General features: G+C 63.6%; 54 protein-coding genes, 1 tRNA gene and 2 pseudogenes (2 of these 57 running past the window's edge). 34 read left to right on the top strand and 23 right to left on the bottom strand.

Translation table 11 applies throughout. From position 1 onward, the window contains the following. The 4 genes in view from mnmG to NKH29_RS09835 are tightly spaced (at most 45 nt apart) and all read left to right on the top strand, a layout consistent with a single transcriptional unit that may run on beyond the window. Positions 1-564 carry the 3' portion of a tRNA uridine-5-carboxymethylaminomethyl(34) synthesis enzyme MnmG gene (mnmG, locus tag NKH29_RS09850; protein WP_352910403.1) on the top strand. 1,326 nt of this gene lie to the left of the window's left edge, so only the last 564 of its 1,890 coding nucleotides appear in the window; the start codon falls outside the window, past its left edge; the stop codon is at positions 562-564. After that, positions 561-1,199, top strand: a complete 639-nt coding sequence (gene rsmG, locus NKH29_RS09845) for a 16S rRNA (guanine(527)-N(7))-methyltransferase RsmG (protein ID WP_352999493.1) — start codon at positions 561-563, stop codon at positions 1,197-1,199. Before mnmG ends, rsmG begins: the two co-directional genes overlap by 4 nt. Positions 1,200-1,236: 37 nt before the next feature. Then, the gene (locus tag NKH29_RS09840) at positions 1,237-2,037 is read left to right on the top strand and encodes a ParA family protein (RefSeq protein WP_084642633.1); all 801 of its coding nucleotides are present in this window, start codon (positions 1,237-1,239) and stop codon (positions 2,035-2,037) included. 45 nt (positions 2,038-2,082) lie between these two features. Beyond that, a complete protein-coding gene (locus NKH29_RS09835) occupies positions 2,083-2,964 on the top strand; it encodes a ParB/RepB/Spo0J family partition protein (RefSeq protein ID WP_023718749.1) in 882 nt (293 codons plus the stop codon). 315 nt (positions 2,965-3,279) lie between these two features. On the opposite strand, the gene holA is transcribed toward NKH29_RS09835, so the two are convergent. Then, positions 3,280-4,323: a DNA polymerase III subunit delta gene (gene holA, locus NKH29_RS09830; protein WP_352999491.1), complete on the bottom strand. Its 1,044-nt coding sequence runs from the start codon at positions 4,321-4,323 to the stop codon at positions 3,280-3,282. A gap of 53 nt (positions 4,324-4,376) precedes the next feature. After that, positions 4,377-5,327: a hypothetical protein gene (locus NKH29_RS09825; protein ID WP_352789154.1), complete on the bottom strand. Its 951-nt coding sequence runs from the start codon at positions 5,325-5,327 to the stop codon at positions 4,377-4,379. 313 nt (positions 5,328-5,640) lie between these two features. Here NKH29_RS09825 and NKH29_RS09820 point away from each other — a divergent pair, with 313 nt between their 5' ends. The 4 genes from NKH29_RS09820 to lpdA all read left to right on the top strand — a co-directional run bounded on the left by NKH29_RS09820 (position 5,641) and on the right by lpdA (position 10,939). Next, positions 5,641-6,873, top strand: a complete 1,233-nt coding sequence (locus NKH29_RS09820; protein ID WP_023718744.1) for a 3-methyl-2-oxobutanoate dehydrogenase (2-methylpropanoyl-transferring) subunit alpha — start codon at positions 5,641-5,643, stop codon at positions 6,871-6,873. A 2-nt stretch (positions 6,874-6,875) separates the two neighbouring features. Further along, positions 6,876-7,889: an alpha-ketoacid dehydrogenase subunit beta gene (locus NKH29_RS09815; RefSeq protein ID WP_352999489.1), complete on the top strand. Its 1,014-nt coding sequence runs from the start codon at positions 6,876-6,878 to the stop codon at positions 7,887-7,889. Between the two features lie 11 nt (positions 7,890-7,900). Continuing rightward, a complete protein-coding gene (locus NKH29_RS09810) occupies positions 7,901-9,280 on the top strand; it encodes a dihydrolipoamide acetyltransferase family protein (protein ID WP_352965800.1) in 1,380 nt (459 codons plus the stop codon). 261 nt (positions 9,281-9,541) lie between these two features. Continuing rightward, positions 9,542-10,939, top strand: coding sequence for a dihydrolipoyl dehydrogenase (gene lpdA, locus NKH29_RS09805; protein ID WP_352999546.1), 1,398 nt, complete (start codon positions 9,542-9,544; stop codon positions 10,937-10,939). Between the two features lie 171 nt (positions 10,940-11,110). Here lpdA and NKH29_RS09800 read toward each other — a convergent pair whose 3' ends face one another. Then, a complete protein-coding gene (locus NKH29_RS09800; RefSeq protein ID WP_352999487.1) occupies positions 11,111-12,214 on the bottom strand; it encodes a saccharopine dehydrogenase family protein in 1,104 nt (367 codons plus the stop codon). Positions 12,215-12,336: 122 nt separating this feature from the next. Here NKH29_RS09800 and NKH29_RS09795 point away from each other — a divergent pair, with 122 nt between their 5' ends. The 3 genes from NKH29_RS09795 to NKH29_RS09785 all read left to right on the top strand — a co-directional run bounded on the left by NKH29_RS09795 (position 12,337) and on the right by NKH29_RS09785 (position 14,731). Further along, a complete protein-coding gene (locus tag NKH29_RS09795; RefSeq protein ID WP_023718739.1) occupies positions 12,337-12,765 on the top strand; it encodes an Lrp/AsnC family transcriptional regulator in 429 nt (142 codons plus the stop codon). 342 nt (positions 12,766-13,107) lie between these two features. Then, positions 13,108-13,473: a RidA family protein gene (locus NKH29_RS09790; RefSeq protein ID WP_023718738.1), complete on the top strand. Its 366-nt coding sequence runs from the start codon at positions 13,108-13,110 to the stop codon at positions 13,471-13,473. Between the two features lie 22 nt (positions 13,474-13,495). Then, positions 13,496-14,731: an amidohydrolase/deacetylase family metallohydrolase gene (locus NKH29_RS09785; RefSeq protein ID WP_023718737.1), complete on the top strand. Its 1,236-nt coding sequence runs from the start codon at positions 13,496-13,498 to the stop codon at positions 14,729-14,731. A gap of 168 nt (positions 14,732-14,899) precedes the next feature. On the opposite strand, the gene NKH29_RS09780 is transcribed toward NKH29_RS09785, so the two are convergent. From NKH29_RS09780 to NKH29_RS09755, 6 genes are all read right to left on the bottom strand, one after another. Then, positions 14,900-16,681 (bottom strand): NAD(P)-binding domain-containing protein, encoded by a 1,782-nt coding sequence (locus tag NKH29_RS09780; protein WP_352999484.1) that lies wholly within the window; start codon positions 16,679-16,681, stop codon positions 14,900-14,902. A 420-nt stretch (positions 16,682-17,101) separates the two neighbouring features. After that, positions 17,102-19,135, bottom strand: a complete 2,034-nt coding sequence (locus NKH29_RS09775; RefSeq protein ID WP_023720569.1) for an aldo/keto reductase — start codon at positions 19,133-19,135, stop codon at positions 17,102-17,104. Positions 19,136-19,191: 56 nt separating this feature from the next. Beyond that, positions 19,192-20,289: an ABC transporter ATP-binding protein gene (locus NKH29_RS09770; RefSeq protein WP_023720570.1), complete on the bottom strand. Its 1,098-nt coding sequence runs from the start codon at positions 20,287-20,289 to the stop codon at positions 19,192-19,194. Between the two features lie 8 nt (positions 20,290-20,297). Then, on the bottom strand, positions 20,298-21,164 hold the full coding sequence (locus tag NKH29_RS09765) for a carbohydrate ABC transporter permease (RefSeq protein WP_352587971.1): 867 nt from the start codon (positions 21,162-21,164) through the stop codon (positions 20,298-20,300). After that, positions 21,161-22,021, bottom strand: a complete 861-nt coding sequence (locus tag NKH29_RS09760) for a carbohydrate ABC transporter permease (RefSeq protein WP_352999482.1) — start codon at positions 22,019-22,021, stop codon at positions 21,161-21,163. Before NKH29_RS09760 ends, NKH29_RS09765 begins: the two co-directional genes overlap by 4 nt. Positions 22,022-22,282: 261 nt before the next feature. Then, a complete protein-coding gene (locus tag NKH29_RS09755; RefSeq protein ID WP_352496003.1) occupies positions 22,283-23,554 on the bottom strand; it encodes an extracellular solute-binding protein in 1,272 nt (423 codons plus the stop codon). 107 nt (positions 23,555-23,661) lie between these two features. Between NKH29_RS09755 and NKH29_RS09750 the strand changes: the two genes are divergently transcribed. After that, positions 23,662-24,534 carry a helix-turn-helix domain-containing protein gene (locus tag NKH29_RS09750; RefSeq protein WP_023720574.1) on the top strand — a complete coding sequence of 291 codons (873 nt, stop codon included), beginning with the start codon at positions 23,662-23,664 and terminating at the stop codon, positions 24,532-24,534. Positions 24,535-24,549: 15 nt separating this feature from the next. On the opposite strand, the gene NKH29_RS09745 is transcribed toward NKH29_RS09750, so the two are convergent. From NKH29_RS09745 to NKH29_RS09735, 3 genes are all read right to left on the bottom strand, one after another. Beyond that, complete coding sequence (locus NKH29_RS09745; protein WP_023720575.1) at positions 24,550-25,788, bottom strand: M24 family metallopeptidase; 1,239 nt, start codon at positions 25,786-25,788, stop codon at positions 24,550-24,552. Between the two features lie 316 nt (positions 25,789-26,104). After that, positions 26,105-26,443: a hypothetical protein gene (locus tag NKH29_RS09740; protein WP_023720576.1), complete on the bottom strand. Its 339-nt coding sequence runs from the start codon at positions 26,441-26,443 to the stop codon at positions 26,105-26,107. A 278-nt stretch (positions 26,444-26,721) separates the two neighbouring features. Further along, positions 26,722-26,796, bottom strand: a tRNA-Gly gene (locus tag NKH29_RS09735). Positions 26,797-27,027: 231 nt separating this feature from the next. Between NKH29_RS09735 and NKH29_RS09730 the strand changes: the two genes are divergently transcribed. From NKH29_RS09730 to NKH29_RS09715, 4 genes are all read left to right on the top strand, one after another. After that, entirely contained in the window at positions 27,028-27,525 is a 498-nt protein-coding gene (locus NKH29_RS09730; RefSeq protein ID WP_352516121.1) for a prolyl-tRNA synthetase associated domain-containing protein, read from the top strand. Positions 27,526-27,611: 86 nt separating this feature from the next. Next, complete coding sequence (gene trxA / locus NKH29_RS09725) at positions 27,612-28,604, top strand: thioredoxin (RefSeq protein WP_352481097.1); 993 nt, start codon at positions 27,612-27,614, stop codon at positions 28,602-28,604. A gap of 163 nt (positions 28,605-28,767) precedes the next feature. Then, positions 28,768-29,439 carry an LON peptidase substrate-binding domain-containing protein gene (locus NKH29_RS09720; protein WP_023720579.1) on the top strand — a complete coding sequence of 224 codons (672 nt, stop codon included), beginning with the start codon at positions 28,768-28,770 and terminating at the stop codon, positions 29,437-29,439. A 205-nt stretch (positions 29,440-29,644) separates the two neighbouring features. Then, positions 29,645-29,881, top strand: coding sequence for a Trm112 family protein (locus NKH29_RS09715; RefSeq protein WP_023720580.1), 237 nt, complete (start codon positions 29,645-29,647; stop codon positions 29,879-29,881). An 89-nt stretch (positions 29,882-29,970) separates the two neighbouring features. Here NKH29_RS09715 and NKH29_RS09710 read toward each other — a convergent pair whose 3' ends face one another. The 3 genes from NKH29_RS09710 to NKH29_RS09700 are packed head-to-tail and all read right to left on the bottom strand — an operon-like array spanning position 29,971 to position 35,736. Next, positions 29,971-33,273: an error-prone DNA polymerase gene (locus NKH29_RS09710; protein WP_352496001.1), complete on the bottom strand. Its 3,303-nt coding sequence runs from the start codon at positions 33,271-33,273 to the stop codon at positions 29,971-29,973. Beyond that, complete coding sequence (locus NKH29_RS09705; protein ID WP_352481095.1) at positions 33,270-34,748, bottom strand: DUF6504 family protein; 1,479 nt, start codon at positions 34,746-34,748, stop codon at positions 33,270-33,272. The genes NKH29_RS09710 and NKH29_RS09705 overlap by 4 nt, the downstream gene beginning before the upstream one ends. Beyond that, positions 34,681-35,736 (bottom strand): ImuA family protein, encoded by a 1,056-nt coding sequence (locus tag NKH29_RS09700; protein WP_352481094.1) that lies wholly within the window; start codon positions 35,734-35,736, stop codon positions 34,681-34,683. The genes NKH29_RS09705 and NKH29_RS09700 overlap by 68 nt, the downstream gene beginning before the upstream one ends. Before the next feature lie 183 nt (positions 35,737-35,919). On the opposite strand from NKH29_RS09700, the gene NKH29_RS09695 reads away from it, so the two are divergent. After that, complete coding sequence (locus tag NKH29_RS09695) at positions 35,920-36,342, top strand: metallopeptidase family protein (protein WP_023721935.1); 423 nt, start codon at positions 35,920-35,922, stop codon at positions 36,340-36,342. Between the two features lie 87 nt (positions 36,343-36,429). Here NKH29_RS09695 and NKH29_RS09690 read toward each other — a convergent pair whose 3' ends face one another. After that, complete coding sequence (locus NKH29_RS09690) at positions 36,430-36,636, bottom strand: DUF1737 domain-containing protein (protein ID WP_023721934.1); 207 nt, start codon at positions 36,634-36,636, stop codon at positions 36,430-36,432. A 24-nt stretch (positions 36,637-36,660) separates the two neighbouring features. Beyond that, a complete protein-coding gene (locus tag NKH29_RS09685; RefSeq protein WP_352910377.1) occupies positions 36,661-37,542 on the bottom strand; it encodes an HpcH/HpaI aldolase/citrate lyase family protein in 882 nt (293 codons plus the stop codon). A 278-nt stretch (positions 37,543-37,820) separates the two neighbouring features. Here NKH29_RS09685 and NKH29_RS09680 point away from each other — a divergent pair, with 278 nt between their 5' ends. The 7 genes and pseudogenes from NKH29_RS09680 to NKH29_RS09650 form a co-directional block, all read left to right on the top strand. Next, on the top strand, positions 37,821-39,374 hold the full coding sequence (locus tag NKH29_RS09680; RefSeq protein WP_352999480.1) for a DUF4153 domain-containing protein: 1,554 nt from the start codon (positions 37,821-37,823) through the stop codon (positions 39,372-39,374). Between the two features lie 4 nt (positions 39,375-39,378). Beyond that, positions 39,379-40,071, top strand: coding sequence for a response regulator transcription factor (locus tag NKH29_RS09675; protein ID WP_352481091.1), 693 nt, complete (start codon positions 39,379-39,381; stop codon positions 40,069-40,071). A 74-nt stretch (positions 40,072-40,145) separates the two neighbouring features. Continuing rightward, a complete protein-coding gene (locus NKH29_RS09670) occupies positions 40,146-41,645 on the top strand; it encodes an ATP-binding protein (RefSeq protein ID WP_502911237.1) in 1,500 nt (499 codons plus the stop codon). A 31-nt stretch (positions 41,646-41,676) separates the two neighbouring features. Next, positions 41,677-42,843 carry an NAD(P)/FAD-dependent oxidoreductase gene (locus tag NKH29_RS09665; protein WP_023721929.1) on the top strand — a complete coding sequence of 389 codons (1,167 nt, stop codon included), beginning with the start codon at positions 41,677-41,679 and terminating at the stop codon, positions 42,841-42,843. A 210-nt stretch (positions 42,844-43,053) separates the two neighbouring features. Next, positions 43,054-43,449, top strand: coding sequence for a hypothetical protein (locus NKH29_RS09660; RefSeq protein ID WP_352790055.1), 396 nt, complete (start codon positions 43,054-43,056; stop codon positions 43,447-43,449). 235 nt (positions 43,450-43,684) lie between these two features. Beyond that, on the top strand, positions 43,685-44,560 hold the full coding sequence (locus tag NKH29_RS09655) for an MBL fold metallo-hydrolase (protein ID WP_352999476.1): 876 nt from the start codon (positions 43,685-43,687) through the stop codon (positions 44,558-44,560). A gap of 58 nt (positions 44,561-44,618) precedes the next feature. After that, a pseudogene (locus NKH29_RS09650) lies at positions 44,619-44,784 on the top strand (IS630 family transposase); the annotation flags it as partial. Between the two features lie 16 nt (positions 44,785-44,800). Here NKH29_RS09650 and NKH29_RS09645 read toward each other — a convergent pair. Continuing rightward, positions 44,801-45,226 (bottom strand): GNAT family N-acetyltransferase, encoded by a 426-nt coding sequence (locus NKH29_RS09645; protein ID WP_352496013.1) that lies wholly within the window; start codon positions 45,224-45,226, stop codon positions 44,801-44,803. A gap of 166 nt (positions 45,227-45,392) precedes the next feature. Between NKH29_RS09645 and leuD the strand changes: the two genes are divergently transcribed. From leuD to leuB, 5 genes are all read left to right on the top strand, one after another. Continuing rightward, the gene (gene leuD, locus NKH29_RS09640; protein ID WP_023721924.1) at positions 45,393-45,998 is read left to right on the top strand and encodes a 3-isopropylmalate dehydratase small subunit; all 606 of its coding nucleotides are present in this window, start codon (positions 45,393-45,395) and stop codon (positions 45,996-45,998) included. Between the two features lie 60 nt (positions 45,999-46,058). Continuing rightward, entirely contained in the window at positions 46,059-46,988 is a 930-nt protein-coding gene (locus NKH29_RS09635) for an Ivy family c-type lysozyme inhibitor (protein WP_023721923.1), read from the top strand. Between the two features lie 148 nt (positions 46,989-47,136). After that, positions 47,137-47,520 carry a RidA family protein gene (locus NKH29_RS09630; protein ID WP_023721922.1) on the top strand — a complete coding sequence of 128 codons (384 nt, stop codon included), beginning with the start codon at positions 47,137-47,139 and terminating at the stop codon, positions 47,518-47,520. Between the two features lie 51 nt (positions 47,521-47,571). Beyond that, the gene (locus NKH29_RS09625; protein WP_352481122.1) at positions 47,572-47,922 is read left to right on the top strand and encodes a VOC family protein; all 351 of its coding nucleotides are present in this window, start codon (positions 47,572-47,574) and stop codon (positions 47,920-47,922) included. A 140-nt stretch (positions 47,923-48,062) separates the two neighbouring features. After that, complete coding sequence (leuB, locus tag NKH29_RS09620) at positions 48,063-49,166, top strand: 3-isopropylmalate dehydrogenase (RefSeq protein WP_352495996.1); 1,104 nt, start codon at positions 48,063-48,065, stop codon at positions 49,164-49,166. A 58-nt stretch (positions 49,167-49,224) separates the two neighbouring features. Here the strand turns inward: leuB and NKH29_RS09615 are convergent, their stop codons facing one another. Beyond that, positions 49,225-49,938 (bottom strand): DUF805 domain-containing protein, encoded by a 714-nt coding sequence (locus NKH29_RS09615; protein WP_352481083.1) that lies wholly within the window; start codon positions 49,936-49,938, stop codon positions 49,225-49,227. An 88-nt stretch (positions 49,939-50,026) separates the two neighbouring features. Continuing rightward, complete coding sequence (locus NKH29_RS09610) at positions 50,027-51,859, bottom strand: DEAD/DEAH box helicase (protein WP_352999474.1); 1,833 nt, start codon at positions 51,857-51,859, stop codon at positions 50,027-50,029. Between the two features lie 200 nt (positions 51,860-52,059). On the opposite strand from NKH29_RS09610, the gene NKH29_RS09605 reads away from it, so the two are divergent. The 3 genes from NKH29_RS09605 (at position 52,060) to NKH29_RS09595 (ending at position 53,890) form a co-directional block, all read left to right on the top strand. Beyond that, positions 52,060-52,209: a hypothetical protein gene (locus NKH29_RS09605; protein ID WP_023721917.1), complete on the top strand. Its 150-nt coding sequence runs from the start codon at positions 52,060-52,062 to the stop codon at positions 52,207-52,209. Positions 52,210-52,313: 104 nt separating this feature from the next. Continuing rightward, positions 52,314-53,348: an aspartate-semialdehyde dehydrogenase gene (locus tag NKH29_RS09600; RefSeq protein ID WP_023721916.1), complete on the top strand. Its 1,035-nt coding sequence runs from the start codon at positions 52,314-52,316 to the stop codon at positions 53,346-53,348. 158 nt (positions 53,349-53,506) lie between these two features. Then, positions 53,507-53,890, top strand: a complete 384-nt coding sequence (locus NKH29_RS09595; protein ID WP_352548521.1) for a GNAT family N-acetyltransferase — start codon at positions 53,507-53,509, stop codon at positions 53,888-53,890. 3 nt (positions 53,891-53,893) lie between these two features. Here NKH29_RS09595 and NKH29_RS09590 read toward each other — a convergent pair. Next, positions 53,894-54,300, bottom strand: a pseudogene (locus tag NKH29_RS09590) (ACT domain-containing protein). Positions 54,301-54,559: 259 nt separating this feature from the next. Here NKH29_RS09590 and NKH29_RS09585 point away from each other — a divergent pair. Further along, positions 54,560-54,970 (top strand): DoxX family protein, encoded by a 411-nt coding sequence (locus tag NKH29_RS09585; RefSeq protein WP_023721914.1) that lies wholly within the window; start codon positions 54,560-54,562, stop codon positions 54,968-54,970. A 192-nt stretch (positions 54,971-55,162) separates the two neighbouring features. Further along, the gene (locus tag NKH29_RS09580; RefSeq protein WP_023680734.1) at positions 55,163-55,426 is read left to right on the top strand and encodes a YMGG-like glycine zipper-containing protein; all 264 of its coding nucleotides are present in this window, start codon (positions 55,163-55,165) and stop codon (positions 55,424-55,426) included. Between the two features lie 93 nt (positions 55,427-55,519). On the opposite strand, the gene rpsP is transcribed toward NKH29_RS09580, so the two are convergent. After that, positions 55,520-55,921, bottom strand: coding sequence for a 30S ribosomal protein S16 (gene rpsP, locus NKH29_RS09575; RefSeq protein ID WP_023721913.1), 402 nt, complete (start codon positions 55,919-55,921; stop codon positions 55,520-55,522). Positions 55,922-55,972: 51 nt separating this feature from the next. Further along, a protein-coding gene (locus NKH29_RS09570) for a chorismate mutase (protein WP_023721912.1) crosses the window boundary here: on the bottom strand, positions 55,973-56,218 show its 3' portion. The gene runs 81 nt beyond the window's last position; the window shows 246 of its 327 coding nt (coding positions 82-327); its start codon lies off the right edge, out of view; its stop codon occupies positions 55,973-55,975.

Here is a 56,218-nt window from a genome sequence, read left to right as displayed (position 1 = left end):
GCGGACAATGCCGATGAGCGGCTGACGCCGCTGGCGATGAGACTGGGGATCGCCTCGCCGGAGCGAACGCAACGGTTCAACACTGTCGTGCAAGACCTTGATAAGGCGCGGCAGCTCGCCCTCGGCACCACGATGACCCCGAATGAGGCGGCGCGCCATGGGCTCGAGATCAACCGGGACGGCGTACGCCGCTCGGCCTATGAGTTGCTGGCCTATCCCGGTGTCGACATCGCCTGGCTGGGGCGCATCGAACCTGCTTTTGGAGCAATCGACGCCAAAACGGCCGAACGTCTTGAAACGGAAGCCAAATATTCCGTCTATCTCGACCGCCAGCAGGCGGACGTCTCGCAGATCAGGCTTGAGGAGAGCCGGCTTATTCCCGAGTCGCTCGACTTTGCTTCTGTTCCCGGCCTGTCCAATGAGCTGAAGCAAAAGATGCTGGCACGCCAGCCGCGTTCCATCGCTGACGCGCAGCGTATGGAAGGCATGACGCCGGCGGCGCTGGCGATTATCGTCGCGCATGTCCGCAACGCCGAGGCGGCCGCGCGAAAGCAGGTCGCGTGAGCGCTGCGTCCTGGGCGAACCTGCAACAGGCAGCAGGCCCGGTTTCACGTGAAACATTCGATCGTCTGGTCGAGTTCGAGGCCGTCTTCCAGAAATGGAATCGCCGGATCAATCTGGCCGCGCAATCGACGCAGGACGATGTCTGGCGCCGCCACATCCTCGACAGCGCGCAACTGGCGCGAATCAAACCAGACGCGAGGCGCTGGGTCGATCTCGGCTCCGGCGGCGGTTTTCCCGGGCTTGTGCTGGCCTTTCTACTGGTCGAGCGTGAAGGGGCCAGCATCGACCTGGTTGAAAGCAATCGGAAAAAAGCATCGTTCCTGCAAGCGGTCGTCGGACAGTTCAGCCTGCCTGCCAAGGTCATCGCGCGACGCATAGACGACAGCTATCCTCTTGTTCCTGCACCGCAAATCGTCACGGCCAGGGCGCTCGCCTCGCTGCCGGCCCTGCTCCACCTGGCGGCGCCGTGGCTTACGAAGGGCGCGCGCGGCCTGTTTCACAAAGGCCGGGATTACCGCGCCGAAGTGGCAGAAAGCGCTCAACGATGGTCTTTCGATCTGGTAGAACATGCCAGTGTAACCGACGCGCAGGGCGTCGTTCTCGAAATATCCGACTTGCGACAGCACCCTGGCTAGTGACCGGCGACCCCGAATGAATTTCTGGCATAGACCCATGATGAAGAACGGCCCCCGAATCATCACCGTCGCCAACCAGAAGGGCGGCGTCGGCAAGACGACGACGGCCATCAATCTGGCCACCGCGCTGGCCGCTATAGGCGAACAGGTGCTGATCGTCGATCTCGACCCGCAGGGCAACGCCAGCACCGGGCTTGGCATCGACCGGCGCGACCGCACCGTCTCGTCCTATGATGTGCTGACCGGCGAACTCGACCTGGAAGCGGCGGCGATCCCGACGGCGGTGCCCGGCCTGTCGATCGTGCCGTCGACGCTCGATCTGCTCGGCATCGAGATGGAAATCGCCTCGGCGCCGGACCGGGTGCTGCGGCTGCGCAACGCGCTGCGGGCTTCGGCCGAGCGCTCGGCCAATTTCGGCTATGTGCTGATCGACTGCCCGCCCTCGCTCAATCTGCTGACGCTGAATTCGATGGCTGCGGCCGATTCGGTGCTGGTACCGCTGCAGTGTGAATTCTTCGCGCTGGAGGGCCTGAGCCAGCTGTTGGAGACGGTCGAGCAGGTGCGCCGTTCGATCAACCCCGATCTGACGATCCAGGGCATAGTGCTGACGATGTTCGACGGGCGCAACAATCTCGCCAACCAGGTGGTGCAGGATGTACGGGCGCATATGGGCGACAAGGTCTATGAAACCGTCATCCCGCGCAATGTCCGCGTTTCCGAGGCGCCGTCCTATGGCAAGCCGGCGATTCTCTACGACCTCAAATGCTCGGGCAGCCAGGCCTATCTGCAGCTTGCTTCCGAAGTGATCCGCCGCGAGCGCAAATTGCGTGCCGCCTAACAGTAGCCAACAAGCGATTCGATACCGAAACGATCTGGACGGACGATGAACGAAGACCCTTCGAGAAAGAGACTGGGCCGGGGATTGGCGGCCCTGATCGGCGAAATCGATCGCCCGGCGGCACCGGAAAAGCCGGGGCTGGCGGCCGACGGCAAGGTGCCGATCGAGTTCCTCAGCCCTAACCCGAAAAACCCGCGGCGGCATTTTGGCGACGCCGACCTGACCGACCTCGCCCAGTCGATCCGCGAACACGGCGTGGTGCAGCCGGTGGTGGCGCGCCCGTCGAAAACCCAAACGGGCCGCTACGAGATTATCGCCGGCGAGCGTCGTTGGCGTGCGGCGCAACGCGCCGGGCTGACCGAAATCCCGATCATTGTGCGCGATGTCAACGATCGCACGGCGCTCGAACTGGCGATCATCGAAAACGTCCAGCGCACCGACCTCAACCCGGTCGAGGAAGCGCTGGGCTACCAGCAGCTGATCGACGACCACGGCTATACCCAGGCCGATCTCGGCCAGGTGATCGGCAAGAGCCGCAGCCATGTCGCCAACACGCTGAGGCTGCTCAAGCTGCCCGACGTCATTCGCGACATGCTGGTCGATGGGGCGCTGTCGGCCGGCCACGCCCGTACCTTGGTGACGGCCGACGACCCGGCCGGGCTCGCCAAGCGGATCATCGATGAGGGGCTTTCGGTGCGCCAGGCCGAGGCGCTGGCGCAGATGCCGGTCGGCGCGCCGGCGGCAAAACGCCAACCCGCCGCACCGCCGCAAAAGGATGCCGATACACTGGCGCTGGAGCGGCAGATGACCAGCACGATCGGCATGATCGTCACGATCGAGCACAACCAGCGCGGCGGCGTGATCAGCGTCGCCTACCGGACGCTGGAGCAACTCGATGAGCTTTGCCGCAGGCTGAAGCGGGAGTAGGTATGGCCCGGTACCTTAGCCGGCAAACTACTCGTGAATCGACTGCCGTTCTGACAAGAATTCGCTCCTGTTCGGGGTGTTGGCGCCGCCCCTCATCTGCCTGCCGGCATCTTCTCCCCGTATAGTGACGGGGAGAAGGGCGCTGTCTTCGACGGTTTTGCCGATCTCCAGCATTGCAAGAAGGTGCCGGCGTTGCGGCCGGCTTCTTTCTCCCCGTTTACGGGGAGAAATGCCCGGTAGGGCATGAGGGGCGGCGCCAGCCTCAATGATTGTCGTCTCCGACTGAGTTGAAGCTGCCATCTGCTCGAAGCGAGCTTACCTCTGCGCCAGCCTTGCGCTTTCCACGGCAATGCCGAGCAGCGCCTGGCGTGCCAGCGCGATCGACAGATCGGGCCGCCGGCGCGTTTGCAGCACCGCCGTCTGCAAGCGGGTCAGGGCGCGGCCGAGCGCCTCGCTGCTCCAGCGTTCGAGGGCTTTCTCGACCAGCTTGCGCCTGGAGAAAAACACCGGCGGGCGCGCCGCGGCTACGACCGAAGCGGCATTGCGGCCGCCGGCGTCGATCAGGCCGCGCATCGCCTGGATCGTCTGCAACTGCCGCATCGCCGATGAAAGCACCAGGAAGGGCTGGCCGCCAGACTGGCAATGGCGGGTGAAGGCGGTGTCGAAGTCGGCGATCCTGCCTTCGAGCAGGGCGTCGACGGCCGCATCGAAGGAGAGGCCGGAGACATCGCCGGATGTCGCCTTGACGTCGTCGAGGCCGATTTCGGCCTGGCCATGCGCATAAAGCACCAGCTTTTCGATCTCGCCGCGCGAGGCCAGCCGGTCGCCGCCGAGGTTGCGGCGCAGCGCCTGCCGCGCCTCCAGCGTCATCGACATGCCAGCCTTGCGCAGTTCGTCGTCGATGACCGTGTCAATGTCCCTGGCCTCATCGGCGTAGCAAGGCAGAGCCATGGCATTGTCCGCCGCCTCCACCACGCCGCGCAGGCCGACGCCCTTCTTCAGGTCACCGGCCTCGATCAGGATAATGGCATCGCGCGGCGGCTCGGCGGTCAGCGCCCTGACGTCGTCGGCAAGCGCCTTCTGAGCGCCGGCATTGCGCACCCATAGCAGGCGCCGCTCCGAAAACATCGGCACGGTGTGCGCCTCGTCGAGCAGGCGGCCCTCGTCGCGATCGACCTCCGATCCGTCCAGCCTGACCACCGAGAACGGATCGTCGAGCGGCAGGCCGGTCCTGGCGGCAAAGGCCTTTGCCCGCTCGGCGACCAGCCCGCGATCGGGACCGTAAAGCAGCACGATCGAGACGCGCGGATCCGGCTTCGCGAGCCATGAATCGACCTCGTATGCTTTCTTCTGTGCCATGGTGTTGTGGTTAGCATGGCGAGAGCTCCGGGTGAACCACAGGCGCCGGCCTGCTAGTTCTTGTCCTCGGGGGATTGCAGGATGCTATCAGGCTTGAACGAAGTATCGGCAGCACCGAGGCGTTCATAGTCCGTCATTGCCGCGTCAAGCGATTTGCCTTTCTCGACCGACCACAAAGTCACTGAGGCCAGATAATTTGTGAAGGCGTTCTGCTCTCTTCCGAAAATGGCGGCCAAACGCGAGTCGTTTTGGAAAAAGCGATCGAGTTCCTGTTTGATTGCAACGTCATTCTTCGCCAGCGACCGTATAGCCCATACAGCCGATGCCACCGTCATCACACGCATCATGTCTTTTGATGCCTGGCTCTTGGGGCACCCATATTTCCGGCATGCAGCGACAATCATGATATTCTCGGGGCGACCTGGAGCCACCGCACCCGCGAATTTCCCCATAACAAGGCCGATGCAGATTGCGTCCGCCGCGATGCCGTCACGGCTGGTTCGAAGATTTCCCAGAATATGATCTCCCAGAATATGATCTATGTAGGACAAGTCTCCTGTCGCCATATAGGCGCCAAGCAGCAGATCATTGTCCAACGGGACAAAGAGGGGTGTCAACGTTTTCAAAGGCATGGCACCGGGGGATGCTGCATCCTCCAGCTTTCGGCTCGACGCGAAACGCCGCGCTTCGTCCGTGAGACCAGCCTTGTGCAGAGCGGCCAGATAAAGGTCAGCCGCGCGATCGGAGGGCACGCCATCCAGCAGTTTTCGTCGCATCTCCGGCGAGCCGTCGAACAATGCAGCGAAAAACCCGGTTATCGTTCCGTTTTCAGCGCTGGACGGAGCTTGATCCAAGGTTGTGATAAGCCGGTCAATGCAGGCAGCATCCCTCGTGCGATAGTACGTGCCGATGCAATCGTCCGACTGAGCGAAAGCTGGTCGACCGGATCCAACCAGAAAAGCTACAATCGCCAAAGCGACGACGGCCCTCGATCTGCCTTGCATTCCCGCCTCTCTCACAACGATGCCGTCAGGATAAGGTCCTGAATGGTAGGCGCAACTTGAATCGCTGGATGTGCGGGCTCGTCAAAGGCAAGCTCACCCCGGGACATATCGTCTGTTGCGGCAATCGTCGGCAAATTTCTGCTAAGTTGCGTGCTGCCGTCCAACATCGACAAGAAATTTCGCAGACACATCTTCATCTTGTGCGCGGCAGGCTGCATCGGCGGGAGCCGAAGACCGAAGCCCTGCCCGACGAATTGGCACTGGTCCGGCGGTGTGCAAATATCGCGCCGGGCAACAGTGGAGGACCGAGATCATGGCCGATGCCGGAATGTTGCGCTTCCATGTTCCGGAGCCGGAGGTGCGGCCGGGCGGCACGCCGGATTTTTCAGACGTGACCATCCCCAAGGCCGGCTCGGTGCCGCGCCCCGAGATCGACGTCGATCCGCGCACCATCCGCGATCTGGCGTTCTCGATCATTCGTGTGCTCAACCGCGCCGGCGAGGCGGTCGGGCCGTGGGCCGGCCTGCTTTCCGACGAGGAACTGCTGGAAGGGTTGCGCCATATGGTGACGCTGCGCAGCTTCGATGCGCGCATGCAGATGGCGCAGCGCCAGGGCAAGACCTCCTTCTACATGCAGCATCTCGGCGAAGAGGCGGTGAGCTGCGCCTTCCGCAAGGCGCTGGCGCCGGGCGACATGAATTTTCCGACCTATCGGCAGGCCGGCCTGCTCATCGCCGACGGCTATCCGATGGTCACGATGATGAACCAGATCTATTCGAACGAGGCCGATCCGCTGAAGGGCCGGCAGCTGCCGATCATGTATTCGTCGAAAGAGCACGGCTTCTTCTCGATCTCCGGCAATCTGGCGACGCAGTACATCCAGGCGGTCGGCTGGGCGATGGCTTCGGCGATCAGCAATGACCAGAAGATCGCCGCCGCCTGGATCGGCGACGGCTCGACCGCCGAGTCCGACTTCCATTCGGCGCTGGTGTTCGCCTCGACCTACAAGGCGCCGGTCGTGCTCAACGTCGTCAACAACCAGTGGGCGATTTCGACCTTCCAGGGGATCGCCCGGGGCGGCTCCGGCACTTTTGCTGCCCGCGGACTGGGCTTCGGCATCCCGTCGCTGCGCGTCGACGGCAACGACTATCTCGCCGTCCATGCGGTGGCCAAATGGGCGGCGGAGCGGGCGCGCAACAATCTCGGGCCGACGCTGGTCGAATATGTCACTTACCGCGTCGGCGCCCATTCCAGCTCCGATGACCCGTCGGCCTACCGGCCGAAGGCCGAGTCCGACGCGTGGCCGCTCGGCGACCCGATCGTCAGGCTGAAGAACCACCTCATCCAGCGCGGCGTCTGGTCGGACGAACGCCACGCCCAGGCCGAGGCGGAAATCCTCGACACGGTGATTTCGGCGCAGCGGGAGGCCGAGCGCCACGGCACGCTGCATGCCGGCGGCAAGCCCTCGGCGCGCGATATGTTCGAGGGCGTCTATGCCGAGATGCCGCCGCACCTCAGGCGCCAGCGCCAGCAGGCGGGAGTCTAACCATGCCGCGACGGACCATGATCGAGGCAATCCGCGACGCCATGGACGTGTCGATGGCGCGCGACGAGCGTGTCATCGTCTTCGGCGAAGATGTCGGCTTCTTCGGCGGCGTCTTCCGCTGTACGCAAGGCCTGCAGGCGAAATACGGCAAGAGCCGCTGCTTCGATGCGCCGATCAGCGAATCCGGCATTGTCGGCGCGGCCATCGGCATGGCCGCCTACGGGCTGAAGCCTTGCGTCGAGGTGCAGTTTGCCGACTATGTTTATCCGGCCTATGACCAGATCGTCTCGGAAGCGGCGCGGCTGCGCTATCGATCGAACGGCGACTTCACCTGCCCGATCGTGGTCAGGATGCCCACCGGCGGCGGCATTTTTGGTGGCCAGACCCACAGCCAGAGCCCGGAGGCGCTGTTCACCCACGTCTCCGGGCTGAAAGTCGTGGTGCCCTCGAACCCGCATGACGCCAAGGGCTTGCTGATCGCCGCGATAGAGGATCCCGACCCAGTGATCTTCCTGGAACCGAAGCGGCTTTATAACGGACCCTTCGACGGTCATCACGAGCGGCCGGTAACACCATGGTCGAAACACGAGCTTGGCGAAGTCGCCGACGGCCATTACACGGTGCCGCTAGGCAAGGCGGTGATCCGCAGACAGGGCGCTGAGGTCACCGTACTTGCCTACGGCACGATGGTCTATGTCGCCCAGGCGGCGGCCGAGGAGACCGGCATCGATGCCGAGATCATCGATCTGAGAACGCTGCTGCCGCTCGACCTCGAGACGATCGTCGCCTCGGTCAACAAGACCGGGCGCTGCGTGGTCGTGCACGAGGCGACGCTGACATCGGGGTTCGGCGCCGAACTTTCGGCGCTGGTTCAGGAGAACTGCTTCCACCATCTGGAGGCGCCGGTGGCGCGGGTCACCGGCTGGGACACGCCCTATCCACATGCGCAGGAGTGGGACTATTTTCCCGGTCCTGCGCGGCTAGGCCGCGCGCTCGTCGAAACGATGGAAGCCTGAGGGGGAAGACGATGGGCGAATATGTCATCAAGCTACCCGATGTCGGTGAAGGCGTCGCCGAGGCCGAGCTGGTCGAATGGCAGGTCAAGGTCGGCGATCTCGTGCGCGAGGACGCCGTGCTGGCCGCTGTGATGACCGACAAGGCGACGGTCGAGATTCCCTCGCCCGTCGATGGTGAGATCCTCTGGCTGGGTGCGGAGATCGGCGACACGGTGGCGATCGGCTCGCCCATCGTGCGCCTGAAGGTGGCCGGCGAGGGTAACGTCAAGCCGCCACGGGACGTTGAGGCGGGCGCCAAGCGTACCCCCACCCTTAACCTTGCCGGGGCGAGCCACGGGTCTCGCCCGTCCTTCGGACCCCCACAAGGGGGAGGGGGACGAGCTTCGGCTCCCAAGGCCGACGCCAAACCAGTCCCACCTCCGTCAGGAAGCGCTTCTGTGCGCGAAAGTGAGCCGGCAACGGAATTCCCCTCCGGCGGGGGTACTGCGCCGATCTCCGGCGCGCGGCGTCCGGAGGGCGAGAAGCCGTTGGCCTCGCCGGCCGTCCGCCTCAGGGCGAAAGAGGCCGGCATCGACCTGCGGCAAATTGTGGGGAGTGGCCCGGCCGGCCGTATCCAGCATGAGGACATCGAAGCTTTCCTGGCGCGCGGACCCGGGCCCGCCAAGATTTCCGGGCTTGTCCGCAACGAGGCGGTCGAGGATATCAAAATAGTCGGGCTCAGGCGAAAGATCGCCGAGAAGATGACGCTGGCCAAATCGCGCATCCCGCACATCACCTATGTCGAAGAGATCGACGTCACCGCGCTCGAGGATTTGCGCGCCGCGCTCAACAAGGAGAAGCGGCCGGGCGCGGACAGGCCGAAGCTGACGCTGCTGCCGTTTCTGATGCGGGCGATGGTCAAGGCGATCGCCGACCAGCCAAACCTCAACGCGCTGTTCGACGACGAGGCGGGCATAATCCACCAGCATGGCGGGGTCCATATCGGCATCGCCGCGCAGACCCCGTCGGGGCTGGTGGTGCCGGTGGTCAAGCACGCCGAGGCGCGCGACATCTGGGATTGCGCAGCCGAGGTTGTCAGGCTGGCTGAGGCGGCAAAATCCGGCACGGCGACGCGCGACGAGCTCTCTGGATCGACCATCACCATCACTTCGCTCGGGGCCATGGGCGGTGTGGCGACGACGCCGGTGATCAATCATCCGGAAGTGGCGATCCTCGGCGTCAACAAGATGATGATGCGGCCGGTGTGGGACGGCACCCAGTTCATCCCGCGCAAGATGATGAACCTGTCCTCCAGCTTCGACCACCGCGTCATCGACGGCTGGGACGCTGCGGTGTTCATCCAGCGGATAAAGGCGCTGCTGGAAACGCCAGCGCTGATTTTTGTGGATTGAGGAGATGAATAGAATGTTGCGGCGGTGCGGAACGATCGGGAGGCTGGAGGGACAGCGCCCCCCTCTGCCTTGCCAGGCATCTCCCCCACAAGGGGGGAGATTGGCAGTTTCCGCGCTCCGACCGCTCCTGCGACGGCGGCGATTGGCGAAGGCGGAGGCGAGATCCAATCTCCCTTGTGGGGGAGATGTCCGGCAGGACAGAGGGGGGCGCGAAGGATCGCCACAGAGCGCCTTTTTCCGAGCCGCTGCATGGGGCACGACATGAAGGAAATCTCCTGCAAGCTGCTCGTCATCGGCGCCGGTCCCGGCGGCTATGTCTGCGCCATCCGCGCCGGGCAGCTTGGCATCGACACGGTTATCGTCGAGTTCGGTCAACCGGGCGGCACCTGTCTCAATGTCGGCTGCATCCCGTCCAAGGCGCTGATCCATGCGGCCGAAGAGTTCGAAAAGGCGTCGCACTTGGCCGGCGGCAAGAGCCCGCTCGGCATTTCAATCGCAACACCATCGATTGATATCGAAACGACCATCGCCTGGAAGGACGGCATCGTTAGCCGGCTTAACAGCGGCGTTGCCGGCCTGTTGAAGAAGGCCGGGGTCAAGACCGTGCACGGCTGGGCGAAATTCCGTGACGGCAAGACCGTCGAGGTCCAGACCGAAACCGGGATGCAGGTGGTCCGCGCCGAGACGGTGGTGATCGCCACGGGCTCGGCGTCGATCGAATTGCCGTCGCTGCCCTTCGGTGGGCTGGTGATATCGTCCACCGAAGCGCTGGCGGTGAGCGAAGTGCCGGAAAGGCTTGCCGTCGTCGGTGGCGGCTACATCGGGCTGGAGCTCGGCATCGCCTTCGCCAAGATGGGCGCCAGGGTGACCGTGGTCGAGGCTTTGCCGCGCGTACTGGCGCAATATGATGCCGAACTGACCCGGCCGGTCGTGAAGCGGCTCGCCGAGCTCGGTATCGAGGTGCTTGTGGGCGCCAAGGCCAAGGGGTTGTCGACCAAGGGCGATGCGCTGCTGGTCGAGACGAAGGACGGCAAGAATGCCAAGATCGTTGCCGACAGGATTCTGGTCACCGTCGGGCGCAAGCCGGTGGTCGAAGACTGGGGGCTGGAGCAGATCGATCTCGACATGGCGGGAAAATTCATCCGCATCGACGACCAGTGCCGCACCTCGATGCGCGGCATCTTTGCCGTTGGCGACGTCACCGGCGAGCCGATGCTGGCGCACCGGGCGATGGCGCAAGGCGAAATGGTCGCCGAGATCGTCGCCGGCCACAAGTGCAGCTGGGACAAACGCTGCATTCCCGCTATCTGCTTCACCGATCCGGAGCTGATCACCGCAGGCCTGTCGCCGGAGGAGGCAAAGGGGCTCGGCGGCGAAATCAAGGTCGGATTGTTCCCCTTCGCCGCCAATGGCCGGGCGATGACGAAGATGGGTGAGGAGGGCTTTGTCCGGGTCGTTGCCCGCGCCGACAACCATCTGGTGCTCGGCATCCAGGCGGTCGGCCAAGGCGTGTCGGAACTGTCGACGGCCTTCGGCCTGGCCCTGGAAATGGGCGCGCGTCTGGAGGACATTGCCGGCACCATCCACGCCCACCCGACGCAAGGGGAGGGTTTTCAGGAAGCGGCGCTGAAGGCGCTCGGGCGGGCGGTGCATATTTGAGGGCAGGGTGATCTCCCCTCTTGAGGGCGAGATGGCCGGCAGGCCAGAGGGGGTCGGTTCGACTGGATTCGACCTCCCTTACGACAGTCGGAGGTTAGCGCTCTACGCGAGGCGACCCCCTCTGCCGCCTTCGCCGACATCTCCCCCCTCAAGGGGGGGAGATTACGCAGCTCAACCCGCCAGTCGGCTAACCATCTCGTGCTGCGCGTAGGCGCGGCCGAAGCGGTTGGCCAGGAAGGCGTCGAGCGCGATGTCCTCCTGCTTGATGAAGCCCTTTGCCGGCAAGGTGCCATCGGCCAGCATGTCGAGCACGGCGCAGATGGCGGAGGCAGTGGTGATCTGGATGGCGCTGCGCACCATTTCGCCGACACGCCTGGCGTAGATCTTGTTGGCGTAGGTCTCTTGCAGCAGGCGGCCGTTCTTGCGGCCGCTGACGGTGACGAAGACGATGACGACGTCCTGCAGCGTCGCCGGCAGGGCGCTTTCGAAAATGTCCTTCAGCACGTCGCGGCGGTGGCGCAGGCCGAGGTCGTTCAGCAGCGCCTTCATGATCGCGGCGTGGCCGGGGTAGCGGATGGTGCGGTAGTTCAGCGTCCGCACCTTGCCTTTCAGCGTTTCGGCCAGCGTGCCCAGCCCGCCCGAGGTGTTGAATGCCTCGTAGGTGACGCCGTCGAGCGAGAATTCTTCACGCTCCTCCAGCGGCGGCACTTCGACCAGCTCGCCTTCGACGATCGCCTCACAAGGCTCGCAATATTCGTTGATGACGCCGTCGGTGCTCCAGGTCAGATTGTAGTTCAGCGCATTCGACGGGTATTGCGGCAGCGCGCCAACCCGCATGCGCACGCTTTCCAGCGTGTCGAAGCGGCTGGCGAGATCGTTGGCAACGATCGAGATGAAGCCCGGCGCCAGCCCGCATTGCGGGATGAAGGCGCTGTTGCCGGAGCGCGCCAATTCCTTGACGCGCCTGGTGCTACCGACGTCCTCTGTCAGATCGAGATAGTGCACGCCGGCGCTGGCCGCCGCTTCGGCGATGCGCGTGGTCAGATGGAAGGGCGCAGCGCTGAGCACCGCGAACTTGCCGGCCAGGGCGGCTTCGAGGGTGCCGACGGCCTCGATATCGAGTTCCAGCGTCTCTACGCCGGCCGGCAGTTCGGCCGCGCCGAGCTGCGCAGCCGAGCGGTCGACCAGGGTGACATGGTAGTCGCCCGTGGATGCCAGCATCTCGGCTATGGTCGAGCCGATCTTGCCGGCGCCGACGACGATGATTTCCTTCATGACCGGTCCCTCGCACTAATGTTAAATAGACGGTAGAATCGCAGCTTGCCTGTCGAAAGGAAGCGTGGGATTGTGCAAAACGCAGTCTCTGTTTGATCAATACGCCGGCAAGGTTCGTCGAAATGCTTAGTGATGCCGACCAGGCGCTGCTTTCCCTGCTGCGCATCAATGCACGCGCCTCGACCGCCGAACTGGCGCGGCGGCTGGGCGTCTCACGGACGACGGTGCAGAGCCGGATCGAGCGGCTGGAGCAGCGAGGCATCATCACCGGCTACGGCGTCAGGCTTTCGCCGGATTACGAACAGGGACTGGTGCGAGCGCATGTCCTGCTCACCGTCACGCCCAAGCTTGCCGACAAGGTGGTGCGCAGCCTGCAGTCGCTGCCGCCGGTGCGGACGCTGCATTCGGTGAGCGGCAATTTCGACATGATCGTCATCGTCGAGGCGCCGTCGATCAGGGATCTCGACACGCTTCTCGACCAGATCGGCGCCATGGACGGGGTCGAGCGGACGTCGTCGTCGATCATCCTGTCGACGCGAATCGATCGCTGAGCGGGCTGGCGTCGCGGGTCAAGACGCTGGCGGGACAGCGCCCCCCTGTGCCCTGCCGGGCATCTCCCCCCACTTGGGGGGAGATCGGCAGCTTCGCTGGCAGCGCACCTTTTGCAAGGTCGGTGGTTGGCGAAATCAGTGATGACGGCCAATCTCCCTCCTAGTGGGGGAGATGCCAAGTAGTGGGAAAGAGGGCAGGACAGAGGGGGGCGCGAAGGGTCACCGAGCGTGGTGACCAAGCTGGCGCTCCCGCAGCAAAGCGATATAGCTTCCAAAATGTTGGATGAGAACCGCGGTGGCAGGCATAAGGGCGGTCACGCAAGATTTCCAGAGGAGGCCTCCTTGCCCAAGCAGTGTTTCGGAAAATCCCATGTGCCGTTGTCGCCGGCGGTCAGGGCCGGCGATTTCGTCTATGTCTCCGGCCAGGTGCCGGTCGGCAGCGACGGGCTGGTGGTCAAGGGCGGCATCGCCGAGCAGACCGAACAGGTGCTGTCGAACATCAAGGCGGCACTGGCGCTGGCCGGCTGCACGCTGGACGACGTGGTCAAGACCACGGTCTGGCTCGAGGACGCGCGCGATTTCGGCATCTTCAACACCGTCTATGCCCGGCATTTCCCGAAAGACCCGCCGGCACGCACGACGGTGGAGTCTCGGCTCATGATCGACATCAAGATCGAGGTCGAAGCCGTCGCCTACAGGCCGGCCTGACGGAAAAGCGGAGACAGGCGCAATGCAATTCGATCTCCTGATAAAAGGCGGCCGCCTCATCGATCCGGCGTCCGGCCTCGACGCACAACGCGATCTGGCGATTGTGGACGGCCGTATCGCGGCTATCGACGCCGAAATCCCCTTCGAGCGTGCCGCCCGCGTCATCGACGCCACGGGCTCCATCGTCGCGCCGGGCCTGATCGACCTGCACAGCCATGTCTATTGGGGCGGCACCTCGCTCGGCGTCGATGCCGACCGGCTCGCCGCAAAGAGCGGCACGACCACCTTCATCGATGCCGGAAGTGCCGGCGCCGGCAATTTCCTCGGCTTTCGCCGCCACGTCATAGAGCGCTCGAAAGTCCGCATCCTGGCCTACGTCAACATTTCCTTTGCCGGCATATTCGGCTTCTCGCAGACCGTGGCGGTCGGCGAGTGCAGCGACCTCCGGCTCTGCGAACCGCGCGAAACGGTGGCGGCGGCGCGCGAGCACGCGGACGTGGTTGTCGGTGTCAAGGTCCGTTCGGGTCGCCATGCCGGTGGCACCAGCGGCATCGCGCCGGTCGATCTCGCGCTCGAAGCCGCCGACAAGGCCGGCCTGCCGCTGATGGCGCATATAGACGAGCCGCCGCCCGGCCGCTCGGAAGTGCTGCCGCGGCTGCGCAAGGGCGACATCCTCACCCACTGCTTCCGGCCGTTTCCCAACGCGCCGGTCTTCGCCTCGGGGGCGGTGCGGCCGGATATGCGGCTGGCGCGCGAGCGCGGCGTCATCTTCGACATCGGCCACGGCATGGGCTCGTTCGATTTCGAGGTGGCCAAAGCGATGCTCAGCGAGGGTCTGGCGCCGGACGTGATCAGCAGCGACGTGCATCTCTACTGCGTCGACGGGCCGGCCTTCGACATCCTGGTCTGCATGTCGAAACTGCTGGCGCTCGGCATGCCACTGGTCGAGGTGCTGCGCGCCGCAACGCAGCGGCCAGCGGAAGCGATCGCCAGGCCAGATCTCGGCAGGCTGGCGATTGGCGTGGTCGGTGACGTCGCGGTGCTGCGTCTGCGTCCAGGCCACTTCACCTTTGTCGATTCGGTCGGCGCCTCGCTGGTCGCCGAGCAAAGGCTGGTCTCGGCCGGCATCGTGGTCGGCGGCACCTGGTGGCCGAACGAGGCGGTGGACGATCTCGGCGAGACCGAACGCTTCGAAGCGCATGCGCACGACACGCATGTCGAGGTGGCGAGCCGGCATTTCGGACATAGCCACTATTGACGGCGATGTGGCTCCCCTTCTCCCCTTGTGGGAGAAGGTGTCGCCGAAGGCGACGGATGAGGGGTGCTCCAGCTTGGCACCCACGGCGATCCGTCCAACACCCCTCATCCGTCTCGGCGCTACGCGCCGATCCACCTTCTCCCACAAGGGGAGAAGGGAAAGGCAGCCCTATCGCACCGGCGCTCCATAGACTGGCGTCGGAATGCCTTCCATGCGCGCCTTGATCTGCAGCGCCACGAATTTTGAATAGAAGCGCGACAGCGCAAGATTGCCGCCGTGGAACCACAGCGCTTCCTGCGCTGTCGGCTTCCACATGTTGCGCAACTCGCCTTGCCACGGACCCGGGTCGCCTTTCACGCCCGAGCCAATCCCCCAGCACGGCCCGACCTTGTCGGCGACTTCGCGCGAAACGATCGCCGCCACTGTCTCGTTCATCGAGAGATAGCCGGTGCAGGCGATGATCGCGTCGGCCGCCAGTTCCGTGCCGTCGTCGAAGAGGATGCCTGTCGGCGTCAGCGACTTGATCCCGACGCCGCTACGGATGCCGATCTCGCCGTCGATGATCAGATCGCAGGCGCCGACGTCGATGTAGAAGCCCGAGCCGGTGCGGTAGGCCTTCATCAGGAGCCCAGTCTCGTCGTCGCCGAAATCGATGGCGAAGCCGGTGCCGCGCAAGCGGTCGTAGAAAGCCGCGTCGCGCGCCTTGATGACGTCGTAAAGCGCCCGCTGGCCTTGCGGCAGCAGCGCGAACGGCGTCGAGGCGACGATCATGTCGGCCTTCTCAGTGGTGATGCCGCGGGCCAGCGCCTTTTCCGAAAATATCTCGAAACCGATCTCCATCAGCGTGTCCGACTTGACCACCGTCGTCGGCGACCGCTGGACCATCGTCACCTCGGCGCCGCTCTCCCAGAGATCGACGCCGACGTCATGGCCGGAACTTGCCGCGCCGATGACGGCGACCTTTTTGCCGCGGAATTTCTCGCCGCTGGAATACTGGCTGGAATGCAGGATTTCGCCGTTGAAGACCTCGGCGCCCGGCAGGTCGATGCGCTTGGGCGGGCCATAAGCACCGGTCGCGAAGACGATGTGCTTCGGCTTCAGCGTGATGCGCTCGCCGGCGCGGTCGAGCTCGACCGTCCAGACCTTTTCGGTCTCGTCATAGGAGGCACTGACGCATGTCGTGGAGGTCCAGTAATTGAGCTCCATGACGCGCGTATACATCTCCAGCCAGTCGCCCATCTTGTCCTTGGGCGTGAACACCGGCCAGTTCTCGGGAAACGGGATGTAGGGCAGATGGTCGTACCAGACCGGGTCGTGCAGCACGAGCGAGCGATAGCGCTTGCGCCAGGAATCGCCGGCCTGGGCGTTCTTCTCGATGACGATGGCCGGCACGCCCAATTGCCTGAGCCGCGCCCCCAGCATGATGCCGCCCTGGCCGCCGCCGATGACCAGGCAATAGGGCTGCCGGCTAGCGCCGAGGTCACGCGCCTCGCGGCGCCTTGCCTCCAGCCAGGTTTCGCGTTCCGGATCGGCCTTGTGGCGGACGCCCAGCGGCCGCGCCGGGCCTTTGCGCTCTTCAAACCCCTTGAGATCGCTCATCGCCGTGAACAGCGTCCGGCACTTGCCGTCCCTGAGGCGCATGATGCCTTGGCCCCACGCCGATGACGTCTCGAAAGAAAACCAGGCTTCGATGGTGCCTTCGTCCGAAGTCGCTTCGCCGCTGAGCTGCCATTGAGCAGGCCTTGTGGTTGCCAGCGTCGCCGCCAGCATGTCGCGGATCGCGGCCGCCCCCTCCATCGTCTTGATGTTCCAGGTGAAGGTCAAAAGATCGCGCCAGTAGCAGTCCTCGACGAACAGATTGGTTGCGGCCTCGACGTCGCCCGCTTCGAGCGCTCGCGCAAAAGAACCGAGCCAGGTGGCCGCCTGTTTCGACGGTGAGATGTCGAGCATCTATCCTCCTCGTCGACCAAGAGTGCCAGAAGCCGCGCAAAATTCGGTAGGGCCAGTACAAAATTCAGAAGGGATCGTAGCCATCTACTCCCGTTATAACGGCTCCTCGGCGGTTGCCAGGTGGGACCATGATTTCCGTGCCGTTGTCAAATCTGACCCGAACCGTGTCCTCCAAGGCTACTTCTACAAGTCGCGTTCCGACCAAAGCCCAGATTAAGCTTAAATCGCCGCTACGGTTATCCGGTTTTATCCAGACGTCAGGCCCTCCGTCGTAGGCCACCTTGAATAAAGTCCAGAGTTGGACGGTAACGCCAGCAAACTCCAAGTGCACTGAGTCGTTCTCGAGAAGCACTCTGATCAGCTCGTTTCCAACCCACGAGTCACGCATAGCGCATCTTCTAGCAACCTTTCTCCCTGCTGTCAGGCCCGCGCGCGGGCCTGATCCGAACCGCTATCCAGCCATGCAAGATCGTCCGGCGAAAGTGAGATGTCGAGCGCCTGGAGGCTGTCTTCCAATTCGTCGAGCGAGCGGGGCCCGATCAGCGGGACGGACGGGAAGGGCTGCGCCAGGACGTAGGCGAGCGCGACGTGGATCGGGCTTTTGCCCAGCCGCTTGGCGAGCTCGATGGCACGGTCGCGACGGCCGAAATTCTTGTCCGAGTACCAGACCCGGACCAACTCCTCATTGTCGCGCCGGTCGCGGCCGGCGCGGTCGGTGAAGAAGCCGCGGCCCTGGCTCGACCAGGCGAAATTCGGCATCTGCCGGGCGGTGAGCCAGGCCTTCCACGCGTCGCTGGAGGAGGTGACACAGCCTGCCCAGATCGGCTCCAGCATCTCGGCCAAGGAGAAATTGTTGGAAAGCGCGCCGGGCTTCTGCTTGCCGGTGCGCTCGGCATAGGCAATCGCCTCGTCCATGCGTTCCATCGTCCAGTTCGAGCCGCCGAACGGACCGCGGATGCGGCCGGCCTTGACCTCGCGGTCCATCGCATCGACGAATTCGTCGACCGGCACGTCCGGATTGTCGCGGTGCATGAAATAAACGTCGATATGGTCGGTCTGCAGCCGCTCGAGCGACTGGGTGAGCTGCTTGCCGATGACGTCGGGATAGCAGAGCGGCGAGTGCGCGCCCTTGCCGATGACCACGGATTGCTCGCGCACGCCGCGGTTTTTCAGCCATTGGCCAAGCAGGGTCTCGGTATAGCCGGAACCGTAGACGAAGGCGGTGTCGAACAGATTGCCGCCGGCCTCGAAATAGGCGTCGAGCAGGATGGCGCCCGACGAAAAGGTGCGGAAATCCTCGAAGCCGAGCGCCAGGCACGAGGCCCGCCGCGGCAGGCCCGGAATGCTGCGCTTGGAGATGGCGGTCCCGCCGGAGCGCAGCTTCCGTCCGGAGATCGTGTTGACGCGCTTTGCCGGTTTCTCGATGTCGTATTCGAGCCCGATCGCGGCACGCCATTTGTCGAGCACGCGCAGATTGCCGAGACTGTCGGCCCAGCCCATGCCGGGCCAGGCGAACTCCTGCTTCCCGCCGAGAATGGCCTCGCCGGCGGCGTCGACCTCGAACGCGTAAAGCCAGCCGTCCTCCTTGACCTCGACCACCTCGGTGTTACCCGGACGGATGATGCGGATTTCGCCGGTGCCGCCTTGCTGGCCGCCGGCATACCAGAAGTCCGCCACCTCGATGCGGCCTTTGCTGCCGAGAATGCGCAAGACATTGTCCTGAGCGAGCGAGATGCTGCAGGAGACTTCCGCGACGATGCCGCCCGGAAAATGCAACAGCGCCGACGCCCATTCGTCGACACCGGATTGGCCGAGATGCGCAGTACCCACCACTTTGTCCGGCTCGGCGAAGGGCTTTCCCGCCGCGGCGCCGGCAATCAGCCGCGCCATCGACACGGGATAGCCGCCGACATCGAGGATGCCGCCGCCGGCAAGATCCTTGGCGTAAAGCCGGTGCTCCGGCATGAAGCCCGGCATGGCGAAGCCGAAGCTGGATTTGATCATCTTGATCTCGCCGATCGCACCGGCACTGATCAGCTCGACCAGCTTGGCCGTCTGCGGATGCAGCCGGTACATGAAGGCTTCGCCGAGAAAGGTGCCGGCCTTGCGCGCCGCATGGATCATCGCGTCGGCCTCGAAGGCGGTCAGGCCAAGCGGCTTTTCGCAAAGCACATGCTTTCCGGCCTCGGCTGCCTTGATCGCCCATTCGGCATGGCTCGGATGCGGCGTCGAAATATAGATCGCGTCGACATCCGGATCGCCAAGCAAAGCCTCGTAGCCGTCGAGGATGCGGGCGCCGGGGAAAGCCTCGGTGAGCCCGGCCTTGCCGGGATTGCGCGCCCCTAAGGCGACCAAGGTGCCGGTGCGCGAATGGGCGACGCCGCCGGCAAAGGCCTTGGCGATGTTGCCGGGCCCGAGAATGCCCCAGCGAATTTTTTCTGGTTTGGAAGTCATGTCAAATCTCCGTGGGGTGGCCGCGAGCAATCGCGATCGGACAAAAGAAAGATGGGTTAGCGAATGCGTGCGCCGGTGGCGTCGAAGAGAAGCGAGCGGTCGGCCTTGATCGACACCACCAGGTCGTCGCCGTTGGCGCGATGCCGTGAGGCCTCGCGCTCGATGATCAGTTCTTCGCGCCCGCCCCCGGTCCCGGAATTGGCATAGACATAGCTCACCGATCCCAAGTGCTCGGCGACGTCGGCCTTGAGGGTAAGGTCGCAATCGCCCTGGCCGGCGTCGAAGAAATGCTCCGGCCGCACGCCAACCACGACATCGCCGCCTATCGCAGGCAAGGCATCGGAAAGCGGCTTGCGCAGTCGCACGCCGCGATGGTTGACCAGCTCCACGATCGCCGCGCTGTTGTCGGTTCCGACCACTTTCGCCGCCAGAAAATTCATCTTCGGCGAGCCGACGAAGCCGGCAACGAAGCGGTTGGCGGGGTCGTCGTAGAGATCGAGCGGCGCGCCGATCTGCTCGATATTACCGGCGTTGAGCACGACGATCCTGTCGGCCAGCGTCATCGCCTCGGTCTGGTCGTGCGTCACATAGACCATGGTAACGCCAAGCTCCTTGTGAAGGCGCGATATCTCGACGCGCATCTGCACCCGGAGCTCGGCATCGAGATTGCTGAGCGGTTCGTCGAACAGGAACACTTGCGGCTCGCGCACGATGGCGCGGCCGATGGCGACGCGCTGGCGCTGGCCGCCCGACAATTGCCGCGGCCGCCGCTTCATCAGCTCGGCGATGCGCAGGATTTCGGAAGCCCGCTTCACCCGCCGCTCGGTATCTGCCTTGGGGTTGCCGGTCATTCTCAGGCCGAAGCTCAGATTCTGCTCAACCGTCATGTGCGGATAGAGCGCGTAGGACTGGAACACCATGGCGATGCCGCGATCGGCCGCCTCGACGTCGTTCACCACCTTGCCGCCAATGGCGATCTCGCCGTCGCTGATGTCCTCGAGCCCGGCGATCATCCGGAGCAGCGTGGACTTGCCGCAGCCGGAAGGGCCGACGAAGACGACGAATTCGCCGTCATCGATATCGATATTGGCGCCGTGGACGATCTCGAAGACGCCGAAGCGCTTGATGACGTTTTTGAGTGTGACTGCCGCCATGCTGATCCTTACTTGATAGCGCCGGCGGCGATGCCGGCGACGAAATGGCGCTGCAGAAGCACGAACACGACGAGCATTGGCGCCGTCAGCATCACCGCGCCCGCCATGATGCCGCCCCAGGACACCTTGGTGAGACCGATCAGCGTGCCGAGCGCCACGGGCGCGGTCATTGCGCCCGGCTTGGAATTGATCAGCAGCGGCCAGAGATAGTTGTTCCAGGAGGCAAGGAACAGGATGATGGCGAGCGCTGCCAGCATCGGCCGCGCCAGAGGCAGTGCGACGAACAGGAATATCCGCCATTCCTTGACGCCCTCGACCTTGGCGGCGTCGAACAGTTCGTGCGGCATCATCGAAAAGCTCTGCCGCATGAAGAGCACGCCCAGCGAATTGAACAGCGGCGGCACGATCAGCGCCACCCAGGTGTTGGCGAGCTTGAAGTCGCGCGCCACCATGATGAATTGCGGGATCAGCACGACCGCATAGGGCAGCGTGATGGTGCCGAAGATGATGGCGACGACCATGCCCTTGCCGAAGAAGTTGTAACGCGCCAGCGCCCAGCCGGCCATCGAGGTCAGCATCACCGACAGGAAGGTGTAGGTCACCGCCACCGAGACGGAGATGCCGATGGCACCGATGAAATTGGTGCCGCGCTGCAGATTGCTGACATTGTCGAGGAAATTGCCGTGCGGCAAAAGCTCGATGTCGGGGCTGAAGATGCCGTTGTCGGGCATCGTGGAAAAGACCACCATCATCCACAGCGGAAACAGCCAGACCAGCGCCAGCGGCGTCAGGAACAGATGCAGCGCGATGCTGCGGCCCAATCTGGCCTGGGAACGGCCGACCCGGGAATGGCCGATTGGGGAGCGCGAGGTCATTTCGGTTCCCTCGTCAGCCATATCTGCACCAGCGAAATGGCAATCGCCAGTCCGGCCATGGTGTAGGCGATGGCCGAAGCGTAGCCGAAATTGAGCGACCGGAAGCCCTGGCGATAAAGCAGCAGCCCGAGCGTTTCGGTGCCGCCGCCCGGCCCGCCGCGCTCGGTGATTAGGAAGGGCTCGGCGAACAGCTGCATGGTGCCGATGATCGACAGCACGGCGCAGAACACGATGATCGGCTTGAGCAGCGGCAGCGTGATGTAGAAGAACTGTTTGACCTTGCTGACCCGGTCCAGGGTCGCCGCCTCGTAAACATTCTCGGGGATGGACTGCAGGCCGGCGAGCAGGATGATGGCGTTGTAGCCGGCCCAGCGCCACGTCACCGCCATCATGATGACCGCCATCGCCGGGGTGACGTTGGTAAACCAGTCGACGTTGGGCAGGCCGATGCTGTTCAGCAATTTGTTGATGATGCCGTAGTCCAGATTGAACATCAGCCGGAAAACCGCCGAATAGGCGACCTCGCCGACCACGACCGGCGCGAAGAAGGCAAAGCGGAACAGGCCACGCGCCTTGAGCAGCGGCGAGTTCAAAAGCACCGCCATCACAATCGCTAGCGAAATCATCACCGGCACCTGGATGACAAGGATCAGCAATGTGTTCTTCAAGGCATTGAAGAAGGCCGGATCGCCGATCAGCCGGCCCCAGTTGAAGGTCGGCGCGAACCGCCACGGCACGGTGCGCGTCGCCTGGAACGAGATCAGGAAGGAATCGATGATCGGCCACAGCCAGAAGATCGAGAAGATCAGCAGATAGGGCGCAAGGAAGCGATACGCCGTGGCGTTCTGGTAGCGCATCGTTCTCCTCCTTTCTGCTTTCGCCTGCTGGGGCGCGCGGTGTTGATGTTCCAGGTGATGCGGCGCCGCAAACGGCGGCTTGTTCGAAGGCCGGTGCCGCCCCTCATCCGCCTGCCGGCACCTTCTCCCCGTAAGTGACGGGGAGAAGGGGCTGGGCCGCAACGCTGGTGACCCCCTCTCCCCGTTCTTCACGGGGAGAGGGTAAGGGTGAGGGGCAGCGCAAGCGCCCGGTAACTGACTCTGGGATCATTCCGTGTCAGATCACGACTTGACCGGCAGGCCGGTAGCCGCGGCGATCTGGCTTGCGGCATCGTCGAGCGCTGCCTTGGCGTCGGGATAGCCCCCGGCCAGATATTTGGTCTGCACCGCGCGGATGATGATTTCGGCGTCGCTCTGGAACGGCGTACCGCGGCTGGGGACGACCTTGGGCAGGGTGCCGAGGATGTCCTTCCACACGGCTTGGCCACCCCAATAGGGCAGGCCCTCGGAGACATAAGGGTCGTTGAGCGCCGAAATCAGCGACGGCACCAGGCCGAAGCCTTTCAGCATGGTGATCTGGCCCTCATTCGTCCCTAGCGTGTATTTCAGATAGGCGTAGGCGGCTTCCTTGTTCTTCGACACCGAGGTGATGGCGAGCGAGGAGCCGCCGAGATTGGCGGCGCGCGGACCGTCGGCGGTCAGGCTCGGCATCAAATAGACGCCCCATTTGCCTGTCCCATCGGGCGATTCGGTGCGCACAGTGCCTTCATACCAGCCGCCATACATCTGCGTGGCGACCTTGCCGGCGGTGTTGTTGGTGATCTTGGTGCTCCAGTCGGCAGAGGAAATGATGCCGGCGTCCTTCATCTCCTTGATCTTGGTCATGGCATCGACGCATTTGGGCTGGTTGACCGTGATCGATTGACCATCGGCGGAGAAGTAGGCGCAGCCCTGCTCGTTGGAGATCATGCGGAAGAATTCGGAATCGCCGTTGAAATCGGCGTTGGTCATCGTGACGCCGGGATTGGCGGCCTGGATCTTCTTGGCGGCAGCGATGAAATCGTCCCAGGTCTTGATCGAGGACGGATCGACGCCGGCCTTCTCGTAGAAGTCGCGTCGGTAGAACATCGCCACCGGCCCCGAATCCCACGGCATCGCATAGGCCTTGTCGTCCACCTCGAGCTCGGTGCGCTTGAAGTCGGGGAATTTTGCCTGGTCTTCCGCGGTGTAGCCGAGCGTGTGCAGGTCGACGAAGCAATCCGGGAACTGGCTCCAGTAGTTTTCCGCTTCGCCGTTCTCGATCGTCACGATGTCCGGCAGGCCCTCGCCACCGGCGGCACAGCCGGCGATCGACTTGTCGTAGGTCGGCTGGTTGCCGAGGTCCTCGACCGTGACCTTGATGTCGGGAAACTGCTTGTTGAAGCCCGCTATGGTGGCCTTCAGCGACGAAGCGGCGATATTCCAGCTCCAGATCGTGATTTCACCGGACTGCGCAAAGGCCGGGCTGGAGCCCAAGGCAAGCGCGAGCGCGGCGCAGGTCAATTTTATGCGCATTGAAATCCTCCCATTTTCAGTTGCTCTCTGTTTGCGAGCGTGGCTAGACTAGGCCTCGGGAAAGCCTTGTCCGCGACAAAGGGAATAAGAAATGAGCGGAAAGTAAGATGCCGGAAAGGCCGTTTTACCAGCCTGGCGCCAGCAGCGTGGAGGGCCTGCCGCTGCTGCTGCAGATGTTTCACACCCAGCCCCTGGTGATGCTCAAGCCGCATTGGCACGCCCAGGTCGAGGTGAATTTCATCGTGCGCGGGGCCGTGCATTACCGCATGGACGGGCACGAGCTTTCGCTCTCTGCTGGCGACATGTGTCTGTTCTGGGGCGGCCTGCCGCACCAGATGGACGAAGCCTCCGACGATGCCATCTATGCCGGCGCGCATCTGCCGCTGGTGCATTTCTTCCGGCTGCATTTGCCGGTCGACGTCCGCAACAGGCTGATGACGGGCGCGACGCTGGTAACCGACGCCACCGACCGGTCGGACGACCACAATTTCGAGCGCTGGAACCGCTATGCCCGCTCCGGCGACCCGGTCAAGGCCGAGCATGCCGTCAACGAGCTTTTGCTGCGGCTGGAGCGGGTGCGCTTCGAGCCTTACCGGCTCGCCCCCGAAACCCCGGTCGAACAGGAGATAGGCAGTCCCTTCGATCAGCAATCGCTGCGCAATGTCGGGCGCATGTGCGACTTCATCGCCGAGAATTTCCTCTACGAGATCGATTGCGTCGACATCGCCGCGGCGGCCGACATCCATCCCAAATACGCCATGAGCATCTTCAAGAAATCGACCGGCATGACGCTCAACGAATATGTGAATCTGCTGCGCCTCAGCTACGCGCAGGCGCTGCTGATGCATCAGGATGCCAATGTACTGCGCGTCGCCATGGAATCGGGCTTCGGCTCGCTCAGCGCCTTCAACAAATCGTTCCGCAAGCTTGCCGGCATGTCGCCGTCGGATTTCCGCAGGGGCGTGGCCGGCGCCAGGTAAGGGCACCGGCTGGATTCAGCCTATAGTCCCCAGGCGCCTCGGCAAGCGGTTCATCGGCAGCGGCCCGTTCGCGGTGATCAGGAACTGGTCTTCGAGATTGAAGCTGGCGAGACCGTCGATGTAGAGCGGGATCTCGAATGCCAGCACCATGCCGGCTTCGATCACGACATCGCTGTCGGCCGAGATGAACGGCCATTGCTCGGAAAACACGGAATGGCCGACGCTGTGGCCGAAATGGCCGCGGCGATAGGAACGCAGGCCCTGGCGCGCCAGGCTTTCGCTGGCGGCGCGATGCACGCCGGCGAACGGCTTTCCGGGCATAAGCGCGGCAAGCCCATCGGCGAAGGCGCGCTCGGCTATCGCATGCAATTCGGCCTGTTCGGGCGACGGCGGCCCGAAGGTGAAATTCCTCGACATGTCGGAGGCATAGCCGTTCACGCTGCAGACCATGTCGGCCTTCAGCGGATCGCCGGCGGTGGCTGCCACATCGGCGCTTTTGGGCCGAGCGCCCAGTGTGACGTATTCCGCCGTCGAGATTTGCAGCGAGGACCCGGCGGCTGCTTCGGCGACGCCTTGCCGGTAGAGCGCGACCAGCTCCGACTGACGCATGCCGGTCGCCGCATGCTGCTGCAGTCGCGACAGGCCGGTTTCCGACAGGACGATGCCCTGCCGCAGAAGGTCGATCTCGCTTTGCGATTTGATTGCCCGCAGCCTGTCGAGGATCGGCGAGCCGTTGACCAGGGCCGTGCCGGGCAACATCGCCTGCATCGCGGACAAATCGCTGGCCGAGACAAAATCCAGCTCGATGCCGAGCGTTGCACGCTCCAGCCCGAATTCGGCGAGCATCGTCTTCAGCTCGCGGACAGAGCGGGCAAGCTCGAAGGTCGCTGGACGTGCAAAACCGGGGGCGCGGCCAACCAGGCCGGCCTCGATGCGCTGCGCAACGGGCCGGCCGGCTGTCGCCGGCTCAAGCGACGCGGATTCGATCCAGATCGGATGCGTGCGCACCACGGCATCCGCCACCGCTGCCCGGAGCTGGGCAGCCTGGAAATCGGCAACCACTACGCCGATCGGCAGGTCGTCTCGTCTCGGGATGACCACGAAACCGGCGCCGGCCCGGCGGAACAGGCCGGCCGGGCCGATCCAGGCGCCGGTGGCATATTGGAATGCCTCAGGCTCGCAAAGCACCAATGCCTCGATATTGGCACGCTGCATCAGGTCTGTTGCGCGTTCTCGGTCGACAAAGCCGGTCACGGGATCTCCTCGCATGCAATCGAATCCGACGCCGATGCGGCGGCGTTTGACCTCAGCGTAGCTTCAGTGCCGCTGTGGAGCAGCTTTTTTCTGGAAGCGCTGTTGACCTGCCGACCCTAAAAGCGCGTTGCGTTCGACCGGCCTCATGCGACGCGCTTCAGGTTCTTGTTTCATGCATGTCGGTGTCGCAAAACCGCTGCACAGTTTTGCGCGACATGCATCAAAGGCCTTGAGAGTTCGAACGCCAGGCGGGGAAACGAAAAAAAGCCGCGGCGAACCACGGCTTTCAACGCGACAAGTTGTCAGTTTCGAATGCTTACTCGGTTTCGTCAGAGGTGTCGTCGGCAGTGTTTGCCGCGTCTTTCGCGGCCTTCCTATCCAGCGCTGCCTGCAAGGCCAGGGTGGCCTGCGGTGAGGCCGGTGTCGTGGCAACGACCGCCATTGCATGAGCAACTCCGGTCGTCGACTTGTCCTTGGCCGCGGCCGAGGTGGCGGCTCCGTGTCCCTGCGAGCCGGCCCCAGCCGAGTTTCCGCCGTTGCCGTGGCTGCCGCCATTGCCGTTCCCGCCGCCATTGCCGCCGGGGGCAGCGAGGACCGGAGACGCGACAAGGGTGAGAGCGGCCGCCGCTGCGAATAGATAGGTGCGCGTTTTCATAATTCCTCCTTCGAGTGGCCCTCCCGCCAGGATGGGTTCCAGTGAGAAACGTGAGGACTTTCCAAAGTGGAGCCCGCTGTCCAACAAGTTCCGTTCAAATAGAGCATTCTGCAAGACGGACCTTGGTCCGAGGACGACACGCAAAAGTCCTGAATTCTATCTGCAGCGTACTTGGCGCGACCGCAGCGCCTGCTGGCAAGTGCGTCCTGTGCCGCCCAAATGCGAAAAAGCCGCGGCGGACCGCGGCTTTTCGATGCTTGATTTCCCTGGAGAGAAACTGGAGCGGGTGAAGCGATTCGAACGCTCGACCCCAACCTTGGCAAGGTTGTGCTCTACCCCTGAGCTACACCCGCTCGCGCGGCTTTCGGGCCGCAAGCCGCGCCTATATGGCTGAAGAGCGCGGCGATTGCAACAGGGAATTCGCAGGCTTTTTGCTTCGCCGGCAATGCGGACAAGCCGTCCCGCGACACGTCGCAAGGCAATCACCCCTGCATTGCGCGACGGGCTTGTCTTGGCCGCATCATTGGCCGTAAACGGCGTAGGCCGAACAAGCCGTTGAAAGCGGGCCATCAGAAGAAAGACCGATGCCGAAGACCGAAGCCGACCTTTTCGCCTTTCTTGCCGGACTCGGGATCGAGGTATCGACACAGCGGCATCCGCCGCTGTTCACTGTCGCCGATTCGCAGGTGCTGCGCGGCGAGATTGCCGGCGGCCACACCAAGAACCTGTTCCTCAAGGACAAGAAAGATAATTTCTTCCTGGTCAGCGTCGGCGAGGAGGCGGTGGTCGATCTAAAGCAGATCCATCATCTGATCGGCGCCGCGGGCCGCGTGTCTTTCGGCCGGCCGGAGATGCTGATGGAGCTTCTCGGCGTCGTCCCGGGCGCGGTCACCGTTTTCGGGCTGATCAACGACACGGAGCGAAGGGTCAAGGTCGTTCTCGACGAGGAGCTGATGAGCCATGCTGTGGTCAACGCCCACCCGCTGACCAATGAGGCGACGACTTCCATCGCCGCCACGGACCTGGTCAAATTCGTCGAGGCAACCGGACATGATGCTGTTATCTTGAAAGTCTCGGCATGATCGCCACATGGGTGACTGAAACCGGGTTCTGAAGAAGGATGTTGCGCCTGTCCCTTGGCCGGCGGCGCGACCGAAAGGGCGACGAGATGAGCGATAGCAACCCCTTTGGCCGCCCATTTGGCAGCAATGGCGGTCAGTATGCCACCACCGTGCAGTATGGCGGCACCGATGCCGCGCGTGAGAAGGTCGCACTTGCGGAGGTGCCGGCCGACGTCATCAAGGACACCACGACCGCTGGATTTGCCGCCGACGTCATCCAGGAATCGCGCCGCCAGCCGGTGCTGGTCGATTTCTGGGCGCCATGGTGCGGCCCCTGCAAGCAATTGACCCCGCTGCTGGAAAAGGCGGTGAAAGCCGCCGGCGGCAAGGTCAAGCTGGTCAAGATGAACATCGACGACCATCCATCGATCGCCGGCCAGCTCGGCATCCAGTCGATACCGGCGGTCATTGCCTTCAAGGACGGCCAGCCGGTCGACGGCTTCATGGGCGCCATTCCCGAGAGCCAGATCACGCAATTCATCCAGAAGGTCGGCGGCAAGGATGGTGGCGCACCGCAAGTGGCCGAGGCGCTGGCCGCGGCCGCCGAGGCGCGCGAGGCCGGTGACGTGCAGACCGCGGCCGACATCTACGACGCTATCCTGGAACAGGCGCCGGAGACGATCGAGGCGATCGCCGGCTTGGGCGATCTGCTGTTCGAGGCCGGCGATACCGAAGGTGCCGATGCGATGCTGGCGCGGGCGCCGGAGGCAAAGAAGGATGCGCCGCAGCTCGCCGCGCTGCGCGCCAAGATGGCGCTCGCCGCGCAAGCAGCAGTGCTCGGCAATCCGGCGGAACTGGAACGGCGGCTGGCCGAAAATCCCGGGGATCACCAGGCGCGGTTCGAGCTTGCGATGATCCAGAACGCCAAGGGTGATCGCATGGCGGCGGCCGACAATCTGCTGGCGATCATCAAGGCCGACCGCTCGTGGAACGACGATGGCGCCAGAACCCAGTTGCTGCAGCTCTTCGAGGCATGGGGCATGACCGACGAGGCAACGCTGTCGGCACGGCGCAAACTGTCGTCGCTGCTGTTTTCCTGAGCCGGCGCAGACTGTTTTGTCCGGCGGGCTTGCGGTCGGCGGCGGCTGCGCCAGATTAGGTTTTCGGACGGCATTCGATTTCGGGTTTCCGGTGTCGCGCCTTGTGCCGGCCGGGAGGAGACGGGTTTGGTGCGCTTCCTGACGAAGCGATCGGAGGATTGAGGTGCAGGCGGGAAACGCGCATTACCGACTCGCTGCGGACTTACCGTCGACCATGCCGATCTTTCCGCTTGAGGGCGCATTGCTGCTGCCGGGAGGCCGCATGCCGCTCAACATCTTCGAGCCGCGCTATCTGCAGATGGTCGATGAGGCGATCGCCGGGGCGCGGCTGATCGGCATGATCCAGCCCAGCCTCGACGGTGCGCTGCGTCCCGACGGCGAGCCGGAACTCTGCAATGTCGGCTGTGCCGGGCGCATCATCGCGCTGTCCGAGAGCGGCGACGGTCGTTATCTGATTTCGCTGCAGGGCGTGTGCCGGTTCCGCATTGTCCAGGAACTCACCGTCAGGACGCCGTTTCGCCAGTGCCGGTTGGCACCCTTTCTCACCGATCTCGACGACGACCAGGCGGAAGCCGAGATCGACCGGCCGGCGCTGCTCAAAGCGTTTCGCGCCTATCTGCAGGCCAACGATCTGGAGGCCGACTGGGAAAGCGTCAGCCGCGCCGAAAACGCCATGCTGGTCAACGCGCTGTCGATGATGGCGCCCTACGGGCCGGCCGAGAAACAGGCGCTGCTCGAAGCGGCCGATCTAAAGACACGCGCCGAAACGCTGATCGCCATCACCGAAATGGCGCTGGCGCGCGACAATGAGGATTTCGGTTCGAGTTTGCAGTAGGCTCTTGCCTTCTCCCCTTGTGGGAGAAGGTGGATCGGCGCGTAGCGCCGAGACGGTTGAGGGGTGCTGGACGGAGTGCCGTCGGTGCCAAGCTGGAACACCCCTCATCCGACCGAGATTCGCTCGGCCACCTTCTCCTACAAGGGGAGAAGGGAAGTCCGCGCGCGAAACCCCGAAGCGGTTGCCTTGTGGAAGGACGGATCGAATGGCGGATGGACGTGACGGGAACAGGACTGTCGATCCCAAGCTGCTGGAACTGCTGGCCTGCCCGCTGACCAAGGGGCCGCTTGCCTGGGATCCGGAGCGCGGCGAGCTTGTCTCGCGGGTGGCAAAGCTTGCCTATCCGGTGCGGGACGGCATTCCTATCATGCTGCCATCGGAGGCGCGGGTCATCGCCATAGACGATGCCATGCCACCGCCGCGCCTGGGTGGCTCGGAATAAGGGCCGCTCCGCAGCGATCCTTCGCGCCCCCCTTGTCCTGCCGTCATCAAATTCCGCACCGCAGCAACGCTCTGACGAAGACAGGGGGCCTATTGAAAATTGCGTCCCTTGGGCATGACCTTCTCCGCCTTTCCCAATAATTCCGTTTGCGCGATGCTGCCCGGCCGAGCCTCGTCTGTACGGCTCGAAGGCTCAGGTCCTGCCTCTTCCAGCAGCACCGACAGCCACGGCGTCAGATCCTCGACCTTCTCGGCGACGATATGGATGACGTCCGATTCCGATTGCAGCTTGCCGGTGACGCGGATGAGACGTGCGCCCATGACGATGGGGCGGAAGCGGTCGAAAGTCCTTTCCCAGAAAATGATGTTGGCGACCGCATTCTCGTCTTCCAGCGTCAGGAAAATCGCCTTGCCATTGCCCGGCCGCTGCCGCACCAGCACGAGGCCGGCGACCGAAACGCGCCGGCCGTCCCGCACCTGGCCGAGCCGCGCATTGGGCGTGACGCCGGACCGATCCAGCCTTTGACGCAGGAAGGCGACCGGGTGCGCCTTCAGCGACAGGCCGAGCGAGCGGTAGTCGTGGACGACGTGCTCGCCGAGCGGCATTGTCGGGAGCCGGGTTTCAGGCTCGAGATCGCGCAAGCGGATCGCCGGCTGATCGAACAGCGGCAGCTTTTCGGCGGCACTCTTGCCGTCGAGCGCGCGGACCGCCCATAGAGCGTTGCGGCGGTTCAATCCAAGCGAGCGGAAGGCGTCGGCCTGCGCCAGCTTTTCGATCTCGTCGACGTTGAGGCCCGAGCGCAGCCAGACATCGCGCACGGATGTGTAGCCGTCGCCGCGCCTCACCACAAATGCTTCCATGCGCTCCTTCGACAGGCCTTTGACCTGGCGAAAGCCAAGCCGGACGGCATGGCTGGTCCGGATGACACCGCGCATTTGAACATGGCGGTCGAGAATGCGGGCCGGATCGAAAGGCGATTGCTCCAAGGCGCAATCCCAGCCGGAAAAGTTGACGTCGACCTCTCGGATCTCGACGCCATGATCATGCGCGTCGCGGACAAGCTGAGCCGGCTGGTAAAAACCCATCGGCTGGGAATTCAGAATCGCGGCGCAGAACACGTCGGGATAGAAGGTCTTGAACCAGCAGGAGGCATAGACCAGCAGGGCGAAGGAGGCGGCATGGCTTTCGGGAAAGCCGTATTCGCCAAAGCCCTCGATCTGCTTGAAGCAACGCTCGGCGAAGTCTTTTTCGTAGCCCTTGGCAACCATGCCGTCGACCATCCTCTTGCGGTAATTGCCGATCGTGCCGGTGCGCTTGAAGGTGGCCATGGCGCGGCGCAATTCATCGGCCTCGCCCGGCCTGAAGCCGCCGGCAACGATGGCAATCTTCATTGCCTGTTCCTGGAACAGCGGCACGCCCAGCGTCCTGCCGAGTATTTTTTCCAGTTCCGGCTTCGGGTATTCGGGCTTTTCCTTGCCTTGCCGGCGGCGCAGATAAGGGTGGACCATGTCACCCTGGATCGGGCCGGGCCGCACGATTGCCACCTCGATGACGAGATCGTAGAAGTTTTTCGGCCGCAGCCGCGGCAGCATCGACATCTGCGCGCGCGATTCGATCTGGAAGACGCCGATCGTGTCGGCGCGGCAGATCATGTCGTAGACATGTTTGTCCTCGGCCGGGAGAGTGGCCAACACATAGGGTTGGCCATATGCGTCCCGCGCCTCGGGATAATGATCCTGGAGCAGGGTGAAGGCGCGCTGCAGGCAGGTCAGCATGCCGAGCGCCAGCACGTCCACTTTAAGGATTTTCACCGCGTCGAGGTCGTCCTTGTCCCACTCGACCATCTTGCGCTCGTCCATCGCCGTCTTGACGATGGGTACGATCTCGTCGAGCCGGTCCCTTGTGATGACGAAACCGCCGACATGCTGCGACAAATGGCGGGGAAAGCCCATGATCTCGTTGGCGCATTCGATCACATGCCTTGTCGAGGGATCGGTCTGATCGAGGCCGCCGGCTTTTGTCTCCTTTTCGCCGAGCTCCGAGGTCGACCAGCCCCAGATCGAACTGGACAGCGCGCTCCGGACGTCGTCCGACAGGCCCATCGCCTTGGCCACTTCGCGCACCGCAGAGCGGCCGCGGTAGCTGACGACAGCGGCGGCCAGCGCGGTGCGCTTGGTGCTGTATTTGGAATAGATGTACTGGATGACCTCCTCGCGCTTTTCATGCTCGAAATCGACATCGATGTCGGGCGGCTCGTTTCTTTCTTCGGAAATGAAGCGCTCGAAAAGCGTGTCGATCTTGTCCGGGCCAACTTCGGTGATGCCGATGCAGAAGCAGACGATCGAGTTGGCGGCGGAGCCGCGCCCCTGGCAGAGAATGTTCTGGCTGCGGGCGAATTTGACGATGTCGTAGACAGTCAGGAAATAGCGCGCGTAGTTCAGGCGCTCGATCAGAGCGAGCTCCTCCTCGATGCGCTGCGTCACAAAAGCGGGCACGCCCGAGGGGTAGCGGATGGCGGCCCCCTCCTTGGCCAGCCTTTCCAGCTCGGCCTGTGGCCCGAGGCCCGATTCCGTCGGCTCGTCGGGGTAGTTGTATTGCAGGTCACTGAGCGAGAAGCTCAGCTCGCCGGCAAAACGCAGCGTTTCCGCCAGCGCTTGCGGATGCCTGCGGAAAAGCCGTGCCATCTCCAGCGGTAGCTTTAAATGACGCTCGGCATTGGCCGCCAGTTCCAGCCCCACCTCGGCGACGGGCACATTGAGGCGGATCGCCGTCAGCACGTCCTGCAGCGGGCGCCGTTCCGACGTATGGTAGAGCACATCGTTGGTCGCCATCAGCGGGATGCCGGCCAGTTCGGCCATCGCCGCCGCCTGCTCGATACGGAAGCGGTCGCTGCCGCGGTAATCCGGCGAAACCGCAAACCGCAGGCTTTCGCCGAAGCGATCCGTGAGCCGGCTAAGCACAGCAAGGCTATCGGCCGCGCCCGTCGACACATCCGGCAGGATGGCCAGCGACAAGAGATCGCCCCATTCGAGAAGATCGCTTTGTTTGAGAAGCGTTGCTCCCTTTTCGTTTTCGTCGCGCAAATTGGCCTGCGTCAGCATGCGGCAGAGATGGCCCCAGCCCTTGCGGTTCTGCGGGTAAGCGAGAATGTCCGGCGTGCCGTCGCAAAATACCAGGCGGCAGCCGGGATGATAGGAAACACCCTCCACCTTGGCCTGCTGCCAGGCGCGCACGACGCCCGCCACCGTATTGCGGTCGGCGAGCCCGATCGCTGAAAACCCCATGAATTTCGCCGCGACCACCAGCTCCTCCGGTTTCGAGGCGCCGCGCAGGAACGAGAAGTTCGACTGGATGCCGAATTCGGCATAGGGAACGGCTGTCAGCGCATTCATGCGAAGACTCCATGCATGAACCAGCGCGGAGCGGGCTGCGAGGCGCCGTAGAGGCCTTGGCGGTAAAGCCAGTAACGGCGGCCGTCGGCATCCTCGATGCGGAAATAGTCCCGGGTCGGCGCATCTTCCCGTCCCGCCGCCTCTCGCCACCATTCAGGCGCAATGCGCTCCGGCCCTTCGGCGCGCGCGACCCGGTAGAGCGCGCGCCGCCAGCGGAAGTTCAAAGGTGGGCCTTCCGGCATTTCGGTGGCCGGCACCTCGATCGGCTCGGGCGAACGGAAAAGCCGGATCGGCCGTTCCGGCTGGAAGACGGTCGTGGGAGCATCCTTCACCTTGTCCGGCTGCTTCGGCGGCGAGCTTCTCTGCGGCGCTTCGGCGAAGGGAATGGCGGCGACGGCGCGCTCCGGCAGATGGCTCTCGACGGCGACCGGCTTCAAGACCGCGCCTTCGCCGAGCCGGGCGCGGATGCGGTCGGCAAAAAGCGCGATGTCGGCGCCCCCGTCGTTCGTCTCGCCGGCAAGGTCTGCCTGCTGCATGTCGAAGGCGGCGGCGGTCAGCACCGAGAGGCGCACGAGATCGAAACCATAGCCGGCGTCGATATCCTGTTCGAGCGCGGCAAGCCTTTCGTGAAACAATTTCTGGATCAGCAGCGGCTCGCGCAAAGGTCGCGAGGTGCCGACGGCGATGCGGCTGACGCCGCCATCGACGCGAAAGAGCAGCAGCGCCAGCCGCCTTGCGCCCTCGCCGCGACGCTCGAGGTCCTTCTTCAATGTGGCCGCCAGCATGCCTGTCAGCTGCTCGATGTCCTCGGTCAGCATGATCGGCTCGGCGAGGTGGCGTTCGACCGAAAGCGGCGCGACCGGCAGGCGCGGCGACACGGCTTCGTCGAGGCGGCCGAGCGCCTGGTCGAGGCGCAATAGCAGCGATGCGCCGAAGCGGCGGGCCAGCGGCGCGCGCGGTGCCGCCATGACGGCGCCCGCCGTGCGCAGGCCGACGCTTTCGAGGCTGGCGCGGACCTCTGGATCGATGCGCAGTGCCGCCAACGGCAAGGGCGCGAGAAGCGCTTCCTCCTCACCATCGGGAACGATGCGGTCGCCGGCAAACCGCGCCGCCGCCCAGGCCGAGCCCGGCGTGGCGGCAAGCCCGGCGCGGACATCGAAGCCCTGATGGAAAAAACGCGACAGGATGTCGTCCAGCATCGAGCGTTCGCCGCCGAAAAGATGGGTGCAGCCGGTGACGTCGAGATAGAGGCCATCGGCCCCGTCGAGCGCCACCAGCGGGGTATAGCGGTCGCACCAGTCGGCGAGGCCTTCGAGCAGGCGCCGGTCGGCTTCCGGATCGGCCTCCACGATGTCGATCGAGGGATGCATGGCGCGTGCATCGGCTATGCCCATGCCGCGTTTCAGGTTAAGCGCTTCGGCCCGCTCGTCGAGGGCGGCGATGCGCTGGGCGTTCCGGTCGCGGTGACTGATCACCAGCGGCAGGTGATCCGACGGCCGGGAACGCCAGGACCGCCCCAGGCGCTGCCGCAGGATCCTCTCGGCGGCGAGATGTGGAAACCACAGGGACAGGATTCTTTGCCCATTCCTCGCCCCGTCTTTCTTCGAATATGCGTTCATCGGGGTTCCACTCCAGTGTGAATTTTCCGGGCAAGGCAGTGCGGCTCTTGCCGATGGTGATGGTGAAGGCGGGCCGGCCGATCGAGCCGGCGAGCGGCCCGGCGATCGTCTCGCGCGCTGCCGCCGGTGCCGCCGACAGGATGAGGCGGACGGGCGCTGCCGTCGGCTCGGGCTCGCCGGCCTGGCGCAGCAGGAAAAGCGGCCGGCCGGCACTCTGCGCCCGGGCGTGCAGCCGCCGCGTCGCGGTGAGATCCAGCCGCTGCGGGTTGCCACGGATTTCGAGGATGACTGCGGCCAGCGCCGTCATCCTGGCGGCCTCCTCGGCGACCCACAGCGCATCGAGCAGCCTTGGCGCCTCGGAAAACAGCAATTGCTCCGGCTCGATGCCGAAGAAGGCGTGAAGCCCCCCGGCATAGGGAAAGCCGGCCTCGCGGAAAACCTCGGATGTGCCGATCCACAGCACCGGCAGTCGCGGCCCCTGGCTGAGGATCAGGCTGATGAGCGACAGGACAAAACCGGCGACTGCTCCGGCATCGCGGGTCGCGGCGCCATGAAACTCGCTCAGCGCCGCCTTCGGCAGGCCGCCGCTCAGCGCAGCATCGAGGCGCTCGGCACCGGTGCGCAAAAACGCATCGGGCGGCGCCACGGCGAGGCCGCGACGGACAATCGTCAGATTCCGAGCGGGTGTCGGATTCCGAGAGGATGCCAGACTCTGGCGAGGCACATCCGCGTCAAACGACGAACCGGCCGGCGCTTCCAGGCGCTCGGACAAGGTCCCTTCGATCTTCGCGATCTGGCGGCGCAGGGCAAAAACAGTCTCCCGCGCCACGGCGCTTGTCGCCATGACGGTCAGCTTCCACTCACAATTGTTCCTGTTATGTTCCTATAGATTCCAGAGGGCGGCCAAAGAGTCAAGCGGAGTCATGGGGAATTTATTCCTGCCTTGATGGCATGGTCCGGGCGCTCCAGCCCGACCATTTGCCGAGTCCGGCCCGAAAGCCTATATGCCGGGATCAAAGGACAAAGCATGGCTCGCATCTACCAAACACGCATCTGGCACGACCAGCTTTCGCCAACGATGGAGGAAATCGAGCTCCTGGCGCTGGAGGCCTATGCCCATCTGCCGGAGGAGTTTCGCAAGCTGACCGGCGAGATCGTCATTCAGATCGCCGAATTCCCGACCGACGAGATCATGGACGACCTTTCGCTGGAAACGCCCTTCGACCTGCTCGGCCTGTTCGAGGGGCGCGGTATCGCCGAGCGCTGGAATCCGCAGACCGGCGAAGGCCCGAACCGGATCACGCTCTACCGCCGCGCCATCCTCGACTACTGGGCCGAGAACGAGGAGACGCTGGGCGACATCGTCACCCATGTGCTGATCCATGAGATCGGTCACCATTTCGGCCTGTCGGACGATGATATGGAGAAGATCGAAGAGGCAGCGGAGTGACGTCGTTTTGACTGGAGAGCGCAGCGTTCCTTCGCGCCAGCGTCCAGAAGTGTCCCGCATTCGCGGGCACCCGAAGCGATGTCAGCGCTACCAGTCGCTGAGCTTGGTGTCGGGGCCGTATTCCTGGCCTTCGATGTCCTTCACCACCGCCTGGCCGCAGCGCATGGTCTTGGCATTCTTGTCATAGGCATAGGTCGGCGAGCCGAACAGGTGCCAGCCCTTGTTGAGCGCCGCCGTCACCTTGTGGCAGAAGCTGGCGTCGTCCGGGCCGGACAAAAAGCGGTAGAGTTTCATTTTCAATCCCGTCGTGAGTTGCAATCATGCGCGAACAGCGGCGGCCTTCGCCAGCAGTTTTTCGGCCTGCGCCAGATGCAGCCGCTCGACCATCTTTCCGTTCAGCGCAATCACCGCCTTGCCGGTATTTTCGGCGAGCGCGAAGGCATCCTTGATCGCGCCCGCCTCGGCCATCGCTTCAAGCGACGGCGCAAAGGCCCGGTTTGCGGCCTCGATCTGGGCCGGATGGATCAGCGATTTGCCGTCGAAGCCCATGGCGGCCGCTTCCGTGCACTCGCGCGCAAACCCGTCCATATTGCTAAAATCATTGAAGACGCCGTCGAGCAGGTCGAGGCCGCCGGCGCGCGCGGCGAGCACCATCTGCATCAGCCACGGCACGAGATAGCGCCGGTCGGGCGTGGTGAGAATTCCGGTGTCCTTGACCAGATCATTCGTTCCGGCAACGAAACAAACCAGTCGAGAGGCTGGGTCGCGGCCAAGCTCGGCGATCGGGCCGATGTTGAGCAGCGCCTTGGGTGTCTCCATCATCGCCCATAGCTTGACCTCGTCCGGCGCAAAATTGTCGTCGAGAACGTCACCGGCCTCGAGAATGTCGCGCGGCGTGTCGACCTTGGGCAGCAGGATGGCGTCGGGAGCGCATTTTGCCGCAGCCAGCAGATCGTCGGCGCCCCATTCGCTCGACAGCGCATTGATGCGCACAACCATCTCGCAGCGCCGGTTGGAACGGCCGGCGAAAATCCCCGCCAGTTTTTCGCGCGCGGAAAGCTTGTCGGCCGGGGCGACGGCGTCCTCGAGATCGATGACGACGGCATCGCAGGCCAGCGACCGGATCTTGGCCAATGCCTTGTCGTTCGAAGCCGGGACGTAAAGCACCGAGCGGCGCGGGCGGGAGGGTTCGGCAGTCATGTCCGATCTATGCCGCCTGCAGACGGCCGAGGCAAGCCGTGCATAAAAACTGCACGCAATTTCGGAAAATCTCCTCGTCTCCGCCCCGCTTGCCACCCGACAGAATGCGACAAGGGCGGCATGCAAGAGCAAACAAATTGCCGTTGGTCCCTGCCGTACCGGCTTCGCCGCGACAGCTGGTGGCTTGTCGATCCGCCCCCGGCAAACCTCCTCCCTTTCGTCCGCAAATCCCCGCCCAGATATTCCGGCCGCATCAAAGCGGCCGAGAAAGCCCGATCGTGACAGCGTTCGTCACGCCGGCGCCGAGCTATTGCAGCCGCTTCGGCGTTGCCGTCCTGCTCGTCGCGCTGGCCGATTTTTTCTTCTATAGCCAACCGGCCGGCATCACGCTTTTCCTGTTCGGCGTTGCGATTGCCACCACGAGCATGGCTGTCCATCCTCTCGGCTCCTTCAACGATGGCAGGCCCTGGTTCAAGCCAGTTGCGCTGCTTGTGGCGCTGCTGCCGCTCGCGGAAAATGTCAGTGCGCTGTCCGTCTCGATCGGGCTGGCGGCGCTGGCCGTCTTCGCGCTTTCGCTGGCTGGGCGGTTGAAGCACGGGGTTGCCCGCATTGCCGGCCAACTCTCGCTATTCCTGCTTGCAACGCCCTTTCGGTTCGTCCTGGATTTCTTTCGCTGGCGCAAGGCGGCCCGGCAGCTTGGCCGACGGCGCGTGCGCCTTGCGACGATTGCCGTCTGGGTCATGCCGCTAAGCCTCGGCGCGGTGTTTCTCGCGCTGTTCGGCGCCGCCAATCCGGTCGTCGAATACTGGCTGTCGCTGATCGACCTAATGGCACTGCTCGAGCTCATCCAGCTGCCGCGTCTCGCCTTCTGGCTGTTCGTGCTGGTCGGCGTCTGGGCCTTTCTGCGCCCGCGCCTACCGCGCTTTCTCCGCTCCATTCCGCGTGTGCTGTCGCCTGTGCCTGTCGGCCGGGCGACGACAAAACCCGCCAAGGCGATCGAGGACATCATCTTCGGCAAGGCCGCGATTCTTCGTGCGCTGGTCGTCTTCAACATCCTTTTCGCGATGCAGACCGCGCTCGACGCCACCTATCTGTGGGGCGGCATCGCGCTTCCCGACGGGCTGACCTACGCCGCCTATGCGCATCGCGGCGCCTATCCCTTGATCATCACAGCGCTGCTCGCAGCTGGCTTCGTCCTGGCGGCGCTGCGGCCGGGCAGCACGACCTCCAGCGATCCGCTCATCCGCCGGCTGGTCTACGTCTGGGTGGCGCAGAACATCGTGCTGGTCATCTCGTCGATCCTGCGGCTCGACCTCTATATCGGCATCTACGCGCTGACCTACTGGCGCATCGCCGCCTTCGTCTGGATGGGACTGGTGGCGGCGGGCCTTGCCCTGATCATCGCCCGCATCGCGTTCGAAAAATCCAATGAATGGCTGCTTTCCGCCAATCTTCTGACGCTTTCAATGACGCTCTATGCCTGCTGCTTCGTCAACTTCGCGGCGCTGATCGCCAACTACAATGTCGAGCACTCATTCGAAATGACCGGCCAAGGCACCGAACTCGATTTCTGGTATCTGCGTACGCTCGGTCCCAGCGCCTGGCCGGCGCTCGACCGTTTCCTCGAGCATCAGGGCAGGACGAATGCGGCCAGCGTTTCCTCGTACCGCGAACTCGCCCGTTTGCTTGGGCAGGACGAGGCCCGCTACCGCGCCGGCCTAGAAAACTGGCGCGCCTGGAGCTTTCGCGACTGGCGGCGCCTTCGTGCTCTCGACACACGTATCCCGTTCGTGGTTCCTCCGATGTCCGAACCCTTCATGCCGGGCCGCTGATTTGATGCCGCACCACATACTGGTCGCCGACGACGATCCGCACATTCGCGAAATCATCTGCTTCGCGCTCGAAAAGGCCGGCATGAAGACGCTGGCGGTGCCGGACGGCGCGGCTGCCTTGCAGGCGATCGAACGCCGCGCGCCCGATCTCGTCGTGCTCGACATCGGCATGCCGGAAATGGACGGGCTGGAAGTGTGCCGGCGGCTGCGCCACACATCCGACGTGCCGGTGCTGTTCCTGTCCGCGCGGGATGAAGAGATCGACCGCATCCTCGGGCTGGAAATGGGCGGCGACGACTATGTCACCAAGCCGTTCAGCCCGCGCGAGCTGGTCGCCCGCGTCAACGTCATCCTGCGCCGCGCCCGGCCTGCGCCCGAACATGCCGACGATCGGCAATTCTCGCATGGCAGACTGGCCTTAGTGCCGGCAAGCCATACAGCCAGCTTCGACGGCAAGCCGCTGGTGCTGACGGGCATCGAATTCGCGATCCTGAAAGGGTTTTTGGCGCGTCCCGCGCATGTGCTCGGCCGCGACATGGTGATGGCTAATGCCTATGCTGCCAATATCCACGTCGCCGACCGCACCGTCGACAGCCATGTCCGCAACATCCGCGCCAAGCTGGCGGCGGTCGGCTGCGTCGATGCAATCGAGACCGTGCATGGCGTCGGCTTCCGGCTCGGCAAATGCGGCGCGTGAGCGCCCAAGAACGGATTGGCAGCAAATGGCGGCCACGGCTTGCCACGGTCGTCATTGCCATCCTGATCATGGTGATGGCACTGCCGCTGGCCGGCCTGTTCTTCTTCCGGCTGTACGAGAACCAGCTGATCCGCCAGACCGAGGCCGAGCTGATCGCGCAAGGTGCCGCCCTTGCCGCGATCTATGCGCTAGAGGTCCGTGAGGCCGGCCTTGCCCCGGAAAAGCTCGGCACACCCATGCCTCCACCCAGTACAAGGGATCGGGCTTCTGCCTACCAGCCGATCGAACCGCGCCTCGATCTTGCGTCCGACAGGATACTGCCGACCCGGCCCGCGGCCACGGCGGCCAGCGTCGATCCTGCCTTCGCGGCAATCGGCGCGCGGCTGTCGGGCATTCTTGCCGAGACGCAGAAAACCACGCTGGCCGGCTTTCGGCTGCTCGATCCCAGCGGCGGGGTCATTGCCGGCCGCGAGGAGGCCGGCCTGTCGCTCGCCGCGGTCGAAGAGGTTCGCGCAGCGCTTGCCGGCCGCTACGCCAGCGCGCTCAGGCTGCGGGTTCCCGACCAGCCATCGCCGCCGCTCTATTCGGTCAGCCGCGGCACCAAAGTCCGCGTCTTCGTCGCCATACCAGTTGCGGTCTCCGGCAAGGTCGCCGGCGTGGTCTATCTGTCGCGGACGCCGAACAACATCGTCAAGCATCTCTTTGGCGAGCGCGGCAAGGTGGCGCTGGCGGCAATCGCCATCCTCGGCGGCACGCTGCTGATCGGGCTGGTCTTCCTGCGCACCGTCAGCCGGCCGATCTATGCACTGATCGAGCGCACCGAGCGCATCGCCGCCGGCGACCGTGAGGCGATCAGGCCGCTTGATCACCACGGCACGCGCGAAATGGCGGCGCTCTCCGCGGCCTTCCTCGACATGGCCGAAAAGCTGCATGCGCGCTCCGACAGCATCCAGACCTTCGCCACCCACGTCTCGCACGAACTCAAATCGCCGCTGACGGCGATCCAGGGGGCAGCCGAACTGCTGCGCGATTCGGGCGGCGCGATGGACGAGGCCGAGCGGCGGCGTTTTTCAGACAATATCGTCACCGATGCCGGCCGGCTCAATCTGCTGGTGCGCCGCCTGCTTGACCTTGCGCGTGCCGAAAATCTCGAGCCCAGCGGCCAAGGCACATCACTCGCTCCGGCACTGGCGCTGCTGCCGGCCGACCACAGGCTGGCGGTGCGCCTCGAGGCGGGCGCCGATATCGGCCTGCGCATATCGGCCGAAAACGCCGCGATCGTGTTGGCCAATCTCATCGACAATTCGGCGCGACACGGCGCGACGCTGGTCTCGGTCACGGCAGCAAGCGCGGACGGCAAGGCCACCATTGTGGTGGACGATGACGGCGCCGGCATTTCGCCCAGCAACCGAGGCCGCATCTTCGAGCCGTTCTTCACCACGCGCCGCGATTCCGGCGGCACCGGCATGGGCCTCGGCATCGTGCTGGCCCTCCTGAAAGCGCATGATGGCACGATCCGGCTGGTTGACTCGGCGAGCGGCACGCGCTTCGAGATCATCCTGCCGGCGGCGTGACTCGGCGGTTCAGACCGGAAGGGCGAAAAAGGTGCATTACGACATCATCATCATCGGCGGAGCCATCGTCGGCTCCTCGGTCGCCTATTATCTGCGCGAGGAAGGGTTTTCGGGCCCGATCGCGGTTGTCGAGCGCGACCCGCAATTTTCCCATGCGGCGACAACGCTGTCCTGCGCCTCCATCCGCCAGCAGTTCTCGATCCCTGAAAACATCCGGCTGTCGCAGTTCACGCTGAAACTGTTCCGGCGGTTGAAGGAAGAATTCGGGGCGGACGCCGATATCGGCTTTCGCGAAGGCGGCTATCTGATCCTTGCCGGCGAAAACGGGCTGCCTATCCTGCAGGCCAACCACGAGGCGCAGATGGCCGAGGGCGCCGACATCGTGCTCGAGGATGCCGAGGCGCTTGTTCGTCGGTTTCCGTGGCTATCGGCCGAGGGTATCACCGCCGGGGCCTACGGCCGCAGCGGCGAGGGCTGGTTCGACGCGCATGCGATGCTGATGCTGTTCCGCAAGGCGCTGCGGACGAAGGATATCGACTTCATCACGGCGTCGGTGACCGGCATCGAGCGGCAAGGCGGCCGCGTCACCGGTGTGACCCTCGAAAATGGCGAGCGGCTTGAGGCCGGCATCGTCGTCAATGCTGCCGGGCCGAATGCCGGCAAGGTGGCAGCAATGGCCGGGCTGGCGCTGCCGGTGGAGCCGCGCAAGCGCAATGTCTTCGTCTTCGAGGCGCGCGAAAAATATGACGACATGCCGCTGCTGGTCGACCCGAGCGGCATCTATGTCCGGCCGGAAGGTTCGGTCTACATCACCGGCGGCGCCGAGCCGGAAGAGGGCGAAGGCCCCGCCGACCCCACAGATTTCGAACCCGACTGGCCGCTGTTCGAAGAGGTGATCTGGCCGGTGCTGGCGACCCGTATTCCGGCCTTCGAGGCGATCAAGCCGACGCGCGCCTGGGTCGGCCATTACGACTACAACACGCTCGACCAGAACGCGGTGATCGGTTCGCATCCCGAGGTCGGCAATTTCTTCTTCGCCAACGGTTTTTCCGGCCACGGCTTGCAGCAGGCGCCGGCGGTCGGCAAAGCGCTGGCCGAACTGATCGTCCATGGCGGCTATCGCACGGTGGATTGCTCGGCGTTTGGGTATAGCCGTGTCGCTGAGGGGCGGGCGTTTCGTGAATTGAACGTGATTTGAGGGAAGGCCGCCCAGAATAAGCCGCTCTGTCGAGTTCCCGCCCTCCCCTCTGTCCTGCCGGACAGAGGGGAGGCTGCCCCGCCGATATCAAAAGTCCGCACGCTAGTAGTCAAAACCTGACGCTTGGTACCCGAAACGGAATACCGCTGCCGACTCATTTCGGACATCTAGGGCAGATACTTAAAGAGCCATGGAAAGCAGGAATTTGACTTGACCTCCACTAGTTGGAAGGCACTTTCAGTGTTGATGTTCGCAATTATCCCATTCTCTGGATGCAGCAACGACCCTGAGTCACCGGAGAACAAACGTATATACTCTGTTCGCCAGCATCAGGAGTTTGAATTACGTCAGCAGAATAATCGTGCCAATTATTTTTTTGGCAAGCGAGTAACGGATACTGAAATCAATACTTTCGCCTTCCCTCTCGCCGGTGAGGCGAAAGGCTATGTAGTGTTTTATGCCACGCCCGAAGAGGGTGGGTTAATTCTGTCGGTTCCGCAGCAATATGACGATATCAGTCTGACGAAGCAGACGCTTGAAGCCATCGTTGATAAAGGCCTCATCTCAAAGCCGCTTGAAATTCACCTTGCGTCACGCGCGCACTGAGCGCTTTGCCAAAAAGTACATGGTAGCGTCCGCTTTCCACCCTGAGCGGGCTTACGGCCCCGGAACCAAGCGTCAGATTTCGACCACTAGTGGTTAAGTTCTAACGCTTGGTACCCGATCGTGAGCGCGGCCACATCGCGAGCGCTCCTTCTCCTACAGGCAGAAATGTCTGACGCCATCTGGCCGCAAATGTTATCTCTAGCGATCCGTCCTCGATCGAAGAAGGATGCAGTCAGTGGATGACTGGAGAATCGGGAATATCTGGATAACCAGAATTCTGGAGATGTGCGACCCTCTGCGGACGCCGTCGGAATGGTTTCCCGACTGCACCGATGAAGCGCTCGAACCGCATCTTCATTGGCTCACGCCGCGATTAATATCGCCTGCAACCGGCCGGCTTATTCTTCCCATCCAGAGTTTTCTTGTTCGTACCGGACACCACACCATTCTGGTCGACAGTTGCGTCGGCAACGATAAGACGTTCGCATACTTCCCCCATTGGCATCGCCGCAATGACGGCACCTTTTTGGAGCGCCTGGCAAATGCAGGTGTTGCTCCCGAGCAGATCGACTATGTGCTGTGCACCCATCTTCATGTCGACCATTGCGGTTGGAACACACGATTGGTGGACGGGCGTTGGATACCGGCATTCCCGAACGCCCGCTACATCATGGCGCGGCGCGAGTTCGAGGCCGCACAGGCGGCCTCCGGTGATGACGAAGATCGGACCTATGAGGACAATGTGTTGCCAATCGTCGAGGCTGGTCGGGCTGTGCTTGTCGATATGGATTATGAACTCGATGGCGAAGTGTGGCTGGAACCGACGCCGGGCCACACCCCGGGGCACGTAGCCATCGGCCTGAAATCTCGAGGCGTAGGGGCAGTGTTTTCCGGCGATCTCATGCATTGGCCGATGCAATGCATATACCCTGACTGGAGCTTTCGGTACGACACGGACCCTGACCAGGCACGTCGGACGAGATGGGCATTCCTGGAGGCTTGCTCGGACAATGGCCGCATCGTAATGACGTCGCATTTTCCCTTGCCGTCGGTGGGAACCATCTCGCGACGCCAGTCATCATTCTGGTTCGAGGATCAGCAGCCGCCGTAATCGCCGAGGACGCCGACTGGGCGATCGCCCTCGGCCACCCGCACTTGTCGAAGCGCCGCTCAAGCGCGGCGTCTTTCACTCGGTGGTCGACCTCCAGGGCGGCAATCTACCCCTTCCTCGCCGAGCACAACCAGCAGCCCAGACCCTTCATCTGGACCGCCGACCCCGACAGGATCGCCGCCGCGGTCAAACGCGGGCACCAAACGTTAGATTCGATCCACTAGCTGGCAAGGCAACGCGTCAGCGCTTGCGGTCGAACCAGAACGCGTCGGACACGCGCTTCATGCCGATGCGCTCATAAAAGCCGACGGCGTCGGGCATGGAAATCAGGCTTATGGCAACGGAAGGCCCGAGTTGCCGGCGCGCTTCATCAAGCAGGCCCTTGCCGATGCCGAGCCCTTGCGCCGATTTGCAAACGGCGAGCTCGGAAACGTAACAGACCCACGAGAAATCGGTAACACCGCGGGCAACACCGACCAGCGGCTTGCCTTCTGTATCGAGACGCGCGGTGAGCACCAAATTGGCCCCTGACAGCATCGCGTTCAATCGGGTGTCGTCATCGACGGGGCGATTGGCGCCGAGGCCGGATTCCACCAGAACGCGGCGGAACTCGGCGATGCCGAGACCCGGTTCGCTGGCGTAGAGGACCTTGGATCGCGTTGTCATGTCGACAAAAGTGCACCATGGGCCGGTGGTTTTGAAGCTGTTTTGTACCGATCTTGCGTTTCGATCGACGACGGAGGTCCAAAAACAGCCGCCTTTTATTTGCCCGCGGCTTTGTGTAAACCGGGCGCCAGCAATTTCCCGCAACAAGAAGAAGACGGGCAAGGACATGGAAAAATTCACCAAGCTCACCGGCGTCGCCGCGCCGATGCCGATCGTCAATGTCGACACCGACATGATCATCCCCAAGGATTATCTCAAGACGATCAAGCGCACCGGACTCGGCACCGGCCTGTTCGCCGAAATGCGCTACAAGGACGATGGTTCGGAAAACCCGGACTTCGTGCTCAACAAGCCGGCCTACCGCAAGGCGCAGATCCTGGTCGCCGGCGATAATTTCGGCTGCGGCTCGAGCCGGGAACATGCGCCGTGGGCGCTGCTCGATTTCGGCATCCGTTGCGTCATCTCGACCTCGTTCGCCGACATTTTCTACAACAATTGCTTCAAGAACGGCATCCTGCCGATCACCGTCAGCCCGGAAGATCTTGAGAAACTGATGGACGATGCTTCGCGCGGTTCGAACGCGACGCTGTCGGTCGATCTGGAGGCCAAGGAAATCCGTGGGCCTGACGGCGGCGTGGTCAAGTTCGACCTCGACGAGTTCAAGCGCCATTGCCTGCTCAACGGGCTCGACGATATCGGCCTGACCATGGAAAAAGCCGGCGCCATCGCTTCGTTCGAGAAGAGGAACGCCGCTGAGCGCCCCTGGGCCTGAGCGGTACGATGCCCCGGCCGCGACAGGCCGGGTTCGTGGCGGCTGAACGGAGGGACAGTCATGACACGTTCGCTTCTTGTCGGCGCCTGCGCGCTGGCGTGGATTCTGATGCCGGTGGCTGGCGCGCATGCACAGACCGACATGGTGCTCGTGCCGGCTGACGATGCGCCCGGCAGGGCCGCCGACCAGGGCGCGTTGAGCAATGCGGCCCTAGCCGACAATGACAAACAGGCGCCGATCCCGTTCGAGGGCGGCCAACTGACCATCACCCAGGAGGAAGAGTACGGGGAACGGGTGCTCGCCTTCGACGGCAAGGAACTGGCGCGCAATTACGACGTCTTCTTCGACAAGATCGTCGAGGTCGGCGGCGTCAAGGTGGCGCTGGTCGATGTCGGCGACGGCGGCAATCAATGCGGCCCGGCCAAGGTGATCGTGTGGAAGCCGGAAGGCGGCACGATCCAGACGGTCACGGTCGAGCAGGATGAATGCGGCGCACCGCCGGCCGCGATCTCCGACAGCGCCATCTATTTCGTACCCTATCTTTTGCCGGGCGATTCCAAGCCGGCGCTGCAATGGTCGCCGACGGCCGGGCTGACGACCTCGGGCAATCTCACCTATATGCCGGAGCCGGGCACCGACTGGAAGGACGTCGATCCGTCGAAATACGACAACGTCATCGATGCCTTTCACAACGAGGCTGTCTACAGGCTAGCCGAGACGCTGCTCGGCAAGGACATGCCCGACATGGCGACTAGCCTGCTGGTCGGCGGCGGAACTGAGAAGACCGCTTCGGGCGCCTTTTTTGCCAGCGGCTGCGTGCCGCATGATTGCGGCGGCAATGACGGCTTCATGGCGGTCGACCCGGTCAAGCACAAGCTCTATTTCGCCCGCCGCGGCGACAAGCCCGAGCCGGACGCGTGGCCAGCGGTGAGTACATGGCCGGCCGACGTCAAGGAAGCGCTGGACAAGGCGCTGGGGTCGGCGAATTAGGTACTTTTGCAAAGCGCAGTGACCACCACGCCTTGGACGAGAGGGCTTTGTCGAGGCGGGAGACTCATAACAACCGTCAGTTCTATCTGGCCCATGGCGGGATCGGCTCGTTCCCTGCAAGATATCCGCGACGATTTGCGGAGGACCCATGCGAAAACTGATCTCCACCGGTTCGCCCTTCGAAAAGACCGCCGGCTATTCGCGCGCCGTGGTGCAGGGCGACTGGTGTTTCGTGTCCGGAACGACCGGCTACGATTATGCGACCATGTCGATGCCGGAGACCGTGGAGGCACAAACGCGCAATTGCCTGACGACGATCGCCAAGGCGTTGCGAGATGGCGGCTTCGAAATGGCTGACGTGGTGCGGGCACATTACTACATCACCGATGCGGCTTTCGTAGATGTGGTGTTCCCGATCCTCGGCGAGGCGTTTGGCGAGATCAGGCCGGCAGCAACGATGATCGTGTGCCAGCTCAACAAGCCGGAAATGAAGGTCGAGATCGAGGTGACGGCGCTGCGGCGCACAGCCTGATGCCTGTCACGGTTGCGACAACGACACGGTTAGCACGAGGATCGGCCCATGGTGAAGGTCAGACGCATCGTTGCAAACATAGACACGCAGGATATCGCGGCGGCAAAACCCTTCTATCAGGATGTGCTCGGCCTCGATCTCAAGATGGATATGGGCTGGATCGCTACCTATGGCTCGCAAGAGACGATGTCCGTGCAGGTCAGTTTCATGGCCGAAGGGGGATCAGGAACGCCGGTGCCGGACATCTCTATCGAAGTCGACGACGTCGATGCCTCGCTTGAAAGCATGAGGACGGCCGGCTTTATCATCGAGTACGGTCCGGCAGACGAACCCTGGGGCGTGCGGCGCTTCTTCGTGCGCGACCCGTTCGGCAGGCTGGTGAATATCCTTTCGCATCTGTAGACGTTTTGTCTTGAGCATCGGATTTTCCCAAAACCGGTTGCCACTTTTGGGTCCGATGCTCTGAACCGCAGGCTTGCGCGTCGGTCGCTTGGCGTTTAGCAAGGCCGCGTTCATGCGCTAAAATAATCGGGACGGTTCTCATGGCTTCGAAAAATCTTCTCCTGCTTGCCGGCGATGGCATCGGCCCCGAGGCGATGGCCGAGGTGAAGAAGCTGATCGCCGCGATGAACGACAAGCTCGGCAGCGATTTCGTCACCGATGAGGGCCTTGTCGGCGGCTGCGCTTACGACGCACATGGCGCGGCGATTTCCGATGCCGACATGGCCAAGGCAATGGCGGCGGACGCGGTGCTGTTTGGCGCCGTCGGCGGACCGAAATGGGATGCCGTGCCTTACGAGGTGCGCCCGGAGGCGGGTCTGCTGCGGCTGCGCAAGGACATGGAGCTGTTCGCCAATCTTCGACCCGCCATTTGCTATCCGGCGCTGGCGGCGTCCTCCTCGCTCAAGCAGGAGGTGGTCGAGGGGCTCGATATCCTCATCGTGCGCGAGCTCACCGGCGGCGTCTATTTCGGTGAGCCGAAGCAGATCATCGATCTCGGCAACGGCCAGAAGCGCGGTATCGACACCCAAGTCTACGACACTTTCGAGATCGAGCGCATTTCGGGCGTTGCCTTCGAATTGGCACGCACGCGCAAGAACCACGTCACCTCGATGGAAAAGCGCAATGTGATGAAATCGGGCGTGCTGTGGAACGAGGTCGTCAGCCAGACGCAAAAGGCCAGGTATGCCGACGTCAAGCTCGACCATATGCTCGCCGATGCCGGCGGCATGCAGCTGGTGCGCTGGCCCAAGCAGTTCGATGTCATCGTCACCGACAATCTGTTCGGCGACATGCTGTCCGACATCGCCGCCATGCTGACCGGCTCGATCGGCATGCTGCCGTCGGCCTCGCTCGGCGCGCCGGATGCCAAGACAAAAAAGCGCAAGGCGCTCTACGAGCCGGTGCATGGCTCGGCGCCCGACATCGCCGGCAAGGGCATCGCCAATCCGATCGCCATGATCGCCTCCTTCGCCATGTGCATGCGCTATTCCTTCGGCATGGTGACTGAAGCCGACAAGCTCGAAGGTGCGATCGCCGCCGTGCTCGACGACGGCCTGCGCACCAGGGATATTCATTCGCCGGGGATGACCGAGGTCGGCACCGCTGAGATGGGCGACGCGATCATCGCCAAGTTCCTGGGCTGATCCTGTGTAGGTCGACGTCCGCTGGGCGACTGCCGCCGATGCGGCGGCACTCCCGCGGTTAGATTTGGACACCCGCCGGCACCGGACCCCACTGGTTTTCACGCGGCTGGGTCGGGATCAGCGCAAAGATCAGGATGATCACGGTGCCGAAGGTCGGGATCAGGAAAAGCAGGAAGAGCCAGCCGGTCAGGCCGATATCGTGCAGGCGGCGCACGTTGAGCCCGAACCACGGCAGGGCTGTCGCCAGCAGGAAGAGGCCGCAAAGGCCGACCGTCACTGCCGGCAATTCACTGTTGTCGAGATTGCCCATGGCGTCGTCGATGAAGACGCCGAATCCTATCGCCACGATCAGCGCGATCGTCCAGAACAGGCAATAGCCCCAATATTCCTTGCGGCGGGCACGGCCGGCGAAGTTGAAATAATTTTCGGTCAGGCCACGCGAGAAGTAGCTCCACAGGCCGGTGGATTCGGCGGTTTGATTTTCAGCGGAACGGCCGAAATGTTGCGGCTGACGTGCCGCGGGCGCATTGCCGGCCTGAGATGGGGCGGCGGTTGCAGCGGAGGCACGGGCGGGTGCACTGGCAGGTTGGGCGTGGATCGAAAAAACATCGCGTGCCCGTCCGCCAGCCGGCTGGAATTCGACGGTCGTGCCTCCGGCAACCGACGCTTGGCGGCGCAAGTCCTCGCGCGCGAAGCTGTAGCGGTTGCCATCGGCCCCGGTAATGAAACCGAAGGCCTGGTCCTCGTCATAGTGAAGAACTTCGCCGCGCATGTCCTGCCCACCCCATTGCCCTGCCCCAGACTGTGCAAAGTTCCGGTAGACCGCAAGGGGCGTGCGCGAAATGGAAGGGGCAGACTATTCACCCCGGCCGTTTCTTCGATTTCTTGTGTTTCGCCGGTCCGCCTTCGAATTTCGCCTTGGCCGGTTTGCCGGCCCAGGGCTTTGCCTCGAATGCCGGGCGCTGGTCAGCCGGTGCGCGCTTCTCGAATTTGGGCGTGTTCTGATCGAATGTCCGCTTGCCGCGGTGGGGCTTCTTGTCGGGGCGCGGCTCCTGATAGCCGGCCCGCGACAGATCGGGCGTGCCGTCCAGCCGCTTGACCGCAATGTTGCCCTGCAGCTTGCGGTCGGGGCCGATCGCGGCGAGGAAGCGCTCGGCCCAGTCCGCCGCGATCTGCACGAAGGTTTCTTCCGGCTGCATCTTGATGGCGCCGATCTCGCGCTTGGAGATGCCGCCTGTCCGGCACAGCATCGGGATCAGCCAGCGCGGCTCGGCATTCTGCCGGCGTCCGACCGACAGCGAGAACCAGACGCTGTCGCCGAAATCGTCGCGGCGGCTCGGTGCCTCGTCCCGGCGCGCAAATTTTTCGCCCGACGGCGTGAACGGTGCGACGTCGAGAAGGTCCTCCGGCGCCGAGCGGCTGGAGCGGCACATCCGTACGAAGGCTGCGGCGACCTGTTCCGGCCCGTGCTGATCGAGAAGCGCCTGGACGAAGCCGCGCTCCTCATCCTTCATAGGCTCGCTGAGGACCGGGTCGGCGAGAATGCGCTCGTCATCGCGCCGGATCACGTCGTCGGCCGAGGGCGGGCTCGCCCAGGTCGCCGCAAGGCCGGCACTTTGCAGCAGCCGCTCGGTGCGTTTGCGGGCATTGTTGGGCACGATCAGCGCGCTGACGCCCTTGCGCCCCGCCCGTCCCGTTCGCCCGCTTCGGTGCAGAAGCGTCTCCGGGTTGGTCGGCAAGTCGGCATGGATCACCAGCTCGAGGTTGGGCAGGTCGATGCCACGCGCCGCGACGTCAGTGGCGATGCAGACCTTGGCGCGGCCGTCGCGCATCGCCTGCAGCGCGTGGCTGCGCTCGTTCTGGCTCAGCTCGCCGGACAGTGCCACGACGGAAAAGTTGCGGTTGTTGAAGCGCGCTGTCAGGTGATTGACGGCGGCACGCGTGTTGCAGAACACCAGCGCGTTCTTCGCCTCATAGTACCGCAGCACGTTGATGATGGCGTTTTCGCGGTCGGCCTGCGCGACGCCCAGCGCCCGGTATTCGATGTCGAGATGCTGCTTCTCCTCGCCCGAGGCCGAGATGCGCACGGCATCGCGCTGGTAGCCCTTGGCCAGCGTGGCGATGGAGCGCGGCACGGTCGCGGAAAACATCAACGTGCGGCGCTCGGCAGGGGCGGCGTCGAGGATGAATTCCAGGTCCTCGCGAAAGCCGAGATCGAGCATCTCGTCGGCCTCGTCGAGCACGACTGCCTTGAGCGCCGACATGTCGAGAGAATTGCGGGTGATGTGGTCGCGCAGGCGGCCGGGCGTGCCGACGACGATATGGGCGCCACGCTCCAGCGCGCGTCGCTCGGTGCGCATGTCCATGCCGCCGACGCAGGACGACACCGTGGCGCCTGTCAGCTCGTAGAGCCATTCCAGCTCGCGCGTCACCTGCAGGGCCAGCTCCCGTGTCGGCGCCACGGCCAGCGCCAGGGGTGCCGCCGCGTGGGAAAAGCGCTCGGCGCCGTCGAGCAGCGTCGGCGCCAAGGCCAGTCCGAAAGCGACGGTCTTGCCGGAGCCGGTCTGGGCTGAAACCAGCGCATCGGCCTGACCGAGCTCAAGAACCGCTTTCTGCACCGGTGTCAGCTCGACATAGCCGCGTTTTTCCAGCGCCTTTGCCAGCGCGGGGACAATAGCTTCGAAGTTGGACATATGCTTCTTTCGAAATTCGGATTCTTAAATGCCCGGCGACGGGTCTGATGTCGGCAAGCGCCACGACGGGCGCCACGAGCCAAACGATGCCCGTTCGTACTTCGTGCCGCCCTCATTGTACAGGGCGGGCGATCCGCCTGGTTGCGATTGACTCCTTACGCAAACCGCGTAAAAGCCGGCACCGAACGGGATAGTTTTCGATGCGCGGCCTTTTGATGGCGCTTCTTGCCTTCGACATCCCCGGCCCCAATGCGAACCATTGGGCCGGACGTCTCGGTGCGCCTTTCCGTTCCAGCAAAACCACGTTCTTGGTCAAAAAAACCGGTAAAACGACCACCAAAACGGTCTGATTCCCTTGGCCTAACCACCCTCTCCCGGGTCCGGCCCGGGGTGAAACCCGCATTGGCCGGCGGGTTTTCTCCAGAAACCGAGCGGAGAGGGACAGGAGATTTCGATGAGTTTCAAGGTTGCGATCGTCGGCGCCACGGGCAATGTGGGCCGGGAAATGCTCAACATACTGGAAGAGCGCGGCTTTCCGGTGAGCGAGGTGGTGGCGCTGGCCTCGCGGCGCAGCCAGGGCACGGAAGTGTCGTTCGGCGACCGCACGCTGAAGGTCCGGACGCTCGACCAATATGATTTTTCCGACACCGACATCTGCATCATGTCGGCCGGCGGCAACGTCTCCAAGGAATGGTCGCCGAAGATCGGCAAGCAGGGCTGCGTCGTCATCGATAATTCATCGGCCTTCCGCTACGACCAGGACGTGCCGCTGATCGTTCCCGAAGTGAACCCGGATGCGATTTCGCTGTTCACACGCAAGAACATCATTGCCAACCCGAACTGCTCGACGGCGCAGCTGGTCGTGGCGCTGAAGCCGCTGCATGACTTCGCCACCATAAAGCGCGTCGTCGTCGCCACCTACCAGTCGGTCTCCGGCGCCGGTAAGGAAGGCATGGACGAACTGTTCACGCAGACGCGGGCGGTGTTCGTCGCCGATTCCGTCGACGTCAAGAAGTTCACCAAGCGCATCGCCTTCAACGTCATCCCGCATATCGACGTCTTCCTCGACGACGGCTTCACCAAGGAAGAATGGAAGATGGTGGCCGAGACCAAGAAGATGCTCGATCCCAAGATCAAGCTGACGGCGACCTGCGTGCGGGTGCCGGTGTTCATCGGCCATTCGGAAGCGGTCAACATTGAGTTCGAGAAGCCGATCACCGCCGATGAGGCGCGCGAGATCCTGCGCGAGGCGCCGGGCTGCCAGGTCATCGACAAGCGCGAGGACGGCGGCTACATCACGCCGCTGGAATCGGCTGGCGAGGACGCCACCTTCATCTCGCGCATCCGCGAGGATTCGACCATCGACAACGGCCTGTCGATGTGGATCGTCTCCGACAATCTGCGCAAAGGCGCGGCACTCAACGCGGTTCAGATCGCGGAGCTGCTGGTCGAGCGCGGGCTGATCCAGCCAAAGAAGAAGGCGGCATAACTTCTCGCTCACGGGCCGCATCGCCGCTTCGCGGCTGGCCCTCCGCGGGGCGCCGGACGGCCGGCGGCCCGCGGTCGCAGGCTTGTGAGATGAGCATTGCGACTAAAATCGCGCTGCGTCCGGCTAACGGGTCGGACGCAGGCGCAATTGCCAGGATCATGCGCGCAGCGCTTTCGTCGTTCGACTGGATGCCGGTCCTGCATACACCGGATGAGGAGATGGCCTTCATCAGCGGCACCGTGCTGGCGCAGCAGCACGTGACGGTCGCCGAAATCGACGCGGCCATTGTTGGCTTTGTCGCCGTTGCAGGAGAATGGGTCGAGCAGCTCTATCTGGATCCTGCCTGGACTGGCCAAGGCATCGGCGCCCGGCTGCTGACACAAGCAACCGCGAATTTGCCGGTTGTGAAATTGCATTGCTTTCAGTCGAACTCAGGCGCTCGGCGCTTCTACGAGCGCCATGGTTTTCGCGCGGAAGCTTTGGGCAACGGCACGAACAATGAAGAGCGATTGCCCGACATTTTGTACGTCCGAAGGCATTAATCCTTATCGTGCGGCGTCCGCAGCGAGTTTCTGCAAAACATCCAGCGCCTCCTCCGCCCGGTCGGCGGGCACGAACAGGTGATCGTGGTAGAAGGCCGAGACCGGATTGACGCCGATGCCGGCGGTGGCCAGCCGCGCGGTGATGGCGGCGAGGAAGCCGACCGCTTCCAGCGACGAATGGACGTTCAGCGTCAGCATCCGGCAGCGGAACACGGTTTTCAGGCCAGCGGTCTTGGCCTGGTCTTCAAGCACGATCAGCGTCATGCCCTGTGCTCGCGAAACAGCATTACCGGATCGAGCTGGTCGGGAACGGCCGCATCAGGTGGCAACGTGGTGAAGACATGAACGCCGGCAAGCAACTCCGGCGTCATTGCCGCCAGCAACTTTTTCAGGTCGGTCTCTCCGGCCATCGCTTACTTTCGTTGTGCGATTAGGCGGCTGCTGCCGTCGAGCGCTCGGGAGATACCCTTACGGATTTCCAATAACGCCCTCCACCTCCCCTCGCAAGGTGGACTTGGCCAGGTTGGTTGCTGGCTGAACTTGCACATCCAAGGTCGCCGTCCCCGGAGTGAAAAAGCACTGGAGGCATGTCGGATGGCCGTCATGGGACGCGTCCTTGGTTCGAGCTGGCAGAAAAGCCAGTGCTCGCAACGACCGGAGGGAACATCAATGACCAAGTCTCAGGCAGCATCCGTCTCACCGCGCGCCCTCTGGGCCGGTCGCGTGCTCAGCGCCGTCATCGTGCTGTTCATGATCTTCGACGGCGTCATCAAGCTACCGCCGCTCGAAATCGTCACCCAGACCATGGTGCAGCTCGGCTGGCCAGCCGATGCCAATGTCTCGCGCATGCTCGGCATCATTGGATTGGTCTCGACAGCACTTTATGTACTGCCGCGCACCTCGGTGCTCGGCGCCATCCTGCTCACCGCCTATCTCGGCGGCGCCATCGCCACGCATGTGCGTATCGGCAGCCCTTTGTTCTCGCATATGCTGTTCGGCGTCTACCTCGGCGCCATCCTCTGGGGCGGCCTGTATCTGCGCGATCCAAGGGTGCGCGCGCTGATCCCGTTCAGCCAATAGCAGCGACTTCCAAAGCCGTTCGATGGCGGCCACGCCGCCAGAGAGGGCGCTGTCTGCCGCCGCCTTTCTTCTCTTTGGATCAAATCGAGCGCCGCCCGGTCTGCTGCCGATCTTCTTCTTTGGATCAAATTGGCTGGTTGCGAGTTAGGGGGCGCAGCGGCGAGGACGGCACCCTGTTGGAGAGGAACGACAATGAAAAAGGTGATGATCTTGATGGCCCTGCTGGTGCCGCTCGGTGCCTGCTCCCGTACTGAGCAAGGCGCGGCCGTTGGTGGCCTGGGCGGTGCGGCGGTCGGCGCCGCAGTGGCCGGCAACCCGACCAAGGGCGCGGTGATCGGCGGTGCGGCCGGCGCCTTGGCCGGTGCGCTGATCGGCCGTGCCAGCGAAAGCGGCCAGTGCCGTTATCGCGATCGCAATGGCCGTGTCTACGTTGCGAGTTGCCCGGAAGGCTATTGATCGGGCCGCATCATACGGATGGACAGCAAAACGGCGGGCAAAGGCCCGCCGTTTTGTGACTGGTCAGCCGTTTTGTGAAGGGCAATCGATGACTTATTCGGCGCTGGCGGCTTCCGCCTCGGCCGGCGCGGCGGAAGCGGCGGCAACAGCGGCTGCAGCTTCCTCCTGCGCCTTCTTCAGCAGGGCTGCGCGCTCTTGCGCCTTCTTGCCGGGCTCGGCCTTCTTCGGGTTGGCGCGGGCTTCGCGCTTGGCGAGGCCGGCCTCGTCGAGGAAGCGCAGCACGCGGTCGGTCGGCTGGGCGCCGTGCGACAGCCAATGCTTGACGCGCTCGGCGTCAACCTTGACGCGTTCGCCGTCCTTGGGCAGCAGCGGGTTCCACGAGCCAAGCGACTCGATGAAACGGCCGTCGCGCGGCGAACGGGCATCGGCGACGACGACGTGGTAATAGGGACGCTTCTTCGAGCCCGCACGGGCCAGTCGGATTTTCAGTGGCATTTCTTTTCTCCTAAAAAGCTCTGATTTGGTTGATCGGTTGGTGGCTGGTCCTCAGCCGGTTTTCGTTATGCCGTTGGATGCGGCGATCTGCTCGTGATGGCGGATCACTTCGCGGACGACGAAGTTCAGGAATTTTTCCGCGAAATCCGGGTCGAGATGGGCGTCCTTCGCCAGTTGGCGAAGACGGGCGATCTGCTGCTGCTCGCGTGCCGGATCGGCAGGCGGCAGGCCATGCTCCGCCTTCAGCACGCCGACCGCCTTGGTGCAGCGGAAGCGCTCGGCCAGCATGTGGATCAG

This window comes from Mesorhizobium sp. M1295 (assembly GCF_040318135.1).
In the GTDB taxonomy this organism is placed as follows: domain Bacteria; phylum Pseudomonadota; class Alphaproteobacteria; order Rhizobiales; family Rhizobiaceae; genus Mesorhizobium.
This window is presented reverse-complemented; position numbering and strand designations above follow the sequence as displayed.

Coding starts and splice junctions, on each gene's coding strand:
- NKH29_RS09840 (WP_084642633.1), top strand. CDS start 1,237: ATGATGAAGAACGGCCCCCGAATCATCACCGTCGCCAACCAGAAGGGC.
- NKH29_RS09835 (WP_023718749.1), top strand. CDS start 2,083: ATGAACGAAGACCCTTCGAGAAAGAGACTGGGCCGGGGATTGGCGGCC.
- holA (WP_352999491.1), bottom strand. CDS start 4,323: ATGGCACAGAAGAAAGCATACGAGGTCGATTCATGGCTCGCGAAGCCG.
- NKH29_RS09825 (WP_352789154.1), bottom strand. CDS start 5,327: ATGCAAGGCAGATCGAGGGCCGTCGTCGCTTTGGCGATTGTAGCTTTT.
- NKH29_RS09820 (WP_023718744.1), top strand. CDS start 5,641: ATGGCCGATGCCGGAATGTTGCGCTTCCATGTTCCGGAGCCGGAGGTG.
- NKH29_RS09815 (WP_352999489.1), top strand. CDS start 6,876: ATGCCGCGACGGACCATGATCGAGGCAATCCGCGACGCCATGGACGTG.
- NKH29_RS09810 (WP_352965800.1), top strand. CDS start 7,901: ATGGGCGAATATGTCATCAAGCTACCCGATGTCGGTGAAGGCGTCGCC.
- lpdA (WP_352999546.1), top strand. CDS start 9,542: ATGAAGGAAATCTCCTGCAAGCTGCTCGTCATCGGCGCCGGTCCCGGC.
- NKH29_RS09800 (WP_352999487.1), bottom strand. CDS start 12,214: ATGAAGGAAATCATCGTCGTCGGCGCCGGCAAGATCGGCTCGACCATA.
- NKH29_RS09795 (WP_023718739.1), top strand. CDS start 12,337: ATGCTTAGTGATGCCGACCAGGCGCTGCTTTCCCTGCTGCGCATCAAT.
- NKH29_RS09785 (WP_023718737.1), top strand. CDS start 13,496: ATGCAATTCGATCTCCTGATAAAAGGCGGCCGCCTCATCGATCCGGCG.
- NKH29_RS09780 (WP_352999484.1), bottom strand. CDS start 16,681: ATGCTCGACATCTCACCGTCGAAACAGGCGGCCACCTGGCTCGGTTCT.
- NKH29_RS09775 (WP_023720569.1), bottom strand. CDS start 19,135: ATGACTTCCAAACCAGAAAAAATTCGCTGGGGCATTCTCGGGCCCGGC.
- NKH29_RS09770 (WP_023720570.1), bottom strand. CDS start 20,289: ATGGCGGCAGTCACACTCAAAAACGTCATCAAGCGCTTCGGCGTCTTC.
- NKH29_RS09765 (WP_352587971.1), bottom strand. CDS start 21,164: ATGACCTCGCGCTCCCCAATCGGCCATTCCCGGGTCGGCCGTTCCCAG.
- NKH29_RS09760 (WP_352999482.1), bottom strand. CDS start 22,021: ATGCGCTACCAGAACGCCACGGCGTATCGCTTCCTTGCGCCCTATCTG.
- NKH29_RS09755 (WP_352496003.1), bottom strand. CDS start 23,554: ATGCGCATAAAATTGACCTGCGCCGCGCTCGCGCTTGCCTTGGGCTCC.
- NKH29_RS09750 (WP_023720574.1), top strand. CDS start 23,662: ATGCCGGAAAGGCCGTTTTACCAGCCTGGCGCCAGCAGCGTGGAGGGC.
- NKH29_RS09740 (WP_023720576.1), bottom strand. CDS start 26,443: ATGAAAACGCGCACCTATCTATTCGCAGCGGCGGCCGCTCTCACCCTT.
- NKH29_RS09730 (WP_352516121.1), top strand. CDS start 27,028: ATGCCGAAGACCGAAGCCGACCTTTTCGCCTTTCTTGCCGGACTCGGG.
- trxA (WP_352481097.1), top strand. CDS start 27,612: ATGAGCGATAGCAACCCCTTTGGCCGCCCATTTGGCAGCAATGGCGGT.
- NKH29_RS09715 (WP_023720580.1), top strand. CDS start 29,645: ATGGCGGATGGACGTGACGGGAACAGGACTGTCGATCCCAAGCTGCTG.
- NKH29_RS09710 (WP_352496001.1), bottom strand. CDS start 33,273: ATGAATGCGCTGACAGCCGTTCCCTATGCCGAATTCGGCATCCAGTCG.
- NKH29_RS09700 (WP_352481094.1), bottom strand. CDS start 35,736: ATGGCGACAAGCGCCGTGGCGCGGGAGACTGTTTTTGCCCTGCGCCGC.
- NKH29_RS09695 (WP_023721935.1), top strand. CDS start 35,920: ATGGCTCGCATCTACCAAACACGCATCTGGCACGACCAGCTTTCGCCA.
- NKH29_RS09690 (WP_023721934.1), bottom strand. CDS start 36,636: ATGAAACTCTACCGCTTTTTGTCCGGCCCGGACGACGCCAGCTTCTGC.
- NKH29_RS09685 (WP_352910377.1), bottom strand. CDS start 37,542: ATGACTGCCGAACCCTCCCGCCCGCGCCGCTCGGTGCTTTACGTCCCG.
- NKH29_RS09675 (WP_352481091.1), top strand. CDS start 39,379: ATGCCGCACCACATACTGGTCGCCGACGACGATCCGCACATTCGCGAA.
- NKH29_RS09670 (WP_502911237.1), top strand. CDS start 40,146: ATGGCACTGCCGCTGGCCGGCCTGTTCTTCTTCCGGCTGTACGAGAAC.
- NKH29_RS09645 (WP_352496013.1), bottom strand. CDS start 45,226: ATGACAACGCGATCCAAGGTCCTCTACGCCAGCGAACCGGGTCTCGGC.
- leuD (WP_023721924.1), top strand. CDS start 45,393: ATGGAAAAATTCACCAAGCTCACCGGCGTCGCCGCGCCGATGCCGATC.
- NKH29_RS09635 (WP_023721923.1), top strand. CDS start 46,059: ATGACACGTTCGCTTCTTGTCGGCGCCTGCGCGCTGGCGTGGATTCTG.
- NKH29_RS09630 (WP_023721922.1), top strand. CDS start 47,137: ATGCGAAAACTGATCTCCACCGGTTCGCCCTTCGAAAAGACCGCCGGC.
- leuB (WP_352495996.1), top strand. CDS start 48,063: ATGGCTTCGAAAAATCTTCTCCTGCTTGCCGGCGATGGCATCGGCCCC.
- NKH29_RS09615 (WP_352481083.1), bottom strand. CDS start 49,938: ATGCGCGGCGAAGTTCTTCACTATGACGAGGACCAGGCCTTCGGTTTC.
- NKH29_RS09610 (WP_352999474.1), bottom strand. CDS start 51,859: ATGTCCAACTTCGAAGCTATTGTCCCCGCGCTGGCAAAGGCGCTGGAA.
- NKH29_RS09605 (WP_023721917.1), top strand. CDS start 52,060: ATGCGCGGCCTTTTGATGGCGCTTCTTGCCTTCGACATCCCCGGCCCC.
- NKH29_RS09600 (WP_023721916.1), top strand. CDS start 52,314: ATGAGTTTCAAGGTTGCGATCGTCGGCGCCACGGGCAATGTGGGCCGG.
- NKH29_RS09595 (WP_352548521.1), top strand. CDS start 53,507: ATGCGCGCAGCGCTTTCGTCGTTCGACTGGATGCCGGTCCTGCATACA.
- NKH29_RS09585 (WP_023721914.1), top strand. CDS start 54,560: ATGACCAAGTCTCAGGCAGCATCCGTCTCACCGCGCGCCCTCTGGGCC.
- NKH29_RS09580 (WP_023680734.1), top strand. CDS start 55,163: ATGAAAAAGGTGATGATCTTGATGGCCCTGCTGGTGCCGCTCGGTGCC.
- rpsP (WP_023721913.1), bottom strand. CDS start 55,921: ATGCCACTGAAAATCCGACTGGCCCGTGCGGGCTCGAAGAAGCGTCCC.